The following is a 57671-nucleotide window of genomic DNA, read 5'->3' as shown; positions in this document are numbered from 1 at the left end:
CGAGCAAGCCGTAGCGCATTCTCCGTAAGCTCTTCACGGTGCCTCCGTCGTCGCATCAGTCGTGACCAGGAACCGGAACCTGGTGTCGTCGTCGAACCACATCGGGAAGTTGGTGCCCCACACGTTGTTGTGCAGATTGACGTAGATGCCGTCGTCCGGCTCGGCGACGCGGTTGTCGAACTGGAGCAGTGCGGGCCGTCCCACCGCGACCACAGGCGCGTCCAGTGGCTGGAGGAGGAATCGGCCGGCGCCGCGGTGCGAGACCTGGTCGACTCCGTGCATCGTTCGGTTGCCGCTTCGGACGACCGCCCGTGGGTCGACCTCGGTGCCGATCTTGGTCAGCCGCCAGTCACCGGGCCCGGTCAGCGGGCGGAAGCCCAGCCAACTGGCCTCCGGCAGCCTGGACGCATCGCGGTCGCACAGATCAAGGGTGATCTCGATCGGTGCGGACGAGGCCGGGAATCGATAGCTCAGCCGGATGTCGCGAGCGCCGCCCCACGTTTCGCATGCCTCCGCCGGAAGCTCCAGCCGTAGTGTCACAACCGAACCGTCTGACAGGTCGCGCCGTGTCGCCGCGACAACTTGCGGAGTGAAGGTGCGACCCGGCAGCCGCTCGGCAATTGCCAGCCCCGGCTTACTGAAGTCGGGGACGGCCCACTCGCCGTGTCGATCGAGGTGCCGGGTGTATTCGCTCAACCAGCGCTGCTCATCGCGCTCGTCGTACGTGTGGTAACGGTAGCCGGCCAGCGGGTTGTCCGGCCCGGCCCACGACGTACCTGTCCCGTCGACCAGTCCGATCAGGGCACCGTCCCCGCCGAATGTCACGCGATAGTTGCCGATGGCATGTTCCACGCCCGGGTCGATCGGCACCTCGGCGTCGGATCGGCCATGCTCCGCTCCTGGTGAGCTGCCCGCGATCGCCGCGGCAGCTTCGGCCAGCAGCGCTGCCGGCAGCGCTGCCAAGGCGCGCGATACATGAGCACGCTGCTCGGCCCAGGACTCCTCGAAGTCCCCATAGGTCGGCCGCGGCCTGTCCTTGCGTGGACACGAGTAGGCTCTTGTGCCGGCCGGATTCGCAGCCACGTCGACAACGTCGGCCGTCCGCGCACGCTGGAAGGCTGCCTTGTCATAATGGCCGTAGTCAGGCAGGTAGGTCTTCAGATCCTTGCCCCACGTGTGCTCGGGAATCAGCAGCAGGCCGTCGCTGAAGTCGTCACACTCCGGCCTGCCGGGCGCCAGTTCGCCAGACCCGACCCACCGGCTCCGGAGCCGCAGCAATGCCCGTAGCCGCGCCGTCTGGATCGGATCACTCGCGGCTCCATGGATCCATGAGTCACCGATTTCATCGGTCACCACCGGTAGTTCTGCCCGCGCTGCGAGGACGGCCTGGGCGAACTGGTCGAGGGTCGAGGCAACGATCCGGGCGCCCGGGTAATTCGCCTGCAGCCCCTGGAACAGCTCTTCGATCTCGGCCAGCGGCGGCGGACCGAGGTTGTCTCCGGTATGGGCAAGATGCAGCGCGTCGGTGCCGCCAGGAGCGACGGCGACGGCGAGTCCGCTCGTGCCGTAGTCCTGCGCGTAGTTGACCACGACCTCGCTGCCGTCCGGTGCCCGCCAGACGAAGAACTCGGGTACTTCGGGAACGGCGGAGGCAGCGTTGACGCCGATGTGCAAAAACTGCAGACCGGCCCGTTCCAGGTACGGAACAAGCCCGATGGTGTGCCCCGGAACGTCGGTGAGCTTCGCGGCGATCGTGTGACGGCCGAACCGGTCGTCCAGCCGACGCCCGATCCCGATGGCGTGCTCCAGCAAGCCGGCGTCCATCAGTTCGGTGTGTGTGGTGAGCGGCAGCCCGTGCCAGGCGACATCGCCCAGCTCGATCGCTGCATCCAGGGCCTGCCGCTCCTGTGGGCTGCCGAGTCGCAGCGCCTCGTGAACAAGCCAGGACCCGGTGGTCCAGACGAAGCGCGCAGGACCGTTGCGGCGCCGGAGCTCGGCCGCCAGCTGAATCGCCCGCGGCAAGTAGCTGTGCACGTAGCGCTCGGTGACAGCCGCGGCGGTGTCGGTGAACCCGAGATCGAGGTGGGTCTTGAAGACGACATGAACTGTCGTGGTCATGCGCTGCTCCTGAAGGATCCGTGAGCGGGGTCACCCGTTGGCGATGGAGGCCACGGCACGACGGATACCTCGCGCCGTGGTGCGGACACCGTTATCCTTTTGCTGCGCCACTGAGCAGTCCCTTCACAAAGTATTTCTGCAGGAAGACGAACAGGATGAGAATCGGAATCGTGGCGAGCACCATGTAGGCAAACACCGCGCCGTAGTTCGAGACGTGTTCGCTGATTTGGCGGTACATGCCGACCGTGATGGTGCTTCCGTTGGCCGGGCCAAGAATGATCAACGGAGTGATGAAGTCGTTCCACAGACCGACTGCAACGAAGATGATGACGCTCGCGCCCGCCGGCCGCAACAGCGGGAACACGATCGACCAGAACGTACGGATCGGTCCGGCCCCATCCATCGCCGCGGCCTCTTCGAGCTCTTTCGGGATGGTTCGCATGAAGCCGGTGAACACCAGCACACCGAACGGCAGGCTACCGGCCACGTACAGCACGATCAGTCCGAACACCGAGCCGATCAACCCAAAATCTCGCATCATGCGAAGCAACGGGAGCAACGTCGTGGCGGGCGGAATCATGAGGCCGAGTGGAATGATGACCCACAGCATCTTGGCGAACCATCCGGTTGACCGCACCATGTAATGCGCCATCATCGCAGCGATCATGGTCGACAGCAGGGTGCCGACGACGGTGATTTGAACACTGTTGATCAGGCCGGTCCAGAACAATCTGTCGGGGCGGGCGAGGACATCGACGAAGTTTTGCCAGGTCAATGGCATGGTTGGTAAGCCCGGGTACCGGTAGATGTTCTCCTGCGTCTTGAACGCATTCAGGACCACGAGGTAGATCGGGTAGATGAAGAGACCGGTCAAGATCAGCGCGATCAGCGTGCGCGCCGGCCCCGCGCGACCGGCGTCGATCTGGTTGTTGATCCGGCTGTTGGTCTGCCGACGCCCGCGGAGGGTGCGGCCGGTCCTGACGGCGCCCTTGCCACCGCCCGTCCGGCTACTGATGCCGGCGTCCGCGGTCACAGGTCCACCTCCCTGCTGCGCATGATCCGAATGGAGAGCAACGAGATCGCAGCGATGATGAAGAACATGACAGCGGCCTTCGCGGCACCGTAGCCCACCGCACCGGCGTCGATACCGGTTCGTACGACGTCGAACGCGAGCGTCGAGGTCGTGCCGACGCCCGGCCCGCCGTTCGTCATGACTTTGACCTGGTCGTAAATCTTGAATCCGCCGATCATCGACAAGACGGTCATGATCGTGACGGATGGGGCAAGCAGTGGCCAGGTGATGGTGCGGAAGCGCCTGAGGGGCCCGGCACCGTCGATCGATGCGGCCTCGAGTAGTTCCTTCGGAATGCTCTGCAGCCCGGCAAGGTACAGGACGACGCAGGTACCGACCGCCTGCCATGCGGCGATCCACCCAACGCTGTAGAGCGCAAGCGACGGATCAGAGAGCCATCCCGGCGGGTTGGTGACCCCGAACGAGCGCAGCGACGCGTTGACCAACCCGTCGTCTTTCAGCATCTGTTGCCAGATCACCGCGACGACCACCGACGACAAGATGACCGGAATGAAGAACACCGCACGCAGCACGTTGAACACCCAGCCGACGCGGTCGAGCAGAACGGCGATCCCAAGGCCGAGCGCGTTCGGCACAACGATGCAGATGAGGGCAAGGATCACCGTGTTCCGGAGCGTCTGCAAGTAGGCCGGATCGGTGAACAGCCGACCATAGTTGTCGAACCACACGAACGATGTGGTGGTTCGGTACGCATCCTCGTTGGTGAAACTCGACCAGAGCGCGACCAGCAGTGGCCAGAGGACGAACACCGTGTAGAGCACGGCGCCGGGGAGCGCAAACAAGAGGAAATGAAGGGGATTGCGCGGCGGGAACCGGCGCTTTTTCTGCGTGTGCATGCGTGACCTTTTCACGACGAAGGGACGGTCCGTGTCGGCGCCATCCCCTCGGACGGGTTGAGGTGGTACGGCTACTTTTGCGCCGCAGCGTATTGCTGGTCGAGGTACTGTGCGAACTGTTCAGGAGTCTTCTTGCCTGTCAGCAGATCGACATTCGCCGCAGTCATCAGGTCAGAGAATCCCGGCGGCAATGCGCCGTCACCGGTGATATTGGCCCAGGCGGGAACCGTCGCATTGGCTGCAACAGCGGCGTCGTAGGCACTCACCGTTTCCTTGTAGACCGCGCCGACGTTGCCTGGGAACTTGTAGTCCTTGACAGTCACGATATTCCCATCGGTGATGACTCCCAGGTCCAGGTTTTGCTTGTCGGTAGCGAATGCCAACGACCATTTCTTGGCGAGCTCCACGTTCTTCGACTTCGCATTCACGTTCATTCCCGAGCCGCTGACGGTCGGGAAGGCCGCCTTGCCTGCATCGCTCGGCCAGCCGAAGACACCGATGTCGGTCCGCTTTGCCTTGTCAGCGGCGGCGGAAAACCACGAGCCCATCGGGTACATCGCCGCCTTGCCCCCGAGGAACGCCTGTTCGAGGTCAGCGTAGGAGCGCGTCATCGCGTCTTTGTCGCCATACCCGTTCTGGGTCAGGCCCTGCACCTTCTTCGCCGCGGCGACGAACGCGGGGTCGGTGAACTTCACCTCGCCCTTCGTTCGTTTGAGGAACCAGTCCGGGTCAACGGTGAGGACGTCAGCGGCAACCGCAGACGCCAGCGCGAAGACGGTCGCCCAAGTGTCTTTGCCGCCGCCACCGATTTCGAACGGGGCGATGCCGGCCGCCTTCAACTTCGCGCAGTCAGCGAGCAGCTCCGAGTAGGTTTTCGGCGCGTCGCTGATGCCCGCCTTCGCGAAGAGTTCCTTGTTGTAGTACACGACCGGAATCGCCTGCGCACCACCTGCGATGCCGTAGAACTTGCCGTTGATCGTGCCCGACGTGAAGTCGGTGATTCCGGCCTTTTCCATCTCGTCGCGGGTGTACTCGGCGAGCATGCCCTTCTGCGCAAGGCCGTTCGCGATCCCTGTTGCGAAGATGTCAGGCGCCTGACCTGACGCAAACAGCTGCTGCGCGTAGGCCGGGGTGTTCTCGCCGACGACCTTCTTGATCGTGACGCCCGGCACCTTCTCGGAGGCACGAGCGATCGCGTCGTCCCAGTATTTCGGCGTGAGGTTCGGCGTTTCGGAAACGAGGAAGGTCAGTGTGACCTTGTCGCCGGAACCGGAGGGCTCCGCACCGCTGGCCGTGCACCCCGCGAGGGCCAGAGCCCACGCGGCAACAGTGGCCACCAGCACGGACTGCTTGGTACGCAGTCGTGTACGCATCTTGTCTCCTTCGTAGGGTTCGGCGCGCGGATGCTGAGGCAGCGGCGTCGCCGGGGTTCGTCACTCGTACCCGATGCCGGGTGTGGTGGGCGCACGGACGAGGCCGTCCGGGCCGACGGCCGGTTCCCGAGCGACCGGGTTGGAATAGACGAGGGACTCGTAGTACGAGGTGTTGGGGATCGCCATGCACAGGTGGGCGTTGACGATGTCGGAGCCGTGTACCTCGGCGCGGAGCTGGAAGCTGTCGGCGAGGTGCGCGATCCGCATCGCTCCGGTGATGCCGCCCTTGTACTGGGCACTGGTGCGCACGTAGCCGGCTGTCCCTGCGGTGATGAAGTCCGCGACGTTCATGTGCGCGCCGTCGGAGGTCTCGGCGACCAGCAGCGGTACGTCGACACGCTCGGCGAGCCGGCGGTACGCCGTCACGCCGAACTCGCGCATCGGCTCCTCGTACCAGGTGTAGCCGACCTCCGACAGCGCCCGCCCGACGTACACGGCGTCGGTGAGATCGAAGCCCGCGGAACCGTCGAACATCAGCGGTACGTCGTCGCCCACGTGCGCCCGCAGCTTCTGGCACAACTCCGCGTCCGCACGCGCATCGCCCCAGGCGTGCAGCTTGATCGCCTTGTAGCCCGCCTCCAGGCACTGGTCGGCGACGTCGAGGTACTCCTCCACCGACGAGAACGTCACCGTGCTCGCGTAGGCGGGGATCGCGTCCCGGAACGTCCCCAGCAGCTGATGAACCGGCAAACCCGCGGCCTTCCCCGCCAGGTCCCACAACGCCACGTCGACCAGGCCGAGAGCGTAGATCGGCAGCTCCTCGATCCGGTCCAGCTCCCACAACCGATGCCACAACAGCTCTCGCCACAGCGGATCGGCACCGATCAGGTCGGGCCGGATGCGACGGTCCACCAGGTCGGCCACGATGCGTCCGCGACGCGTCCTGGCCTCACCGGTCAGCCCCTCGTCGGTGTGGATACGCAGGATGCCGCCCACCGCCGGCCCCTCGGAGCCGGGCAGCCCGGCACGCCACCGAAAGGGCGGCTGCGCCGGCAGTTCCACCAGGTCCAAGGTCACATCAGTGATTCGCATGTCGTCCTTCAGATCGGGAGAGCGGTGCCCGCTGGAGCAAAATAGTTCAGATCTATTTGGCTGCAGTTCGGTCATTAGAGCAGATCCATACTGTTGACGCAAGAGAGGAGCCTCGCCATACTCGTCGCACCTGGACGCCTTCAGGCGTCGGGTCGACAGCCAACTCGGTAGCAAGACCCACCCTTCACCGGACGCCGAAGAATCAGATTCATAACGTCAACTGAGACTCGCCCAACACAAGGAGCTCGACAGTGAGGCGCAGAAGATCCACGGCACTACTGGCCGTCGCGGCGGTCCTCGCCACCGCATTCCTCCTCGGACCGCCAGGGACGACGGCGTCCGCGCAGCAGGTCCCGGGAGGTGCCCCGTTCATCAACTCCTGGCTGGTGTCGGGACCGTTCGGCTCCCCCGTGGCCGACAAGACCTACGAATGTGAGGTCGGAGAGGTCGCGAACCAGGCCCCGCGGGCCTCCGGCATCACGGCGTCGTCATCGACCCTCGCGACGAATCCCGTGGCCAACCTGGTGGACGGGAGCACCAGCAAGCAGTGGGTCACGGAGAACGACTCGAGTCCGTGGGTGAACTTCAGCTGGAACATCCCGATCTCGTTGAACGAGGTACGTATCGCCCAGTGGGGCGACGGGCGCCATGTCAACAACTGGTACCACCTGACCTTCACGCTCGCCGACGGCAGCTCCGTCGAATCGGGCCAGGTGAACAGCACATCCTCCAGTCCGTCCGCGCCGACGGTGTACTCGGCGGATCCTGGGCTGTCGAACGTCGTCGGGATGAAGATCGAGATCGACAAGGGACGTACGCCGTACCCGTCGATCACCGGTCTGTCGGAGGTCGAGGTGTACGACCGCCCGGGGCCCGTCGACGGGAAGAACCCGATCACGCCCGATCTGGGCGCCCCGTTCGGGTTCGGCGGTGAGAACCACGCGTGGGAGTACTTCGACGACCGCATCTACAACCGCAACTACGACGACTACCAGGACCTGTACGGGTACTACTCGGTCAAGAAGGGCGTCGACACGCGGAACAAGTACGTCTACGCGAGCACCTACGTCTACAGCCCGGAGGCGAAGGACGCCTTCTTCGACGTCGGCGCCAGCGGCTCGTACCGCATCTACGTGAACGACCGCTGCCTGACGGCGCCGAGCACACCGGTCGAGGTGCAGAAGGACCTGACGAAACAGGCCGTGCACCTGAAGCAGGGCTGGAACAAGCTGATGATCCAGATCAAGCACACCTACACCGAGGACCTGAACGCGAACGGCGTACCGATCGCGAAGGACCAGAACGTCGCCTACCTGGGGTTCTACGGCAGGGTCGCGGATCAGAGCGGCAACGCCGTGAGCGGGCTGGCGAACTCGGTGGCCGGACCGTCCGCGTCGTTGAAGATCGTCTCGCAGGGACTGTCGACCGCAGACCCGGTCCGCACTCCGCTGCCCCGGAACACCATGCCCACCGGTTACAAGGAATGGCCGTACGTCTGGAACACGTCGACCGGATCGGCGAACCACGGCGTGGCCGCGTCGGCGTTCCAGTTCATGGCCGGCGGAGGTCAGCCCGGCTACACCTGGAAGATCGTCGACGGTCGCCTGCCGGACGGACTGGAACTCAACCCCGACGGCACGATCGCGGACGGGCTCACGAACGGGAAGCCCGACCTCAACAGCACGAAGGGCATCATCAGCGGAGCCGCCGCGACCGGCGACTACAACTTCACTGTCCAGGTCACCGACAGCGCGGGAAGCAGCGCGACGAAGACCTTCACGACAACCGTGAAGGAACGGCCGAACAAGTGGTTCGAGGAAGGCCGGGTCGGTGCACTGACCCACGCCACCCCGACGTACGACTACTTCGTCGATCCGAACTACTCGGTCGATCTCTGGGCGGCCCGGGCGAAGCGTCAGGGCCACTCGCTGGTGTCGATCGAGGCCCTGCAGCAGAACTACTTCTGGCCGTCCAAGTTCGCCGACCCGAAGCACATCCGGCAGCTCTACCTCCCCAAGGACAGCACCGGCCAGGTGGTCGACGGCCTGAAGCGGTACGAGCAGGCAGTGAAGCGGTACGGCATGAAGTTCGGGCTCTACTACGCCACCGAGGGCGGCGGGCTGCAGCACTACTCGACCGACGTGTTCGTGCAGAACGTCGAGGACCTGATCGGGCGCTACGACCCGGCGTACCTGTACTTCGACGGTCCGCAGGCGATGCCCAACGCGAACTACGACGTGATGTACAGCGCCGTCCGCGACCACAGCGACGAGATCGTCATCGACTCGAACGCGTGGGGTGAGGAGTACGGCGACCCGGACCTGAGGACCGGCGAGGCGTCCGGTATCTACTCCAACGCCGGCGCGAACCACCTGGTGAAACGGACGCCGATGGAGCCGTGGAAGATGATTCGCACCAAGAACCAGGTGTCGCCGTACTACGGCCAGCGCGACGACTTCCGCCAGGTCACCAAGGAAATGATCATGAACGCGGGCCGCGGGTACGTCGACAACAACGACCAGTCGGTGATCGACAGCCGCGGACCCAACTGGAACTCCCCCACCGAGATCGCCACCAGGTACCCGAAGGGCGTGCAGGAGTTCATCGACGTCCGCGAACACCTGGCCGACTGGTTCGCGCCAACCGGACTGCCCGAGCGGCACGAGGCGACCACCGGTACGACGCCGTACTTCCTGGCCGGCTACGGCTATCAGGACGACGGGCGCGGGAACTACGAGAAGTTCGCCTTCCCGAACAGCACCACCGGTCCGCAATGGGGCTACGCGACCGCCCGCGACAACAACATCTATCTGCATGTCCTCAAGGGACCGGACGGCAAGAAGGGCTTCGACGCCATCCCCGGACGCTCGCTCACCATCAGCCCGGTGAAGGATCGGGTCACATCGGTGACCTGGCTGAACCAGAACCGCCCCGTCACCTCGTTCAGCCAGACCGGCGACAGCCTGACGATCGACCTCGCCGACGTCGACGAGGATCCGATCGACACGATCATCAAGATCGTCACCGACAACACGGCACGCAAGTACACGCTGACCAACGTCGTAGCGTCCGGAGAGCAACTTGCGCCGGGCGTGCTACGGATCAGGTCCGAGGGATACATGACGTTCCCGGCCCTGAAGGCGAGCCTTTCGGGAATCCGCTACAGCAGCGCCGATCCGGGCGTCGCCGCGGTCACGTCGGCCGGAATCGTGACTCCTGTCTCCAACGGCTCGACGACGATCACGGTGACCGGCACCCATGAGGGTGTCACCAGGTCGGACACCTTGAAGGTCCGGGTCACGGGTGGCGTCATCTCCGTCGGCGACGACCTGCTCGGCGCGGTCCTGCGGATCGACGGAAAGGAGACGTACGGCGAGTTCGGCCTGAACGACGGGCTCCGCTACCAACTCGAGGGCCGCTCGGCGAAGGGCGGCCCGATCGGGCTCGGTGCCGCGCGGATCACCTGGCACGGCGGGATCGTGGACCTGGCCGGCGGCGACAGCTACACGCCGGTCGCGATCAAGGAGGTCAGCACCTTCACGTTCGCCAAGAACAAGATCGGCACACCGCAGGTCGACCGGCTCACCAGAGGAGTCGTCTGGGCGGACGTCACCGTGAACGGCAGGACCGTCACGAGCAACCGGGTGTTCCTGGACCTGCAGCCCTATCGCAACCTCGCGACGTCCGCAGAGGTCACCGCCGGCAACGCGCAGGAGGCGACTGCGAACCTGACCGACGGAAGGACGATCGACGCCACGCACTACGACAGCGCGAAATGGTCCGTCGCGGCCGGTACGCCGACCTGGATCCAGTTCAAGCTGCCGGCGAAGGCAGCGCTGTCGAACCTCCAGCTGACCTTCAACACGCTGGACCAGCGGTACCTGAACACTCCCAAGACGATCAAGGTCCAGACCAGCGTCGACGGAGTGAGCTGGACCGACGTCAGCACGATCAACGGGCCGACCGGGCAGGCGTACTTCGGTGTCTACAACCAGTACCCGTTGAACGCGCAGGGCCAGTACGTCAGGTTGACCTTCGACGGTGGATCGAACGGAGCGGCGATCGACCTGCTCGAGGTCGCGGTCAACGGCAGGTAGCTCAGCGGCAGCGGACGGGCATCGCCTGGCAGCCGGTCAGGCGGTGCCGCCCGCGGGGAAGAGCCGGCTGTGGATCTCCTGCTTGAACTGCTCGAGCGTCGTGTCGATGTGCTCGACCATCAGCGCCACCGCCAACTGCTCGTCACCCGACCCGATCGCGTCAGCGATCGCAGAGTGCTGCCCTGCGGCCACGACCGTCGAGCCTCCGGCCACGCCCGCCAGGCCGATCACGCTGATCTGTCGCTGGAGCCGCTGAACGGAGTCGACACTCGCCGACAGGAACATGTTGGACGACGCGTCTCCGATCGCGCCGTGGAACGCTTCGTCGGCCCGGTTGAACGCCTCGAGGTCGCCGTCCTCCGCAGCCGCCACCGTGAGCTGTGCCGCCTCACGCAGCGCCCGCACCTGGGCCGGAGTGGCCCGCTGCGCGGCCAGCTCGGTCGTCTTCGTCTCCACGAAACGACGGAACTCGAAGATCTCCTCGACCTGACCGAGATCGGTCGGCAAGAAGTGCGACAAGGACTCCCGCCACAAGGCCGCCTCCGGCTCGGCCACATAGATCCCGCGGCCCATCTGCACCGAGAGCCGGCCTAGCGCGGACAGGATCTTGACCGCCTCCCGGACGATGGTCCGGGACATCCCGATTGCCGCCGCGAGATCCTTCTCGGTCGGCAACCGGTCGCCCGGCGCGAGGCGTTCCCGGACGACGTACTCGAGAATCCGCTCGGCCGCGATCTCGTACCCGGGACGGTATCCGCCCTCCGCACCCTCGTGCTGCGTCGCGGATGACAACCGCTCGGACCGGCCCGGCATCACGTCCCCAATCTCCTACTGATCTCCCTCTGGCACATCGGAACCCAAGATACTTCACATCCACACAGCCTTCCGTGATCGATCGATCTGAGCGATGGCTAGCGGCGGATGAGGCCGAGGGTGGTGGCGGTGGCTACGGCGGCGGTGCGGGAGTCGACGCCGAGTTTGGTGTAGACGCGGGCCAGGTGGGACCTCACCGTGCCTTCGGTGAGGTGCAACCGGCCGCCGATCGCCTGGTTGGACAGTCCTTGGGCGACCAGCGCGAGGACCTCGCCTCGCGCCGGGTCAGCGCGGTGCCGGGCGCGCACGGCGGCGACCAGTTCCTCAGGTGGGGCGTCCTTGAGCAGGTAGCCGGTGGCGCCGGCCTCGATGGCGGGCAGGATGTCGGCGTCGCTGTCGTACGTCGTGACGATCACCGTGGCCGCCTCGGCCACCACGTCGATGTCCGCTCGGTCGACAGCACCGCGCGCAAACCTGTCCGGACGATCGGGTGGTCGTCCGCCAGCAGTACGCGGATGGGTACGCCGGTCACGGGCGAACCCGGCCGCTTCAGCGGGCAGCTCGGCCGTCACCGTCGTGCCGTGGCCGGCCGACGCACTCTGGGCACTGGGGCGCATCCCAGCCTGACCCGTCGGCTGGCGAACGGCCGCTCCGAATGCCCCTTCCTTGCCAGTTGCGGTAGCGATAGAGCAAGGCACTCCCCCCGCAGGCCAATAGCAGAACCACTGGAACAGGCAGTACGGACTCGGCGGGTTCAGCATCGTCACCATGACCATGCCGTCGTCAGCGACAACACGCGCGATCTCGCGCAGGGCGCGGCGTACATCGACGTATCGAGCGCCACCACGACGCCGAATTCGCCGCTCTCGAAGGGCATGTCCCCGATGCTGGCAACCGCCGGACGAACATCGTCGGTGTCTCCGGTTCGCTGAGCTACCTGCGTCGGATCATCGCCGGCAACAGGCCGTGATCCGGAGGTCGCCGCGCGGCGACTCGAGCAGCCGCTCCAGCAAGAAACCAGGCCCGCATCCCATGTCGAACTCGATCGATCTACCGCCGGATGAGGTCGAGGGTGGCGGTGGTGGCACCGGCCTCGATGGCCGGCAGGATGTCGGAGCCGGTGTCATACGTGATGACGATGAGCACCCGCCGTGTAGCCGGCGTATTGCAGCTCGACATACTGCCAATCTGCCGAACCTGGCGCAACGGTCATCAGGGGTCGGGTCCGAGACCGCGAACCCTTTCGGGGCGCGGTCCGCTGGTTCCACCTAGCCACTGTTGTCAAGAGGACGTCGCGTGAGGGTGGAGACACTCGCCAGGTGGACCTCGATCACGGCATCGTGGCGTCCGTGAAGCTGCTGACTCCAATCATGGTGATCGCGACGCTGCTCGCGGCCTGCTCGAACACGTCCGGCGGCGGATCGACGGCGCCAACCGATGTGCCTCACGCGTCTGTCTCACCGACACCCACGCAGACGCCGACACCCACGCCGACGCCGACGCCGAGCACCACGACGGAGGCGGACTGCGGTCAAGCCGCCCCGGCAGGGGTCACGGTCCGCGAGTCCATGCTCGCAGCCACCGACGGGGTCCGTCTCAACTCAGTGTCACTGGGTTCAGGCCCACGCGGTGTGGTGATGCTGCATCAGACGGACAACGGTATCTGCGGCTGGTTCGAGTACGGCGGAATCCTCGCCCAACAGGGCTTCCACGTGTTCCTCTTCGACCGGCGGTGCGACGGCAAGTCGACCTGCCCGGGCGGCGACAAGGGCAGCCGGCATGTGGCTGACGTGCAGACCGCGGTCGCCGAGCTGCGTCGACAAGGTGCGCGCAAGGTCGCTGTCGTCGGCGCCTCGCTCGGCGGCTCGGTCGCGATCGGGGCATGCGCCGCGGTGAAAGTCGACGGTTGTGTCGCGCTGTCGCCCGCGCTGTTCGAGTTCCCACTCGGCGACGGGCTCACGGCACAGAAGGCGATCGGCCGCGTCGGCGTACCGCTGCTCGTCGCCGATGCGCCCGACGACCGAAGCAGCCCACTGGCCCAGGTCCGCGCGCTGCTACAGCAGGCCCGTCCCGGAGTGGTCCAGTTCGTCGCGCTCCCAGCCGCCGCCGGGCACGGCTGGGACACCGTCAACGACACCACAGACCCGAGCCGCCGCTCCCAGTTCTCCACCCAGCTGACCGGCTTCTTGAACCACATCCTCACCTGACCATCAGCCCCACGGCGCCCAGGCACCGCGTGCGTGTCTGGTTCGGCAAGTTGCGATCTGCGACTCCTCCGAAGCTCAAGGACCACGCAGGGCTCTCACCCTTGCTTCTGATCGCCATCCTGGTCGCCTGGGCCTGGCGCGGCGACCTGCTGATCCCGCCCTCACACATTCCCCGGACCACGCCGCCATCTCCGCCCCCTGCGTAGGCGGAACGACCACCCCACGACGCTGTACACCACAGCACCGGCCAGGCGCCTATGGTGCAACTGGCCCGAAGGTCGCCACAAATCGGGCGTTTGTGGCACGGCGCAACCTTGGGAAGCGAGTCGGACTACCGGGTGCCCTGTTCAGCGCGGTCGGGCGGGTGCGAGGGCCCGGACCCGCGATCGGGCAGGCACGTCACGAGACAGGCGGGAGGTCCCGGAGCGCGAGGGCAGCCTGGACGAGAGCGGCGTGGGTCAGCGCCTGCGGATAGTTGCCGAGATGCTCGCCGGTCTTGGGGTCCATCTCCTCGGCGTACAGGCCCAACGGGCTGGCGCGGTCCAGCAGTTCGGCGAACAGGTCGACGGCCTCGCGGCGGCGGTCATCAAGCGCAAGCGCTTCAACAGCCAGAAAGAGCAGGGCAGAAACGCGCCCCGGTGCACGGCAGTCCGTCCCGACAAGGAGCGCTTCGTTCCGATGTCGTCTGTGCTGGCCAGGGCGGTCAAGAGTCACATCGAGCGTTTCGGAACAACAACCGTCTCGCTGCCGTGGGAGCGCCTCGTCGGAGAAGTCCAAGACCATGACCTGATCTTCAGCTGGCCAGACGGCCGACACCTCACTGCGCGTCTGAATGACGAACTCGTGTGGAAGCCCGCGCTCGCCGCGGCCGGCGTGATCCCACCGCCGGACAAGGACGCCCGTGGTCGCCGGCGGTCCAAGACCGATCGGACGACCGGCGTACACGCGCTGCGCCACTACTTTGCCACTATCACTCTGGCGGATGGGGTGAACATCAAGGAGCTGTCCGAGTACCTGGGGCACCACGATCCAGGGTTCACGTTGGGACTCCTCTGAACCGAGCGCGAGAGACGGCGGAATCCATTGAAAACAAGGTCATTTCAGCTCAGCTGACGTCTTCCCAAGCAGGCGTCGCGCAACGATGAGCTGTTGGATTTGCTGGGTGCCTTCGAAGATGTCGAGGATCTTGCTGTCTCGGGACCACTTTTCCAGGAGGTGGTGTTCGGAGTAGCCGAGGGTGCTGGTGAGTTCTACGCAGCGGAGGGTGATGTCGTTGGCGGCGCGGCCGGCCTTGGCTTTGGCCATGGAGGCTTGGAGGGAGTTGGGCTGGGCGTTGTCGGCCATCCAGGCGGCCTGGAGGGTGAGGAGGTAGGCGGCTTCCCAGTCTGCCTCCATGGCCAGGTACGTCGCGGCCGCGGCGGGCTGGTGGTGGGTGGGGCGGTCGTAGTCGATCTGTACGCCGGCCTCGGACAGCAGTTCCCGGGTGAGTTCGAGGGAGGCGCGGGCGCAGCCGACGGCCATCGCGGCGACCAGGGGGCGGGTGTTGTCGAAGGTCTGCATGACGCCGGCGAAACCCTTGTCGATGTCCGCCGAGCCGAGCAGGTTCGCGGCCGGGACGCGGCAGTTGTCGAAGCGGATCGTGGCGGTGTCGGAGGCCCGGATGCCGAGTTTGTGTTCCAGGCGCTCGACCGTCATGCCGGGCGTGTCTTTCATGACTACGAACGACTTGATCGCGGCCCGGCCGAGTGACTTGTCGAGTGTCGCCCAGACGACGACCGCGTCGCAGCGGCCGCCCGCGGTGACGAAGATCTTCTCGCCGTCGAGGATGTAGTCGTCGCCGTCCGGCCGCGCGGTGGTCCGGATGTTCGCGGAGTCCGAGCCGCAGTCCGGCTCGGTGATCGCCATCGCGGCCCACACACCCTCGAAGCGTTTCAGTTGCTCGTCGGACGCGACCGACGCGATCGCCGAGTTGCCGAGCCCCTGCCGCGGCATCGACAGCAGCAGCCCGACGTCGCCCCAGCACATCTCCATGATCGACAGCACCGACGACAGGTTCGACCCGTTGACGACGCCGTCCTCCGCGGCCGCGGTCCGTCGTACGCCGGACGCGCCCGCGCCGGAACCGTTGCCCGAGGCACCCAGTCCGTCGACCATCGCGGCCAGCATGTCCAGCTCGACCGGGTAGTCGTGCTCGGCCAGGTCGTAGCGGCGCGAGTTCGGCCGCAGCATCTCGGCCGCGACCTGATGCGCCTGGTTGACGAAGGCCCGGAACTTCCGCGGGGTCTCGAGGTTGATCATCAGACCAGCACCGCACCTTCCAGCACGCCGATCGCCCGGAGGTCGCGGTACCACCGCTCGACCGGATGCTCCTTCACGAACCCGTGCCCGCCGAGCAGCTGAACGCCGTCGGTCCCGATCCGCATGCCCTGCTCGGCGCACAACCGCCGCGCCAGCGCCACCTCGCGCGCGAACGGCAGCCCCTGGGACGCACGCGAGGCGGCCCGGTACGTCACCAGCTTCATGCCCTCGAGCTCGATCCCGATGTTCGCCACCATGAACGCCACCGACTGCCGATGACTGATCGGCTCACCGAAGGCCTCCCGGGAGTTCACGTACGGCATGACGTAGTCGAGCACCGCCCGCGCCGTACCCAACGCCAGCGCGCACCACCCGAGCCGCGACAACCGCACGCACTCGGCATAGTCCTCGACCGTGCCCAGCGGAACCGCCGGTACGTGGGCCAGGATCACCCGCGACAGCGAAGCTGCGCGCAGACCCATCGACGGCTCAGCCTCGATCGTCACACCGGGATGATCCGGCTCGACGACGAACAACCGCGGGCCGGCGTCGGTCTGCGCGCCGATCACGAACAGCTCCGCCTCGGCAGCCCGCGGGACCAACGACTTAACACCGCTCAGCAGCCCGCCCGTGGACCGCGTCTTCAGCTCGAACGGATCGAACAGCGCTCGCGGTTCCAGCAATGCCAGCGCGGCGGCGGGCACCGAGGAGCCGGTGAAGGCCGGCAGGTACGTCGCCTGCTGGGTCTCGTCGCCCCACAACGAGATCGCCGTGCTCACCGCGGACGGCGCCAGGCACGCGACGGCCTGACCCATGTCGCCGTGGGCCAGCGCCTCGGCGACCAGGACGCCGGTCATCGCGGACCGCTCGGTGACGATGCCGCCGAGGTCTTCCGGCACCTCGATCAGGCTCAGCCCGAGCTCGGCGGACGACTCCAGGACCGGCGGGTCGGTCACGCAGGCGGTGTCCGCGGCGGCGGCAGCGGGTCGCAGTACGTCGGCGGCGAACTCGCGGACGACGTCGACCATCATCTGCTGGTCCTCGGTCGGCGTCAGGTCGAACCGGCCGGTGCCACGCGCCGCGGGCAGCCGGGACGGCGCAGCCGGCTTCGAGGCCGCGGCGAACCGCCGCGACAGCGCTCCCGCCGTCCGGAAACCGGTCTTGGTCGCCTCGAACACGGCTCGCTCGGCCGGTTTCCGCAACCCGAACCGGTCGATCGCCCGGGACCGCGCCAGCTTGTTCAGCAGCGCGACGCCGACCCCGATCGCGTCCCGCCTGGTCCGCTCCTGAAGGCTCATGGCTCCACTGTAAACCGAAGTTACAACTCAGGTCACACCGACCGCGGTTGATAGCCTGACGCCATGGCGGTCAGCATGTCCGACGTGGCCCGGCACGCGGGCGTGTCGCAACGCACCGTCTCGAACGTGGTGAACAACTACGTCCACGTCTCCCCCGCGACCCGCGCCCGCGTCCAGGCCAGCCTCGACGCCCTCGGCTACCGGCCCAACACAGCCGCCCGCCGGCTGCGCACCGGTCGCACCGGCACCGTGACACTGGCCGTGCCGTCGTTCCGCGAGCGGTACTTCGCCGATCTCGCCGAGGCCGTCGTCGCCGCCGCCCGGGACCGCGGTACGACGGTGCTCGTCGAGACCACCGGTGGCCGCCGCGACACCGAGTTGGAGCTGCTCCGCGGCGGTGGCGAGGTCCTCACCGACGGCGTGATCATGAGCGCGGTCTCCCTCGGCCGCACCGAGCAGCGCAGCGAGCATCCAGTCGTCCTGATCGGCGACCGCCAGCCGGGCAGCGCGATCGACCACGTCGGCATCAGGAACCGCGAGGCCGCCCAGGCCGCCGTCACCCACCTCCTGGGCACCGGACGGCGGCGGATCCTGCTGCTCGGCGCGAACCACGGCCCGAAACGCTCGTACCAACTGCGCCGCCAGGGCTACCAGGCCGCGCTCAAGAAACACGGCATCGCACTCGACCCCGATCTGCTCGTCGACTGCGACTGGACCACGGCAGCGGCCGCAGCAGCGATCGTGAAGCACTTCGAGAACCTGAAGCCCGACGGCATCTTCGCGATGAACGACTCGGCCGGCCTCGGCGCCCTGCACGCTCTCCGTCGAGCCGGCGTCGACGTACCAGCAGACGTCTCGGTGATCGGGTTCGACGACATCGTCGAGTCGGGCCTCTCCACGCCGACCCTCAGCACGGTCGCCCCGCTGCTCGACGAGATCGCGGCCGGCGCACTCGACCTGCTCGACGAGCAACTCGCCGACGACCACGTCCCGCAGCACCGGATGGCCGGCTACGAGCTCCGCATCCGGGAGAGCACCACCCGCTGACCGGCAGCCGCCACGTCGCGAACCCTTGTGGCCTGGATTTGCTACGTAGTAAATTCCGGCCCATGACGCGTACCGCCCTCGTCCCCAGGTTCACCGGAGCCGGCACCATCGAGTTCGCGCACCACGAGTACCCGGACCCCGGACCAGGTCAGCTCCTGCTCGCCGTGCAGGCCAACGCCCTGTGCGGCACCGACCGCCACCAGTACTGCGAGGGCTCGTCCGTCGTCCCCGGACACGAAGCCGCCGGCACCGTCCTGCAGGCCGGCGACGGCACCAGCACGCCCGTCGGCACCCGCGGCGCCGTGTTCCTGATGGACTTCTGCGGCGACTGCCGCAGCTGCAAGTACGGCGCCACCAACCAGTGCTTCGCGAAACGCGCCGACATGGGCTTCACCCACGACGGCGGGTACGGCCCCTACGAGCTCGTGCACGAGACCAACTTCTTCCCGATCACCGACGACATCGAGATCGGCAACGCCACGATGCTGCTCGACGTGATGGGCACCAGCGCCCACGCGCTCGGCCGCGCCGCGCTCGTCCGCCAGGACGTCGAGAGCGTCTACATCGCCGGCGCGGGCCCGATCGGCCTCGGTCTCACCGTGATGAGCAAACTGACCTACGGCGCGGACGTCCCGGTCTACATCTCGGACGTCTCCCGCTGGCGCCTCGATTTCGCCGAGACGTTCGGCGCGGTCCCGCTGCTTGCCGACGACATCTCCGCAGCCGGCCACCCGGATGTCGCGTTCGATGCCTCCGGCAAGGAGTCGGCGCGCCGCGCCGCTCTCGACATCATCGGCAGACGCGGCGCACTGATCTGCGTCGGCCACGGCGAAGGCGTGACCCTGAACGCCTCCGACGACCTGATCAGTCCCGAGCACGCCGTCCTCGGCAGCGAGTACTTCCGGTACGACGAGATGCCCGGCAACCTCGCGCTCTTGTCGGCGCACCAGGACCTGATCGCCCGAGTGATCAGTCACCGCTTCCCGGTCTCGGACATCGCCGAAGCGTTCCGGCTGTTCCTGGCCGGTGAGACCGGCAAGGTCGTCATCACCCAGGAGGGCGCAGCATGAGGGTCGCGGTCGTCGGTGCAGGCGGTTGGGGCGAGCACCACGCGCGCATCTTCTCCCGGCGCGCGGACACCGAGCTGTGCGCCGTCGTCGGCCGCACGCCCGAGAAGACGCGGGCTCGGGCGGAGAAGTTCGGCACCACGCCGTACACCGATCTCGACCTCATGATGGAGCGTGAACGCCCCGACCTGGTCACGGTCTGCCTGCCGAACGAGGACCACTACGACGTCACGCTGCGCCTCGTGCGTACCGGCGTACCGCTGCTGGTCGAGAAGCCGCTCGTCTTCGACCTGGGCGAGGCCGACGCGCTCCTCGACGCGGCCGGCAACCGGTTCTTCGCGATCAACTTCAACCACCGGTACGCCGAACCCGTGCGCCGCGCGAAGGCCTTGATCGACGCGGGCGAACTGGGCGAGCTGATCTTCGCCACCTGGCGCTTCGGCGGCGAGGCGAACCGCGGCGGGTCCCCGCACGCGAACCTGATCGAGACCCAGTGCCACGGCTTCGACATGCTCGAGCATCTCGTCGGCCCGATCTCCGCGGTCTCGGCGCACATGACCGACAAGACGTACGGCGCGTTCAGCACGGTCGCGCTGGCTCTGGACTTCGAGAACCGCGCGGTCGGCACGATGCTCGGCACGTACGACTCCTCGTACGCCTACCCCGACACGCAGCGGATCGAGATCAACGGCACGAAGGGACGCCTGGTCATCCACGACACCGTCCGCGCGCTGACGTTCTCCAAGCCCGGCGACCCGGTCGAGCAGCGCTGGCATTCGACGTACTTCGATGACGAGGCCCGCGACTTCGCGGGCACTTTCGACCGCCACGTCGACGCGCTGCTCACCGCACTCCGGGCCGGCGACCCACCGCCCGTCCACGCGAGAGCAGGCCGCCGCGCGCTCGAACTCGCGCACGCCGCGATCGACTCGCATGCGACCGGACGGGCAGTACGATCCAATCCATGGACCGGACCAACGCACTCGTAGAGCGCCTCTTCCGGAACGCCGGTGCGGCGCTCGAGCTGTACGCCGTCTACCTCGGCGAGCAACTCGGCCTGTACCGGGCACTCGCCGAGCACGGCCCCGCCACGTCGGTCGAGCTGGCCGGACGCACCCGCACCGACGAGCGCTACATCCGCGAGTGGCTCGAGCACCACGCGGTCAGCGGACTCGTCGACGTCGACGACACCACGGCAGCGCCGACCGAGCGGCGCTACACCCTCCCGCCCGAGCACGTTCCGGTGCTGGCCGACCCGGACAACGTCGACTACCACGGCTACAAGGGCGTCGAGCTCGCCCGCGCGGCGCGGATGCTGCCCGACCTCGTCGAGGCGTACTGCACCGGTGCCGCGCCGCCGCACCAGCCGTGGGAGCCGGAAGGGCGCGCGGAGTTCAACCGGCCGACGTACCTGAACCTGCTGGGCAAGCAGTGGCTGCCGGCGATTCCCGAGATCGACCAGCGGCTCCGCTCCGATCCACCGGCCCGGGTCGCCGACTTCGCCTGCGGCACCGGCTGGTCGTCGATCGCGATGGCGCGGGCCTATCCACGGATCGCCGTGCACGGCCTCGACCTCGACCAGGACGCCATCGCCGCGGCGAGCCGGCATGCCCGCGACACCGGACTGAGCGATCGGGTCAGTTTCTCGGTCGCGAACGCGTCCGACGCCGCGCAGAGCGGTCAGTTCGAGCTGGTCACGATCCTGGAGGCGCTGCACGACATCCCGCGACCGGTCGATGCGCTGCGCAGCGCGCGGCAGTTGCTCGCGCCGGGCGGCTCGGTGCTCGACGAGCTGGTCGAGGACGAGTTCACCGCGCCGGCGTCGGAGCTGGAGCGTTACCACTACGGCTGGAGTCTGATGTCCTGCCTGCCGGAGGCGATGGGCGATCCGGAGTCGGCCGCGACCGGCGCGGTCATGCGCCCCGCGACACTGCGCCGCTACGCCACGGAGGCGGGATTCGCCGAGACGCGGATCCTCCCGTTCCAGACCGCACTGTTCCGCTTCTACCGGCTCATCCCGTGACCATGTCCGCCTTCGCCTGCAGATAACGCTGCTCCGGGAGGCTGGTCGTACGGCGGGCCGCGGCCAAGTAATGCTCGTGGGCCTTGGCCGGATCACCGGCGCGCTCGTACAGGTGGGCCCGGACCGCGTCCAGACGATGGGTCTCGGTGATGAACTTGTCGTCCTCGAGGGTCGCGAGCAGATCGAGGCCGGCCTGCGGACCTTCGACTTGGGCGAGCGCGATCGCGCGGTTGAGCGTCACCATCGGGTTCGGGGCGAGCTTCTCCAGGACCAGGTACAGCGCGAGGATCTGCCGCCAGTCGGTCTCCGCCGCGCTCGGCGCCTCCGCGTGAACGGCGGCAATCGCGGCCTGCAATTGATAAGGCCCGGCGGCGCCGCGGCGCAGCGTCTCCAGGGTCAGGTCGGCGCCCTCGGTGATCTGCGCGCGGTCCCACAACGACCGGTCCTGCTCGTCGATCGGCACCAGGCCGCCGTCGGCCGTCGTCCGCGCGGCCCGGCGCGAATCGGTCAGCAGCATCAACGCCAGCAGGCCCGCGACCTCGCCGTCGTCGGGCAGCGCCGATCGCAGCATCCGGGCCAGGCGGATCGCCTCGGCGGTCAGCTCGACCCGCTGCAACTCCTCGCCAGAGCTGGCGGTGTAGCCCTCGTTGAAGATCAGGTACAGGACCTGCAGTACGACGCGCAGCCGCTCGGCCTGCTCCGCCGGCGGCGGCATCTCGAACCGGCTGCCGGCCGCCTTGATGCTCTTCTTCGCCCGGCTGATCCGCGGCGCCATCGTTGCCTCCGGCACCATGAACGCGCGGGCGATCTCCGCCGTGGTCAGGCCGCCGACGGCCCGCAGCGTCAGCGCGACCTGCGAAGCCGGCGTCACCGCCGGGTGGCAGCACAGGAAAAGCAAGGTCAACGTGTCGTCCGCGTCCGGCGCCTCGTCCACGTCGGCGGCCGGGGAGACCAGCTCCTCCGGGCCGGCCATCGCCGCGACGTTGTCCTCACGCCGCCGCCGCGCGTTCTCACTGCGGAACGCATCCGTGAGCCGACGAGTGGCGACAGTGATCAGCCACCCGCGCGGGTTCGCCGGAACGCCGTCCACCGGCCACTGGGTCGCCGCCGCCAGCAGTGCCTCCTGCACGGCGTCCTCACACAGGTCGAACTGCCCGTGCCGCCGCGCCAGGAACCCCAGCACCTGCGGCGCAAGCTCTCGCAGCAACCCCTCCACGTTCACCCCGCCGAGCCTACGCGCCGAGCAGGGGCCGGATCGACAGGACGTATATGTCCACTGCGCCTCGTCGACGGTCCCGCTGAGCGTGAACGCGGCCGGGCCGGGCGGACACTTCCTGTCGATCGTGCCCGCTCAGGCGTATGACCAGCCCGACCACGCCTCAGCCCGGATCCCGATCACCGGTCCGCGCGGCGGGTCGGCCTCGTACTGCGGGTACTTCGCCGCCAGCAGCTCCACCGCCGCCGCGTGGCTGGGCGTCACCCGCGCGACGCCGTCGACCCGGATCCACCACAGGTGCGTCCAGTCCTCGTCGTACTCGTCCACGAGGACGGCGACGCGCTCGTGTGCCGCGATGTTCCGCAGCCGCTTCAGCGCGGTCGTCGACTTCGGCTTCTGATCGACCGCGATGAACAGTTCGTCACCGTGAACGACGTACGTCACCGGCACCACATGCGGCCGCAGATCCGCCCCGACCGTCGCCAACCGCCCGACCCGAGCAGCCGCCACCCGAGCCCTGCAGGTCGCCTCGTCGAGTCTCACTTCTGCAGGTGGCGGAGGGTGGCGGTGGGGAGTTTGCGGGTGAGGGGGCCGAGCAGGGAGGCGTCGCGGAGGGCGGTGCGGGCGGCGAGGTGGCCGCAGGCGCCGTGGACGCCGCCGCCGGGGTGGATCGCGGAGCTGCCCAGGTACAGGCCGTCGACGAAGGTGCGAGCGCTGCCCAGCCCGATCGTCGGCCGGAAGATCAGCTGCTGGTGGAGTTGCATCGTGCCGCCGCCGACGGCGCCGAGGCCGAGGGCGGCGTTCCCGGACTCCAGCCCCGACGGGCGCTGCAGGTCCCGCGCGACGACCAGGTCGCCGAACCCGGGCGCGAACCGCTCGATCGCGCGCTCCATCCGGCCGGCCAGCTTCTCAGCGGATGCGTCGTCGGCGACACCGCGCGGCAGGTGCGCGTACGCCCAGACCGCTTCGGCGCCGTCCGGCGACCGGGTCGGATCCGACTTCGTGGTCTGGCCGATCAGCAGGAACGGCTGGGACGGCACCCGCCCGGTGTCGAGGTCGGCGGACAGGTGGACCAGGTCGTCGGCGGTCCCGGCGAGGTGTACGACGCCCGCCGACCGCGCCTCGGGTGACAGCCACGGGATCGGGCCGCTCAGCCGGAAGTTCAGCTTGACCGTCGGGTAGTCCCACTCGAACCGCTCGTCGAGATCCCGGCGCAGACCGGCCGGAACGAGTGCCTCAGGCAACAATTCGCGGTACAGCACCGGCGCGGACGTGTCCGCGACCACGGCCCGCTCGACGGCCACCGTCTCCCCCGAGGCCGTGTGGACGGCGGTCACTCGGCCCGCCGACACCTCGACGCCGGACACCGGCGCGCCGCCGACCAGCAGCGCGCCTGCCCGCTCGGCCCGTCGTACGAGCGCGCCGGAGAAGGCCGAGGATCCGCCCGCCGCGACCGGGAAGCCGACGTCCTGGGCGAGCATCGCGAGCAGCCAGCCCATCGTGCCGCTGACGGCGCCCGACAGCGACGCGTCCGCGTGCAGCGCGTTCCCGGCGATGATCGCCGGGCCGTGCCGCCCGTCGAACAGTTCCTGGCCCATCCGGTGCATCGGCATCGCCATGAACCGCGCGAACCGGAGCAGCTCCCCCGGCGAACCGAGCTTCCGGGCCAGCTGCACGCCCGGGCCGATCGGCGGCCAGGTGGTCAGCAGCGCCTTCAGCAACGGCTCGCGGATGGACACGTACTGCTGGTAGAGCCGCAACCATGCGTCACCGTCGCCCGGGTGCTCGGCGCCGAGCGACTTCGCGGTGTCCTCCGGATCCGGGTGGATCGCCGCCGCGGAGCCGTCGGTGTCGAGCAGATGGACCAGCGGCAGCGGAGCGTGCGCCCACTTGAGGCCGAACTTCTCCAGCTCCAGCGCCCGGATCACCGGTGACGCGACCCCGAGGGGATAGTTCGAACTGAAACGATCGCTGATCCAGCCGCCGTCCTCGGTCGACCGGACGGCGCCGCCGAACGTGTCGGCGGCCTCCAGCACCAGCACGTCCCAGCCGGCGTCGGCGAGCGTGATCGCGCTCACCAGCCCGTTCGGCCCCGAACCGATCACCACGGCATCAACACTGCGCGGGAGCATACTTCGACCTTAGCCGACCACGCCCCGCGGACCTGTATCACTCACCAACACGCGCCGAGCGACGTCTAGGGCCCTCGCTTGAGCGGACGCCGGCCCAGCTGCCGCAGGTTGCTGAGTGGTGGGGGTCCGGGCCGGTCAGCCCCGGTGGGACTCGATCTCCTGCATCAGCGTGGTGAGCTCGCGGGCTCGGCCGATCATTGCCGGGTCGGCCATGCGGCCGTCCGGTAGCACGATCACTCCGCCGTTCGCGATGTCTGCCTTTTCGACCGCGTCCAGCAGTTCCTGCGCGGCGGCGACCTGGGCGGGGGCCGGGGTGAACGCCTCCACGATCGTCGGCAACTGCCGCGGATGGATTGCCGTACGGCCGACGAAGCCCAGCGCCCGGCCTTCCTGTGAGGTCTTTCGCAGGCCGTCCAGGTCGTTGACGTTCGGGTAGACCGACATCATCGGGGCACCCAGGCCCGCGGCGCGGGAGGCCGAGACGAGCCTGCCGCGCGCCCACATCAACCCCTCCGAACCGTCCACGCCGAGCGCGCTGGACAGATCTGCCTCGCCGAGCGCGACCGCGATCAGCCGCGGGTCCGCGGTGGCGATCTCGAACGCCCGCTCCAGACCCATCGGGGACTCGATCAGCGCGGTGATCCTTGCCGACGGCACCTTGTCCAGCACCGCGTGGACGTCCGCCGCGCTCTCCACCTTCGGCACCCGCAACCGCACCTGCGGTACGGCGCGGATCGCCGCCAGGTCATCCTCGATCCAGGGCGAGTCCAGCGCATTCACCCGGATCTCGACCGGCCCGCGGGCGTTCGCGGCGACCCAGGCGACCGCCCAGCCGCGCGCATCCGCCTTGTCGGCGACCGGTACGGCGTCCTCCAGATCGAACACCACCAGATCGGGGCCCGCGGCAACAGCTTTCGCGAACCGGTCCGGCCGGTTGGCCGGTACATACAGTGCGGTCAGCACCTCAACGCCCCCTCACACCACTCCAGCTGCTCGCAGCGCCGCCACCTGGTCCGGCGTCACACCGATCTCGGCGAGCACCTCGTCGGTGTTCGCACCGTGCGGCCGGCCGGCCCACTTGATCTCCCCCGGCGACTCGGACAGCCGGAACAGCACGTTCTGCATCTGCACCGGGCCCAGCTCGTCGTCGTCCACGCTGACGATCGTCCCGAGCGCGGCGTACTGCGGGTCGGTCATGATCCCGCGGATGTCGTGCACCGGCCCGACCGCAGCCTCGGCCTTCTCGAACTCCTCCATCACGAGCTCCAGCGACCGCGCCGCGATCCACGACCCGACCGCCTCGTCGAGCTCGTCGGCGTGCTGGGCGCGCTCGCGCCCGGTCGCGAACCAGGGCTGCGCGACCAGATCGGGGCGCCCGACCAGCGTCAGCACGCGCTCGGCGATGCTCTGCGAACTGGTCGACACCGCCACCCAGCGGCCGTCCGCGGTGCGGTAGACGTTGCGCGGAGCGTTGTTCGACGAGCGGTTCCCCAGCCGCGGCTGCACGTACCCGGTCTGCTGGTACGCCGTGATGCCGCCGCCGAGCATCATCAGGATCGGCTCGATGATCGCCATGTCGATGACCTGCCCGGCCCCGGACCGGTCCCGTTCGTGCAGCGCGACCAGGACGGCGTACGCCGTGGCGAGCGCGGTGATCCCGTCCGCGAGGCCGAACGGCGGCAGCGTCGGCGGGCCGTCCGGCTCGCCGGTGACCGCCGCGAACCCGCTCATCGCCTCGGCCAGCGACCCGAACCCGGGACGCCGCGACCACGGACCGACCTGCCCGAAGGCCGTCACCCGCGCGATCACCAGCCGCGGGTTCGCCTCCAGCAGCACGTCCGGGCCGAGGCCCCAGCGCTCCAGCGTCCCGGGCCGGAAGTTCTCCACCAGGACGTCGTGCTGCCGGACCAGGTCGAGGAACACGTCCCGGCCGCGGGACAGGTCGAGCGTCGCGAGCCGCTTGTTCCGGCCGAGGGTCTTGAACCAGAGCCCGACACCGTCCTTCGAGGCGCCGTGCGTGCGCGCCGCGTCCGGCCGGGACGGGTGCTCGATCTTCGTGACGTCGGCGCCGAAGTCGCCCAGGAAGGTCGCTGCCAGCGGCCCCGCGAACAGCGTCGCCGCCTCCAGCACCTTCACCCCGTCGAGTGGAGCAGGTCTCATTTCGCGCACCTGAAGCCGATGTTCTCCGAGCGGTCGAGGCCGCCGCCGGTCAGCACCAGCTTGAAGCTGACGTCCGGCTCCTGCGGGCCGCCGTCGGCGTACCAGTCGGAGCCCTCGGCGACGTAGTGCGAGCCGCCCTTCAGGATGCAGAACCGGCTGCGTCCGTCGCGGTGCTCGCTCTCGGTCAGGTTCCACACCAGCGGCTCGCGCCGGGTGAACCCCTCGGCGAGCGCGGCGAGCTGCCACTCGTCCTCGCTGGGCAGCCGTCCGCCACGCCAGGCGGCATACGCCCGGGCGTCCGGCAGGTCGACGTACGTCACCGGCTGGTCCTCGGTCCCGGGAACGGGCACGCCGTCGACCCAGTGCTTCAGGAACCGGTTCGCGACCAGCGGACGGTAGCCGGTCGCCTGCAGGAACGCCAGGTACTCCGCGTTGGTCACCTCGGCGACAGCCACCGAGCATCCCGGCAGCGACACCTCACGCGTCACCGTCTGGATGTCGTGCAGGCGAGGCGGCAGCGGCTTCCACTCCTCGACGTACGGCGCGGTGTCGTACAGGCCGGTCTCGCGCCGCCGGTGCCGGACGATCAGCGTCTGCTCCCCCGCCGGCACGTCGACCGTCGGGCCGATCTCGGCGGGACCGGCGACCGGTGGTGCGACGACCCGCTCGGCCGGCCGCATCGGGAACGCGGACTCGTCGACATGGGCGCGCGGCATCGTGCCCAGCCGGCGCGCGGTGGCCCGGCAGGAGGCGCCGGCGGTGGCGCCGACACGGACGATGCCGGCCACGCCGCGACCCGGTACGACGAGATGGACACCGTCGTCGTCCGCGGTGATCGGGACGCCCGTCGTCACGTCGTACCAGTCGCCGACCTGGTCCTCGGAGCGCAGCACGATGCCCTCGAAGTCCTCGTCGTGACGGTTGATCAACGTCCAGAACGTGATGTCCGCCAAGTCGAACCGGGACCCGTGGACGCCGTGGTCGCGGGCCTTCTCCGGGATCTCCGGCGTCAGCTGGATCCAGTCGCCGTTGATCAGCACCGGCGCGAACGCCCGCTGCGCGGCGACCATCCGGCGCAGCGTCGCGCGGTCGCGGGCGTTCCACCCGACCCACGCAGAGAACACCGACTCCCAGACCAGCATGCCAACGCCGTTCACCCAGGCGGACTGCAGCTCGTCGCTGTGGTCACGATTCCACCGGCGGGTGTGGTGCATCATGTGCCGCCGCTCGAACAGGTGCGCCCGCAGCACGCCGGGCGCGTGGGTGTCGGCGAACCACTGCGCCCAGGACAAGGCATGGTCGCCGATCCTTGCCATCGGCAACCGTGACTCGCCCTCCAGCGCGATCGCCGGGTTCGCCTGCCGGATCGCGCGGGTGAACGCCGGGTCGCCCTCCTTCAGCGTGTCCAGGAACACGCCGTCGACCGTGTAGTCGGTGACCAGCGCGGCGAACTCGTCGGCGTCCGAGCCGTCCGCACGGCGGGTGCCGACGTCCCACGGGTTGTAGTCGAAGAACACCTTGAGGCCGAGCCGGTGCAGGTCGTCGATCAGCTCGCGCAGCCCGGGGACGTCGCGGTAGAAGTCGAACTGGTTGCGGTCGTCGATCCCGATCACCGGGTACGCGTGCCAGAGCACGATCGCGTCGTACCCGCCGAACTCGGCGATGCCGTGCTCGACGAACTTCTCCGGAGTGAACTTCCCGGTCTCAACGTCGTAGAGCAGGTCGTCCCAGAGCCAGACCAGCGCCACCGAGTACGCCGTCTGAGTCCATTCCCGACCGGGTTCGTCGTAGTGCGAGCCGTCGTACCGGGTCCGTTCGAAGGCGCCGAACCGCCACTCGGCCAGCTTGGCGCGCCACCGCGGCAGGTCGGCGGGGTCCTCCGGGGCGCCGAGGATCTTGGCGTCGTCCAGGAACGACAGGTCGGCCCGGGGCCCGAGATCGACCTCCGCCGGAAGGTCGATGGGCCGCGGTTCGAGCGGATTCACAGGTACACCTCCGCATAACGCGCGTCGATCGCATCCCCGTGCGGCACGGAGGGAATCGCCCCCGCAGCCTGAACACTCAATGAAGCAGCAACGTTAGCGCGTCGGACCGCGTTCGTCAGGTCGCTTGCCGTGATCGAGTCGTTAGTTGATTCGGCAGCCAACGTGGCGACCAGTACTCCGCAGAACGTGTCTCCCGCCGCGGTCGTGTCCACGACCTCGACCGGTACGCCGGGAACCGCGATCTCGTCGGCCTCGCGGGTCAGGATCACCGCGCCCGCCCCGCCGAGCGTGACCACCGCGGCGGGCACTTGCTTCAGCAGCGCGGACCGGTCCGGCCCGGCGATCGCCTCGGCCTCGGTCTCGTTCACCACCAGCAGGTCCACCTCGGCGAGCAGCTCGTCCGGGAGCTCCGCGGCCGGTGCCGCGTTGAGCACGAAGTACTTCGCCGCCGCGGCCGCCGCCTGCACCGTCGGGAACGGGATCTCCAATTGGGAAAGGACAATTTTCGCATCGCCGATCGCGGTCAGCGCGGCCGCGGACAAGGTCAGCTCGCCGTTCGCGCCCGGGGCGACGACGATCGAGTTCTCACCGCCGTCCTCGACCGTGATGATCGCCGTACCCGTCGGGGCGTCGCTGGTCGTCGCCAGCGACAGGTCCACACCCTCGAGCGCGTCGCGCAGCAGTGCGCCGCCGTCGTCGTCACCCAGCGCGACCACCATCGCCGTCCGGGCGCCCGCGCGGGCCGAGGCGACCGCCTGGTTCGCGCCCTTGCCGCCCGGACCACGGGTCATCGCACCGGCGAGAACCGTCTCACCCGGTCGCGGAATGCGCTGAACCGGCAACACAAGATCCACATTCGCGCTCCCCACCACTACCACGTCAGGCTCCACCCCGGGCCACCTCCACAGTCCTCCGCGCCAGCTCGTCGATCGCGATCTGGTTCATCCCCGGGAGGCTCGTGGCCACCCGATTGTCCAGTGGTGCGGACCACTCTGCCGGAACCCCGCGCGTCGCGCCAAAAACCGCGCCCACGGTGGCACCGGCCGAGTCGGTGTCCCAGCCGCCCATCACCGCGCGGCCGATCGCCGTGGTGAAATCCGGAGCGGTCAGCGCATACGCGGTGAGGGCGGTGTTGTTCACCGCGTGCACCCAGTGCAGGTCGCCGTACTCGTGGTGCAGCGCGTCGAGCGCGTCGTCCAGCTCGGCGTCGGCGAGGCTGAGCCCGAAGCGGACCGCGCGGGCGATCGCGCCCTGACCGCCGACCACGTCCAGGCCGGCGACCGCGGCCTCGACCGGATCGTCGAGCACCAGCGCGGCCGCGGACATCGCGGCCACCCAGAGCGCGCCGTCGATCCCGGCGCCGGTGTGACTGAGCCGCGCGTCGACCAGCGCGAGCCGCGCGGCCGCGGTGCGGTCGCCGGGATGCGCCCAGCCGTAGGCGTCGGTCCGGATCTGGGCGCCGATCCATTCCCGGAACGGGTTCCCGACGACGGCCGCGCGGGCCGGCTCGATCCCTTCCAGAAGGTTGCGGTAGGCAACACGCTCGGCGGTGAACACGCGGCCGGCCGGCAGGTCGCCGAGCCAGCTCTGGGCCACGTCCTCGGTGGACATCGCGGGCCCGAAGCGCTCCATCATCACCAGCGCCAGGATCGCGAAATTGATGTCGTCGTCCTCGGGCATGCTGTCGATGACCTCGCGCAGACTGTTCACCTTCGACCGCCGGTTCCATGGCCATCGCTGCTGCACGTCGTCGGGCACGCCGATCGCGGTGATGTACTGCGTCAGCGGCCACTGACCGGAGCTGGCCAGAATCTCCCGGATGCCCTCGCGCGGGATCTTCTCCACCGGCTTGCCGAGCAGGTTCCCGGCCATCCGGCCGAGCCAGGCGTTCAGCGTGCGGGTCTCGAGATCGACCGGCGCACCCAGCGACGGCAGCTCCGGGATCACCGGCTCGCGCCAGTCCCCGGTCCGCGCGTCGAGCACGTCCAGCAGCTCGCGGGCGAGTGCCCGCAGCGCGGGGGTCGCGGGCTCGTCGGAGGCACCCGACACGGGCGCGTCCGTGGTCCCGCCGGCGGCCAGCCAGCGGGCCTGGACGTCGGTGACGTCGACGCCCTCCGACCGCGCCTGGACCAGTTGGTGCGGGAGGAGGTCCTCCGGCTGCACCCAGGTCAATCTCATCGAGGCTCTTCCTTCCCCTGTTGCGCCAGGCGAAACGCACACCTGGATCGTTCTGTCGGCGCGGCCTGATACTTCCGGCCATGGTCACCCGCCGCAGCTTTCTGACCGGAACCGCCGCCGCGCTCGCTCTTACCGGAAACCTCCCCGATCTTGTCGATGCGGTAGGAATATCGCACCGCACCGACAACCGACCGTTGTTCACGCTCGGCGTCGCGTCTGGCGATCCGCTGCCGGACGCCGTGGTGATCTGGACCCGCCTCGCGCCCGGCCCGCTCGAACCGTTCGGCGGCATGGGCGACCGCCCGGTGAACGTCGAGTGGGAGGTCGCCGAGGACGAGTCGTTCCGCAGAGTGGTCCGCCGAGGCACGGCGCACGCCCGTCCGGAGTACGCGCACACCGTGCATGTCGACGTCCGGGGGCTGCGGCCGTGGCGGCACTACTTCTACCGGTTCCGCGCCGCCGGTCAGATCAGCCCGGCCGGTCGTACCCGGACCGCGCCGGCGCCGTCCGACGAGCCGGCCGTGACGCTGGCGGTTGCGTCCTGCCAGGCCTACTACGACGGGTTCTACACCGCGTACCAGGACGTCGTACGCCGGGAGCACGATGCCGTGCTGTTCCTCGGCGACTACATCTACGAGGTCGGCGTCGGACCGACCGCCGGCGTCCGCAACCAGTCCGTACCGGTCGACTTCGCCGGCGAGATCTTCACGCTCGACGAGTACCGGGCCCGGTACGCGTTGCACAAGACCGACCCCGACCTGCAGGCCGCGCACGCGGCGGCGCCGTGGATCGTCACGCTCGACGACCACGAGGTCGAGGGCAACTGGGCCGGATACGTGTCCGAGGACGGCATCCCGTACGACGACTTCCTCGTCCGCCGGGCGAACGGCTTCCGCGCGTACTGGGAGCACATGCCGCTGCGTCTCGACCAGTCCCCCGACGGCCCGTCGATCCGCCTGCACCGCCACCTCCGGTACGGCCGTACTGCCGACCTGAGCATCCTCGACACGCGGCAGTTCCGCGACGACCAGACGTCGACCGGTGGATGGCTGCCGCCGGACGAGGTGTCGACCGACCCGGCGCGCACCATCACCGGCGCCGCCCAGGAAGGCTGGCTGCTGGACACGCTCGGATCCTCCACGAGCCGCTGGAACGTCGTCGCGCAGCAGGTCGCCATGGCCCAGCTCGACCGCAGGACCGGGCCGGAGCTCGAGCTTCCGATGGACACCTGGAACGGGTACGCCGCCTCGCGCGATCGCGTGCTGTCCGGCGTCCGCGACCGCGGTGTCGACAACTTCGTCGTCCTCACCGGCGACCTGCACCGCAGCGTCGCCTCCGACCTGCGGGTGAACTTCGCGGATCCGTCCACGCCGGCGATCGGGTCCGAGTTCGTCACCACGTCGATCTCGTCGGGCAAGGACGGCGTCGACGCCGACGCCACCGGGCGCGCGCTGCTCGCCGAGAACCCGCACGTCAAGTACCAGAACGTCCAGCGGGGCTACCTCAGCTGCCGGCTCGACCGGACGCAGTGGACGTCGGAGTTCCGTGTCGTCGACCGCGTCGTCACTCCCGGCGGTACGGCGTCCACGCGCGCCACCCTGGTCGTCGAGGACGGCCGTCCCGGAACCCATCTCGCCTGAACGGACCAGCCCATGCTCCGACGCATCGCCCTCGTCGCCGTCCCACTCACGCTCGTGGTGCCCGCCGTCGCCGTTGCCAGCGGCAACAACCAGGTGGAGATCAGCGCCACGCCACAGCCCGTGGAGGTCGTGCCGCTGCCGTGCTTCCCGGCCGGGAAGCTGACGCTCGGCATGACCAACACCGGCCGCAAACCCACGATCGCCGACATGCGTGTCGCCGGGGACGCCGCCCTCACGCTGTCCCGGCACCAGTTCTCCAGCTACCTGCCGGTCGATCAGCTCGTGAAGGCGCCGCTCGAGGTCAGTGTCCCGCGCGGCACCGCGCCCGCGACGTACTCCGTCGACCTGACCGTCGGTAAGCAGCACCTGCAGGTGCCTGTGGTGATCAAGCCTGTCCCCGCCCGCGACAACGTGCTGCTCGGCGAGCAGGCTGTCGCATCCTCCACCAACGGCAACATGCGCCTCTGCGGCGGCGTCGACGGCAACGCCGACTCCGAACAATGGGGCGCCAGCGGCTGGCACGACAACACCAAGGGCGTCTTCCCCGACACCTACGGCGTCGACTTCGTCCAGCCGACCACCATCGGCCGAGTCGTCCTCCAAACCCTCGACTCGACCAAGTACCCCGCCGCCGTGATGGGCGTCCGCGACTTCGACGTCCGACTCCGGAACAACGGTGTGTGGACGACCATGGAGGGGGTCCGGGGCAACACCACGGGCCGTCTGGTCTTCACCTTCGAGCCGCGCGCGGTCGACGCCGTCCAGCTCGTCATCCACGACTCCAACGACCACGGGTACTCCCGGATCGTCGAGCTCGAGGCGTACGCCAACTGACATTCAGACCAGCGCATCCAACGCGGCCGCACGCCGGGCCCACCGCTCGGCGTCGGCCGCCAGTATGTCCCGTACGACGGACGCCATGACACGACCCGGCTCCACCAGATCGGTCTTGCTCGCCTCGGCGATCCGCTCCGCCCAGTCCGGCGGGACGCCGTCGTGGCCCTGCAAAGCTCCGGTGATCGCGCCCGCCATCGACGCGATCGAGTCCGCGTCGCGGCCGTAGTTGGTGCCGCCCAGGACAGCCCGCCGGACGTCTCCCTCGGCGACCAGGACGAACCCGAGCGCGACCGGAAGCTCCTCGATCGCCTTGGTACGGCTCGGCCGGCGGGCGTCCATCGACAGCTCACGGTAGTTCGGACCGACCGTGTCGTACGGCTCGATCGCCTTCCGCAGCACAGGAATCGCCTCCTCCCAGTCCGTCACGCCGTCGGCCGCTTCGACGACCGCCTCGACGGCCCTCCGTGTGCCGTCCTTGGCCAGCGCCACAGCAGCCTCGACCGCCGACGCGGGCGTTGCGCCCGGCGTCATCGCGGCGGCGACGGCGGCCGCGAACACGCCGGCCGCCTCCCGTCCGTAGCTCGACTGGTGCGCACCGGCGACGTCGAGCGCCTCGGCGTACGCGCCCTCGGGATCGCCGGCGTTGGCGATCCCGACCGGCGCCATGTACATCGCCGCACCGCAGTTCACGATGTTGCCGACACCCGCCTCGCGCGGATCGACGTGCCCGTAGTGCAGGCGGGCGACCAGCCACTTCTCGGCCAGGAACACCCGCTGCAGCAGCAGCGCGTCCGCCTCGAGCTCGGGAACCCAGCGGGTCCCGTTCAGCATCTTCGGCACCAGCGACTCGGCGACCGCGTAGGCGTCCAGGTGCGACCGGCGCTCGTCGTACACCTCGACCAGGGCGTGCGTCATCAAGGTGTCGTCGGTGATGTGCCCGTCGCCCTTGTGGTACGGCGCGATCGGGCGGGCGGTCCGCCAGTCGTCGTACCACGGGCCGACGATGCCGGTCACCCAGCCGCCGTGCCGCTCCCGGATCGCCTCCGGGGTCCAGCCCTCGACGGCGCCACCGATCGCGTCACCGACCGCGGAGCCGACGAGAGCGCCGACCGCCTTCTCTTCCAGTGCTGTGCTGGCTTTTTCCGGCATCAGTTGTTGACCTGACCCCATCCGTCGCTCAGTTTCTTGCCCAGCGCCGCCGCGTCGGTCTTGTTCGCCAGGTACTGCTGGAACGCCGGCGTCGCGATCTGGTCCTTCCACTGCGGGTAGTTCTCCACGCTCTGGAACGGCGCCTTGGTCAGCTCGGCGCCGCTGGCCAGGATCTGCTGCCAGCCGTTCTTGCCGCCGGTCGCCTGCTGCACCGCGTCCCGGGCCGCCTGGGTGGTCGGGATCAGCCAGTCGCCCTGACCGACCGCGGCCAGGTTCTCGGCCTTCATGAAGTAGTCGATGAACTTCGCCGACTGCTCGATGTGCTTGCCCTCGGCCGGCGCCGACAGCGTCTGCGGGTTCGCGGCCTGCTTGCTGCTCGTGCCCTTCAGCGGCGGCAGCACCTCCCACTGGAAGGTCTTCGGCGCCTCCTCGAGGATCTGCTGCGCGACGTAGTTGCCGGCCACGACCATCCCGTACTTGCCGGCGTAGAACCCGGGCAGCACGTCCGAACCGCTCTGCGTCAGCGACGTCGGGTCGATCGACTTGTCGTCGTACGCCATCGCGTGGATCCGCTTCGGCACCTCGAGCTCGGCGTCGCCGACGGTCGCCTTCGCGTCCTTGCCGGAGCCGTCGAAGTACTTGGCGTCGAAGTTCAGGCCGAGGTTCAGCATCGTCGCGGTCGGGCTCTTCAGGCCCCAGCCGAGTCCGAACTTGCCGCCCGCGGTCAGCTTCTTGGCGTCGGCGGCCAGGTCGTCCCAGCTCAGCGAGTCACCGGTCGCGGTGATCCCGGCCTGCTTCAGCATCGCGGAGTTCGCGAACACGACGTACGACTGCAGGAGCGTCGGCGCGGCGTAGATCTTGCCGTCCTTGGAGACCGTGTCCCAGACGCCCTGACTCACGGCGTCCTTGGTGTCCTTGCTCAGGTACGGCGAGAGGTCCGCGAGGTAGCCCTGGTTGACGAAGCCGGTGATGTCGGCGGACTCGTCGTGGATGATGTCCGGCGCGGTCCCGCCCTGGAACTGGGTGACCAGCTGGTCGTGCACGGAGTCCCAGCTGCCCTGCACGTACTCGACCTGGATGTTCGGGTTCGCGGCGTTCCAGTCCGCGACGATCTTCTTGGTCGCGGCGACCGTGGTCTTCTGGAAGGCGAGGCTCTGGAACTTCAGCGTCACCTTCTCGGTCGACGACCCCGAACCGCTGTCGTCGCTGTTGCCCCCGCACGCGGCGAGCGTCACCAGCGCTCCCGCCGCCAGCAACGCGGTCAATACCTTCTTCATTATCTCTCCTAACCTTTGACTGCGCCGCTCAGCAAGCCGGAGGTCAACCGGCGCTGAAGGAAGGCGAAGAACACGAGACTGGGGACGGTGGCCAGCACGGAGGCGGCGGCGAGCGGGCCGAACTGCACCTGGCCCTCGGCCCCGACGAACCGGGCGAGCACCAGCGGAAGGGTCTTGAGCTGCGGGTCCTGCAGCAGGACCAGGGCGAAGAAGAACTCGTTCCACGCCGAGATGAAGGTGAACATCGCGGTCGCAATCAGGCCCGGCCGCAGCAGCGGCATCACGATCGAGACGATCGTCCGGACCCGGCCGGCGCCGTCGACGGAGGCCGCTTCCTCCAGCTCCCGCGGCACCGCGGCGACGTACCCCTGCAGCATCCACAGTGCGAACGGCAGCGACCAGACCATGTACACAATCACCACGCCGGGGATCGTGTTGGTCAGGTGCAGCGGGCGCAGGATCATGAACAGCGGGATCACGATCAGGATCACCGGGAACACCTGGCTGACCAGGATCCAGCCGTTCGTCAGCGGCCGCAGCCGGCTGCGGAACCGGGCCAGCGCGTACGACACGGGCAGCGCGACGATCAGCACCAGGATGGTGCTGTAGATCGAGATCTGCAGGCTGTTGCCGAGACCGCGGACCAGGCCCTGCTCGTTCAGCGCGTCGCTGTAGTTGGACAGGTCGAAGTGCTTCGGCAGCAGGCTCGGCGTGATGCTCGCGAACTCCTGCGGCGACTTCAGCGAGCTGGAGATCAGCCAGAGCAGCGGGAAGCCGAGGAAGACCAGGTACGCGAGCACGGCGACGTACTGCAGGAAGCGGGTGGCGGGCCTTGTCCTCATGCCTCGCTCCTCAGCCGGTTCCGCAGGTAGAAGAACAGGAACGCGATGATGATGACCACCATCACGTCACCCATCGCCGCGGCCATCCCGAAGTTGCCGTAGCGGAACGCCTCGTTGTACGCGAACAACATCGGCAGCATCGTCTTGCCGCCCGGGCCGCCGGCGGTCAGCACGTAGACCAGGCCGAACGAGTTGAAGTTCCAGATCATGTCCAGGCTGGTGATCGCGACGATCACGGTCCGCAGCTGCGGAAGCGTGATGTTCCAGAACTGGCTCCAGGCGCCGGCGCCGTCGACCGCGGCCGCTTCGTACAGCGTGCGGTCGATGCCCTGCAGACCGGCGAGCAGCGTGATCGTGGTCATCGGCATACCGACCCAGATCCCGACCACGATCACGGCCGGGAGCGCCGTGTTGAAGTCGCCGAGGAAGTTGATCGGGTGGTCGGTGAGGTGCAGCTTCTGCAGGATCTCGTTGACCGGGCCGTTCGTCGGGTGCAGCAGCAACCGCCACATGATCGCGACGACGACCGGGGGCATCGCCCAGGGGATCAGCGCGAGGGTGCGCGCGACGCCGCGGAATTTGAGGTTCGTGTTCAGCAGCAGGGCGAGGCCGAGCGCGGCGACGAACTGCAGGATCGTGACCGACAAGGTCCAGATCACGCCGATCCGGAACGAGTCCCAGAACAGGTCGTTGTGGAGGAGTTTGGCGAAGTTGCCGAAGCCGACGAAGTTCGTCTCGACCCGCAGGCCGGCGCGGGCGTCGGTGAAGCCGAGCGCGATACCGCGGATCAGCGGGTAGACGCTCAGGATCAGCACCGGCAGCAGGGCGGGCAGGAACAGCAGGATCGCCTCGCGATTCGCCTTCGGCTTCCCCACCTTCTTCTTCACCGGCTGCGGCGCGGTCAAGGTTGCCGTCACGGGGTGGACCTCCTGATGCTGAGGGACGGCTGGACGACGATCCGCCGCGGGGTCCGGTCGTTGTCCTCGATCCTTGCCAGCAGCAACTCGGCCGCCCGCCGCCCGCGCTCGGCCGACCCCAGATTCACACTCGTCAGCGGCGGAAAACTCTGCTCGGCCAACTCACTGTCATCCATCCCCACCACCGCAACGTCGTCCGGCACCCGCAGCCCGGCGGCCGCCAGCTCGTGCATCAACCCCACGGCCAGCAAGTCGTTCGCACACACCACCGCATCGAAACCGACCCGCTCCGAACCGGGGGTCGTCAGCAGCTGCCGTGCGGCAGAACGTCCTGCGGCGAAGGTGAAGTCGTCTGCTTCCGTGGCGGCGACGGGCTCGAGGTTGTGGGCTTTCAGGGCTTCGGTGAAACCCTTCGCGCGGGCCGCCCCGGGGACCGTGTCGGCGGGACCGTTCAGGAACGCGATGCGCGTGCGGCCGCAGGACGCCAGGTGGTCGACGGCGAGCAGCATGCCCTTGGGTGAGTTCGCCCGCACGGTGTCGACGCCCGCTTTGGCCGGGACGTTACCGGCGACGACCACCGGCACCTCGCATTCGCGGATCGACTTCACCAGATCCTCGTCGACGCGCAGCGGGCTGATCAGCAGACCGTCGGCGTACCCGCGCGCCATCCCCCGAACCAGCGCGACCTCGTCCACCACGTCCGGCCCGGTCGTCGTCACCACCAGCCGGTAGCCGGCCGCGGCCACGACCTCCTCGACGGCCCGCATCATCGTCACGTACACCGGGTTGCCGACGTCCGCGACCGCCAGCGTCAGCTGGAACGTCCGCCCGACCTTCAGCGACCGGGCCCGCGCGTCCGGCACGTAGCCGAGCTCCGACACCGCCCGCTGCACCCGCTCGACCATCTCCTCGGTGGCCGGCAGCCCGTTCAGCACCCGTGACACCGACGCCACCGAGACCCCGGCCGCCCGGGCCACCCCAGCGATCGTCGGACGACTCACGCCGACCTCCTGTAATCGTTCTTGTAATCGTTTACAGCCGAGACTGTAAACCGCCCCTAAGGTCCCGTCAACACCCCCACTCCCCCAACTCCCCACCGCAACCACACCGTGACAGCCCCCAACCCATCTTTGGGCCCCCACCGTTCATTTTCGGAGCGCCGAAATGAACGGTGGGGGCCCAAAGATGCCTACCGCAGAGCGGGTGCGGCGGGGTGGTGGCGCGGGTTAGGCGCGGTAGAAGAGCCAGGCGTCGGCCATGCGCTGGGCCTGGCCTGGTGTGAACTGGGTGTAGCAGGAGTCGTAGGAGTAGTCCATGTAGTTGTGGATCGGGTCGAGCCCGGGCGCCTTGCAGGTGTCCTTGCCGGCCGGGCAGCCGCTGGTCGGGGTCTTCTCGGCCGGGGTGTCGTCGACGAAGTCGCCCTTCGCGTTGCAGCCGCCGAAGAACGTGTGCTCGAGGTTCAGCCAGTGACCGACCTCGTGCGTCGTGGTCTCGCCCTGGTCGTAGCGGCCCGCGTACGTGGTCGACGTCCCCAGGAAGGACTCCCAGTCGATGACGACGCCGTCGAGGTACGCCTGGCCCGGCTTGGTGACGATGTCCGGCAGGTACGCCCATCCGAGCAGATCCGCGCCGGCTGTCGTCGAGTACAGGTTGAGGTCCCCGGGACCGCCGGTGTGCAGGGCGTGCTTCATGTCGTGCTCAGGCAGACCACCCGCGCCGGCATAGAACCAAGTCGCGTTGTCGGTCCGCGTCACACCCGCCAAAGTGAACCTGAACCCGGTCCTGGCACCGCCCTCGCCGCCCGCGTACGTGTTGTTCAGTACGGCGATCTGCGCCTGGATCTGGGCCGACGTGAGCGCGCCGATCGAGCCGTCGGTGACCACATGGAAGTACACCGGAACGGTGGCCCTGAAGCCCGCTTTCGCCTTGTTCTTCGCCGTCGCCGGCAGATCCTGTGGGACCTGGCCGAGGTCCGGTTCGCGCCCGCCCCGCGCCTGGACGACGCTGTCCTCCGAGACGCAGGCGTCACCGCCCGGCGGCCCCGAGGCCTGACTCTGCGTCCCGCTCAGTCCCGCACCCACGAGCGCCGCGATCGCGGCGATCCGCGCTGCCTTGTTCCATCTCATGACCGCCCCCTGTCAGAGCCCGTCCCCAGGCAGTTCGACTCTAGGCACGGCCGCCGGAGGGCGGAAGGGCTACTCGTCGTCCTCTTCGGCGCCCGGGCGCTCGGCCCACGGGGTCTCCTTGGCGGGGCGGACGACGATGAGCTTGTCGCCGGCGGCCAGGACCGAGACGTTGGAGTCGTAGTACCGGTGCACCTTGCCGTCGCGGACCACCGAGACCACCCGGTCCGGTACGGCGGACGGCGGCTTGCCGACCTCGCGCCCGAGGACCGGGCGCTCGGCGACCTCGAGGCCCTCGCCGTAGGTCAGCAGGTCCTCCATCACTTCGCCGAGGTTCGGGCTGACGGCGGACAGGCCGAGCAGCCGGCCGACCGCCTCCGACGAGGTGACCACGGCGTCCGCGCCGCTCTGCCGCAGCAGCGGCACGTTGTCCTCCTCGCGGACCGCGACCACGACGTGCGCGTTCGGGTTCAGCTGCCGCACGGCGAGCGTGACCAGCACGGCCGAGTCGTCCCGGTCGGTGGTCACGATCACCTCGCGCGCGGTCATCACCTCGGCGCGGCGCAGGACCGTCCGGTTGGTCGCGTCGCCGTGAAACGCGGCCATCTGGTCGTTGCCCGCGTCACCGATCGCGGTAGCACGTGGGTCGATCACGACGATGTTCTCGCGCTTCACGCCGTTGCTGATCAGCGTCTGCACCGCGGCCCGGCCCTTGGTGCCGTAGCCGACGACGATGGTGTGGTCCTTCATCCGTTTCCTCCAGCGCGTGTCGCGCATGATCCGGCGACCCTCGTTGGCCAGCACTTCCAGTGTCGTACCGACCAGCACCACCAGGAACGCGATCCGCAGGGGCGTGACGATGAAGGCGTTCACCAGCCGGGCAGTGGGCGTCACCGGCGTGATGTCGCCGTACCCGGTCGTGGTGAGCGTGACGGTTGCGTAGTAGATGCTGTCGATCAGGTCGACGCTGCCGTCGTAGCTGTCCTTGTAGCCGTCACGGTCGACCACCACGATCAGCACCATCACGGTCAGCAGCCCCAGCGCGATCAGAAATCGGCTGAAGAGCTGAAAGAGCGGCGAGCGCGTGCTCGCGGGCAGGTTGACCAGCAGACCGTGGGGGTTCCGACCGGTGGGAAGGGGTGGCACGGGTCTGACGATATTGCACCGGCGGTCGATCCACCGCATGCGACAGGCTCCGGTCGGACAGTGCGACACTCACCATCAGACTGTCGCCGTCCCGGATGACCCGGGAGCGCATCCGCAACCGCTCCAGGGTGCGCAGCATCGCGTGGTTCTCCGGCTGCACCATGCAGACGACGCGGTCGGCGCCGAGGGCCCGGGCCTCCCCCACCACCTGGCGCAGCAGGCGCAGCCCGAGGCCCTGCCCCTGCCAGCCGTCCTCGACCAGGACGGCGATCTCCATCGTGGTGCTGCCCAGCTCCTCCCACGGCGCGGCCGTGGCCATCCCGATCACGGCGTCGTCGACGCACGCGACGACCGATACGCCGCCCGCCGGCGCCGACAGGTGCCGCGCGGTCCGGGCGGTCAGCTTCGGCATCGGCACGTGGTAGCGCCGGGTGCGGCTCTCGTACGAACACCGGTCGTGCATCGCGACCACGGCGTCGGCGTCCTCGACGGTCGCGAGCCGCAGGTCGGGTACGCCGCTCCCAGGCCGCGGCCCGTCCGGCGTCTCGAACCGCTCGGCCAGCCGGCCGGCGATCTCGACCAGCACGTCCGCGCGGGCCCACTCAGCCGGCGTGTACTCGTCGAACCCCTGCAGGTTGCCCAGCTCGTCGTCGACCGACACCGGGTCGTCGATCAGCCGCAGTACGGCGCGCAGGTACCGGGTCGGCGCGTCGCTGAGCACGTCGGCCTGGCAGGGGCGGACCGTCGTCCGGACGCAGCCGGCCTCGGCCGCCAGCGCGGTCAGGTCGTCGGCGGTCCAGCCGACGCCGGTGGAGACCACCAGCTCGTCGACGGCGCCGGTCTCGGCGGTGAAGACCTCGAGGCTGAGAATGTTGATGTCGTCCGCACCACACCGTGCAGCGAGTTCGGCCAGGGCACCGGGCCGGTCGGCGAGTTCGGTCCTGATCTTCCAGAGCATGCGGACGCCCTCCCTCGTGGAAACGTCCCTCCACTCTGCGTCCGGCCTGTTGCCCGGCCGGGTCCGGGATGTTACGTGCGCGTCAACGTTTCCGGCGGACCAGCAGCAGGATGTTCGGCCGCTGGGCGGTCAGGGCGGCGGCCGGCTCACGATTGTCCAGGTCGGCGTGCCGGAGCAGCTCGGGGTAGCTGCTCTGCGGTACTGCGGGGTAGGTCGTGACGATCGCATCGCCGGAGAACACGAAGAAGATCGCCTGCCCGTCCTTGATCACCTTCAGCAGAGAGCCCTCGCGCACGGTGAGAACGTGCTCGACCGCCTTGCGGCGCGCGGACCGCTTCGCCCAGGCGGCCTGGAGCGCCTGCTGGGCGGGCTCGCGCCCGTGCCGGACCGCCTCGACGACGAGCGGTCCGTACCGCACGCCGTACTTGACCAAGTTCTTGGCGAGCTTCCCGTTCGCCTTCCCCGCACCTGCCATGGGTCGAGCCTACTGACTGCGCCGGGTCGGCATGCGGCGCTGCACGGCGTCAGGCACCATGGAGGCCGTGAGCACCCCCAACCCGCGTCGGCCGGTGATGCCCGGCAACAAGCTGTTCGAGTCGCTGCCCGGTGCCGCCGATCCGGCGACCGTCACCGAGGCCGCGCACCGGACCGCCGAGTTGCTGGTCCGCGGGGTGCGCAAGTCCGAGGACGCCGAGGTGCACGCCCGGGTCGTCAAACTGGCCGACGAGTACGGTCTCGACGAGCTCGCCGAGCTGTGGTCCGACTCCCCCGCCGACTCGCTGCCAGGGGCGCTCTGGCGGCTGTACGTGCTGCGGTCCTGGGTGCACTCGAACGCCGAGGCGGTGTCCCGCGAGTTCGCCACCGGCCGTAAGTACGCCGAGGTGCACGCGGTCGTCGCCGGCGTCGCCGAGCCGCCCGGCCCCGCCGAGGTGCGGGACATGGTGGACGCCGTACTGCGCGGTGTCGCAACCGGTGACTTCGCGACCACGCTGGATCGCGCGGCGGCGTTCGCGCGGATCGTGGCGACCGGACGCGCCCATCTCGCCGACGACGGCCACGACCAGGTGCTGTCCGCGTCGAAATTGGTCGAGACCGCTGACCAACTGCAGACCGCGGCGCGCGCCGAACGCGCCGGGACCCTCTGGTAGTTGCATGCGGCGCCGACGGGTGTTATAACGTCTCGCCGCCCGGATTCCCAACAGGACAAGGGGTTTGGGCACCCGCTACACTGTTCGAGGTGTCGGGCCGGCGCAAGCCCCGGGTCCCAAAATAAGCCGCTACGAGCGGCCACGCGCCGTGAGGCGCTTCCCGGTCCGGCACCCTCTTCTCTCCGCCGTCGCGTTGCCTGAGGCAACGACATGTCCTCCGGTCGCCGGTGGCACCCCGCAACCCGCCGCGTCCCGGCTCAGGGATCGATCGGGGACACCCCCCTGTCGGGATCGCCCGATCGAGGTCAGACTCGAAGGAGACAACCGAACAGGCTGGGGGCCGTTGGATCGCCGGGAGGGGCGATGGTCGGCATGGTGGGGACCGCAACGGAAGTTGTACACGCACAGGACGTCGTACGGGTGTACGGCGAGGGGGACACGGCCGTCGAGGCGCTGCGCGGAGTGGGCGTCCTGATCGAGCCCGGGCAGCTCACGGCGGTGATGGGACCGTCCGGATCGGGCAAGTCGACGCTGATGCACATCCTGGCCGGGCTGGACCGCCCGACCTCGGGCTCGGTGCGGATCGACGGCATCGAGATCACCACGCTCGGTGACGACGCGCTCACCAAGCTTCGCCGGCAGCACATCGGCTTCATCTTCCAGTTCTTCAACCTGCTGCCGATGCTGAGCGCCCGCGACAACGTGTTGCTGCCGCTGACGATCGCCGGCACGAAGCCGGATCCGCAGTACTTCGACGACCTGATCGAGCGCGTCGGTCTCACCGACCGTCTCGACCACCGGCCGGCCGAACTGTCCGGCGGCCAGCAGCAGCGGGTCGCGATCGCGCGGGCGCTGGTGTCCCGGCCGACCGTGGTGTTCGCCGACGAGCCGACCGGCAACCTCGACTCCCGGACCAGCGGCGAGATCCTCACGCTGATGCGCTCCTCGGTCGAGGAGTACGGCCAGACGCTGGTGATGGTGACCCACGACGCCCGGGCGGCTGCGCTGGCGGACCGGGTGCTCTACTTGGCCGACGGGACGATCGTGAAGGAGACCGGCCGGACCAGCCAGCACGAGATCCTGCAGATCATCGACACGCTGGACCTGCAGTGATCAGGTTCGCGCTGCAGGGGCTGCTGGCCCGCAAGCTCCGGACGGCGCTGACCGCGATCGGCGTCGTGCTCGGCGTGGCGCTGATCTCGGGCACGTACGTCCTGACCGACTCGATCACGTCGGCGTTCGACTCGATCTTCACCGAGAACTACAAGAACACCGACGCCGCGATCACCGGGAAGACCGCGTTCGAGGCGGCCGACGACGGCACCGTCGTCACCGCGCCGCCGTTCCAGGCCGGGCTGCTGGACAAGGTCCGCGAGCTGCCCGAGGTCGGCGCGGCGGGCGGCGCGGTCAACGGTGAGGCGCAGCTGATCGGCAAGGACGGCAAGGTCATCGTGTTCGGCGGCGCGCCGAACATCGGCTTCAGCGTGGATCCCGCGCAACCGCAGTTCAACTCGCTGAGCCTGGTGTCGGGTGCGTGGCCGGCCGCCGGCCAGGTCGTGGTCGACACCCAGACCGCGAAGAAGAAGGGACTCGCGACCGGCGACATGGTCGGCGTCCAGGCCCGCGGCGCGGCGCAGCAGATGCGGATCACCGGGCTGGTCGAGTTCGGTGCGGTGTCGTCGATCGGCGGCGCCACGCTGGCCGGGTTCGACCTCGGTACCGCGCAGCGCCTGTTCGGCAAGACCGGCAAGCTCGACCAGATCCTGATCGCGGCCAAGTCCGGCGTCACGCCGCAGCAGCTGGTGGACGCCGTACGGCCGATCCTTCCCGAGGCCACCCAGGTCCGGACCGCCGACGAGCAGGCCGCGGAGGATGCGGCCGGGACGACGACGTTCCTCAACTTCCTGAGGACGTTCCTGCTCGTGTTCGCCGCGATCGCGCTGTTCGTCGGGTCGTTCGTGATCGCGAACTCGCTGGCCATCACGATCGCCCAGCGCACCCGCGAGTTCGCCACGCTCCGGACGCTCGGCGCCTCCCGGCGGCAGGTCCTCGGCTCGGTGGTGCTCGAAGCCTTCGTCACCGGTCTGGTCTCGGCGATCGTCGGCCTGTTCCTCGGGCTCGCGATCGCGACCGGGCTGTTCAAGCTGTTCGACGCGATCGGGTTCACGCTGCCCAACGACGGGCTGGTCTTCCAGACCCGGACGATCGTGGTCGCGCTGCTCGTCGGCGTCGTGGTGACGACCGTGGCGAGCCTGCGCCCGGCGTGGCGGGCGACCCGGGTGCCGCCGATCGCGGCGGTCCGCGAGGGTGCGGTCCTCGCTCCCGGGCGGCTGCACCGCTACCGTCCGGTCGGCGCAGCGCTGCTCGCGGCCGCCGGTATCGCCTGCGTCCTCGTCGGACTGTTCGCGGACGGGCTGAAGACGAGCACGCTGTTGTCGCTGCTCGGCGCGGGCGTTCTGCTGCTGTTCATCGGGATCGCCGCGTTCTCCCCGCGGCTCATCCGCCCGCTGGCCGCGGTCTCGGATCCGGTGGCGCGCTGGGCGGTCGTCGTACTGACCGCTCTGATCTGGCCGATCGTGCTGGTCCCGATCTGGGCGCTCCGACGGCTGTTCGGCGGGCATCCCGAGTTCCCGCGCATCCTGCCGGACGGGCCGGCGGTCGCGATCGGCGGCCAGAACAGCCGCCGCGATCCGCACCGGACCGCGTCGACCGCTGCCGCTCTGATGATCGGTCTCGCGCTGGTCACGCTGGTCGCGACCTTGGGCGCCGGGCTGATCAAACCGTTCGAGGACGCGGTCGACCGGATCTCCAGCTCCGACTACGCGATCACCGCGCAGAACAACTTCAGTCCGCTGCCGCCGGCGGTGGCCGAGAAGGCGGCGGAGGTGCCGACGGTCCAGGAGGTGACGAGCGTCCGCGGCGGCCAGGCGCAGGCGTTCGGCAAGACGATCTCGATCACCGCGATCGACCGGACCGCACCGCAGCTACTCAGCTTCGACTGGCAAGCGGGCTCCCAGGCTTCGCTGGCCGAGTTGGAACCCGACGGCGCGATCGTCGACGCCGACTACGCCAAGCAGCACGGGCTGGGGCTGGGATCGGCGCTCACCTTGCAGATGGTGACCGGAAAGCAGCTGCAGTTCCAGGTGCGCGGCATCTTCAAGCCGCCGGCGGGTGGTTCGCCGTTCGGCAACGTGACGATCTCGACGGCCACCTTCGACTCCGCCACGCCGCAGCCGCAGAACATCTACACCTTCCTCACCATGCAAGGCGGGGTGACTCCGCAGAACACCGCCACGTTGAACGCGGCGATGAGCGCGTTCCCGAACGCCAAGGCGGTGACCATCGAGCAGTTCAAGGACGCGCAGACCGACAGCATCAAGAGCCTGCTCAACGTGCTCTACGTGCTGCTGGCGCTGTCCGTCGTGGTCAGCCTGTTCGGCATCGTGAACACCCTGGTCCTGACCGTGTTCGAGCGGACCCGTGAACTCGGCATGCTGCGGGCGATCGGGTTGACCCGAGGACAGGTGAAACGGATGATCCGCCAGGAGAGCGTGATCACGGCGCTGATCGGCGCGGTGATCGGTATCGTCCTGGGACTGGTGCTGGCCTCGCTGCTCGCGGCCCGGCTCGACGAGATCTCCTTCACCGTGCCGGCCGGCCAACTGGTGATCTTCGCCGTCCTCTCGGTCGTCGTCGGCATCTTCGCCGCCATTTGGCCGGCCCGGCGCGCGGCGCGGCTCAATCCCCTGGAGGCGCTGCAGTACGAGTAGTTCTACGCACGTCTGTAACCCTTTGCGCTGTTAGCTTCGCTGAGTGTGAAGCGGATTGGCGTTGTCGGGATGGTTGTCGTGCTCGCCGGGTGTTCGACGGTCGAGTCGAAAGACATCCGGACCAGCGCCATCACGGCGAACTACGTCGTCACGCTGCCGGAGACGGCCGAGGTTGCGCAGGTGAGCGCGTCGTACCGGGTCGGCACCCTGACGTTCGTCGAGCTCGGCGACGGCGAGTCGGTCAGGTCGTCCGGCGGCGGCAAGGCGGTCGAGCTCGAGCGTCACCACACCCCCGGCGTCACCGACTACACCGGTCAGCTCGACGGCGTGGTCCAGGCAGGTACGGAGATCACCTTCGGCCTCACCCGCGGCAAGGGCGACGACTCCGCGCCGAGGTCGACGGTGAAGCTCCCCGAACGCGTCCGCCTCACCGCTCCCCTGGCCGGCACGACGTACTCCCGCCGCGCCGCGATCCCGGTCCGCATCGCCACCGGCCCGTCCGACCTCCCGTCGATCCTCACCTGGACCGGCGACTGCATCCAGCCCGACAGCCTCGAACTCGAGCCCGGCCGCACGTCTGCCACCATCCCGCCCGGCTCCCTCCGCCCGTCCCTCGCTACTCCCACCCCCGGCGTCAAGCCACCCACGAGCTGCCCCGTCAACCTCACCCTCACCCGCCGCGCCGAAGGCACCCTCGACAACTCCTTCAAGAACGGCCACATCACCGCCGAAACTCAGTCAGCACGCCGCATCACCTCTACGCCGTAGGCACACCAGAGCGTTACCGGTGGGCTACTTTTCGGCTACTTTCGCGAGGACGTGGGTATGCCTGTGGCAGACAGCCTCAGGGACGTCCCGCCCATGACCCCTCCGGAAGGAACCCCTCATGCGCCGCCTTCCCCGCGCACTACTCCCGTGCGCGCTGATCGCCGGACTGCTGCTGCCGGCCGCCCCGGCCGCTGCTGCTCGTGGTGAGTTCGACATCCAGGCCCACCGCGGTGGGCTCGGGTTGACCGTGGAGAGCACGATCGCGTCGTTCTCGCACGGGCTGCAGCTCGGTGTCAGCACGCTGGAGCTCGACGTGCAGATCACCCAGGACGGGTACGCCGTGGTGACCCACGACCGCAAGGTCGACGGCAAGAAGTGCCGTGACACCGCGCCGTACACGCCGGGCGACCCCGAGTTCCCGTATGTCGGCAAGTTCGTGAACACGCTCTCGCTGGACCAGGTGAAGCAGCTCGACTGCGGCTCGCAGACGCTGCCGAACTTCCCGGGGCAGCAGCCCGACCCGGGTGCCCGGATGCCGGAGCTGCGGGACGTGTTCGCGCTCGTGCACCGCTACCACGCGTACGGCGTCAAGCTGAACGTCGAGACCAAGGTCGAGGCCGGAGCACCGTCCGAGACCGCGCCGCGCGAGCAGTTCGTCCAGGTGGTCGCCAGTGAGATCCGGAAGGCGAACATCGCGCGCCAGGTGACGATCCAGAGCTTCGACTGGGGTTCGCTGATGCGGATGCGCGAGGTGATGCCGCAGCTGCCACTGGTCGCGCTCGACAACTACAACTTCCTGCAGGTCGGCCAGCCCGGGAAGTCGCCGTGGCTGGGCGGTATCGACATCGACGACTTCGGCGGCGACCCGATCAAGGCGGTGAAGTCGTTCGGCGCGTCGGCGATCTCACCGGTCGACGGTTTCCCGCAGGGCGGCAAGATCTCCGACCCGGCGTTCCGTCCGTACTTCACCAAGGCCACGGTGGACGCCGCGCACCAGGCCGGGCTCAAGGTGATTCCGTGGACCGTGGACGACCCGGCCACGATCCAGTGGTTCGTCGACCAAGGCGTCGACGGGATCATCAGCGACTACCCGGACCGGGTGCGTGACGTCGCCCGGGCCAACCACTTGAAGCTGCCGAAGTCGTACGACGCCCCGGCCGTCGAGGCGCTGCCGTCGGCGCACGCGCACAACGACTACGACCACCGCCGGCCGTTGCAGGACGCGCTCGACCGTGGCTTCAACAGCGTCGAGGCGGACGTCTGGCTGATCGACGGCGAACTGCGGGTCGCCCACGACCTGGAAGACGCGCAGCCCGGCCGCACCTTGGAGAGCCTGTACTTGAAGCCGCTGGCGGACCGGGTCCGCGAGAACCACGGCCAGGTCTACAAGCACGGCGGCGGGTTCCAGTTGCTGATCGACATCAAGAGCGACGGACCGTCGACGTACGCCGCGGTGGACAAGGCGCTGGCGCAGTACCGCGGGATCAGCACGATCTTCGTCGACGGACGCGTGTTCAAGGGCGCTGTCACCTCGGTGATCAGCGGCAACCGCCCGCTGGACGCCATGAAGGCGCAGAAGATCCGCTACGCCGGGTACGACGGGCGCCTCGGCGACCTGCAATCCGGTATGCCGGCGTCGCTGATGCCGCTCGTCAGCGACAACTGGACGAACGTCTTCACCTGGCAGGGCGTCGGTCCGATGCCGGAGAGCGAGAAGACCAAGCTGCACGACATCGTGGTGACGGCCCACCACGCCGGGTACAAGGTCCGCTTCTGGGCGACCCCCGACGTACCGGGCGCCGCCCGCGCGGCTCTGTGGCGCGAACTGGTCGCCGCTGACGTCGACTACGTCAACACCGACGACCTGCACGGCCTGGAGGACTTCTTGCGCGGCTAGGGCTTGACTTCCGTGAGGGCGACGAAGTCCTCGCCCTCACGGAGGGCCCTGCGCTGCTTGACGGCACCGTTGCCGTCGGTCAGCGCACGCTGGATCCCTTCGTCGACAAGGTCGGACGCGCCGAGTTCTTGCAGCGCAGGAGCCACGTGGCGTCGCAGCCGTTCCAGGACCTGGGCCATCAGTAGCGATTCGGCCGTCAGCACGTCCAGCCCGTCGCCCGTAACACCGTCGCGCGCAGCCAGCCAGTACGCCGCACGGAGCACCTCCGGCTCCAGCGTCGGGCCTCGGCCGCCGTCCTCGAGCGCGATCATCACCACAGCTCGGACGAGCGTCGCCAGCAGCACGGTCTCGTCCACCGTGAGCGGGACGTCGCTCACCCGCACCTCGACCGTCGGCAGGTGCGTCGACGGGCGGATGTCCCAGTAGACCATCTGCTCGTCCATCAGCGTCCCGGCCGCCATGTGCATGGCCACCAAGGCCTCGTAGTGCTCCAACGACTCCAGGTACGGCGGCGGACCGGAGCAGGGCCAGCGTGTGGTCATCAGCCACCGCCAGCTCGCGAAGCCGGTGTCCTGGCCGAGGTAGATCGGTGAGTTCGCGGTCAGGGCGAGCAGCGCCGGCAGCCACGGACGGATGTGATTGCTGACGCGGACAGCTGTCTCTTTATCCGATACGTCGACATGGACATGACAACCGCAGACACCTTGCTCCCGTGCCAGCAGGCCCCACCGCTGCGCCAGTTCCTGGTAGCGCCGCTTCTTGGTGATCGACTGGGCCGCCCGGCCGTGCGGCGGTACGGCGATGGCCAGCAGCCGCCCGCCCTCGTCCGCGGCCGCCAGCGCGAGCTTGGCGCGCATGCCCGACAACGCGGCCCGCAACTCGGCGGCCGACTCGCAGACCGGGGTGTTGATCTCGACCATGGCCCGGGTGAGTTCGAGGGCGACGTCGAGATCCTGCACGTCCGCGACGACGGCCTTGCTCCGCGGCAGCGGGTCGCCGGTCGCGGACACGAGGAGTAACTCTTCCTCGACCCCGAAGGACGGTTGTTTCACCCTGCACCAGTACCCGATCGTCAACCAGTTAGGCTCTCGGTCGTGAGTCTGCCAGTTGTCACCGCAACCCGCTACGTGTTGCCGCTGCGGGAGGGAGGATCGCTGCCCGGTGTTGTCGAGGGCAACGATCTCGGGACGTACGTGATCAAGTTCCACGGCGCCGGCCAGGGCCCGAAGGCGCTCGTCGCCGAGGTGATCGTCGGCGAGCTGTTCCGCCGGCTCGGCCTGCGGGTCCCGGAGCTGAAGCTGATCGAGCTCGACCCGGCGATCGGCAAGTCCGAGCCGGACTTCGAGATCCAGGAACTGCTGATCCGCAGCGCCGGGCTGAACCTCGCCGTCGACTTCCTGCCCGGCTCCTTCGGGTACGACGGATCGGCCGGCAACCCGGGTGACGAGGCGATGGCGCGGATCCTGTGGCTGGACGCGTTCGTGGCCAACGTGGACCGGTCGTGGCGGAACACGAACATGCTCGTGTGGCACAAGAACCTGTGGCTGATCGACCACGGGGCCGCTCTGTACTTCCACCACTCGTGGATGCCGGCCGAGAAGTTCGCCTCCTTGCCGTACGACGCCAACGACCACGTGTTCTCGGTCGCCGTACCAGGGGTGGCCAAGGTGGACGCCGAGCTGGTCGCGGCGATCACCCCAGACCTGTTGACCGAGGTGATCGCGCTGGTGCCCGACGAGTGGCTCGAGGACGGCGACCGGGAGCGGTACCTCGGTCATCTGCTCGCGCGGTTGGCGAACCGGCCCGCCTGGGTGCCGGGAGGTGCGCGGTGAAGCCTTTCGACTACGTCATTCTGCGGGCGGCGCCGCGTATTCAGCGCGGTGAGTTCATCAACGTCGGCGCGGTGCTGTACTGCCGGGCGCTGGACTATCTGGGCGCCGCGTGGGATGTGAATCCGGAGCGCCTGAAGGCCCTGGACCCAGCCGTCGACGTTGACGTGGTGTGTGCGTCGTTGGATCAGGTTCGGGCGATCTGCGCCGGCGAAGCGGGCGGAGGCCCGGCTGCTGCTACCTCGATCGGCGAGCGGTTCCGGTGGTTGGCTGCGCCTCGCAGCACCGTCGTGCATCCCGGACCGATCCACAGCGGGCTCACCGACGACCCCGCCGCGGATCTGGAACGGCTGCTGGACTCCTTCGTGCGTTAGCCCAGCGCCTTGGACACCACGTCACGTGCCTGCGTGAACACCTCGTCCAGGTGCTCTGCGCCCTTGAACGACTCGCCGTAGATCTTGTAGAGGTCCTCGGTCCCCGACGGGCGCGCAGCGAACCAGGCCGACTCGGTGGTGACCTTCAGCCCGCCGATCGCGGCGCCGTTACCAGGCGCGTGCGTCAGGCGGTCCACGATCGGCTCGCCCGCCAGCTCGGTCGCGGTGACCGCGTCGGGCGACAGAGCGGCCAGCTTGGCCTTCTGCTCGCGTGTGGCCGGCGCGTCCACCCGTGAGTACGCCGATGCGCCGAACCGCTCGACCAGCTTGGCGTGGGCCACTGACGGCGTCTCACCGGTCACAGCGGTGATCTCGCTCGCCAGCAGCGCCAGCAGGATCCCGTCCTTGTCAGTGGTCCACACTGTGCCGTCGAAGCGCAGGAAGCTCGCCCCGGCCGACTCCTCACCGCCGAAGCCGACAGAGCCGTCAACAAGACCCGGCACGAACCACTTGAAGCCGACAGGGACCTCCCAGAGCCGGCGCCCCAAGTCGCCCACCACGCGGTCGATCAGCGACGATGACACCAGGGTCTTGCCGACGGCGACGTCGGGACCCCACTGGCGGTTGCTGAACAGGTACGAGATCGCGACCGCCAGATAGTGGTTCGGGTTCATCAGCCCGGCGTCGGGCGTGACGATGCCGTGCCGGTCGGCGTCCGCGTCGTTCCCGGTCGCCACGTCGTACTTGTCCCGCTGCGCGACCAGCGAGGCCATGGCGTACGGCGAGGAGCAGTCCATCCGGATCTTGCCGTCGTGGTCGAGCGTCATGAACGACCAGGCCGGGTCGACCCGCGGGTTCACCACGGTCAGGTCGAGCTGGTGCCGCTCGGCGATCGCGGCCCAGTAGTCGACGCTGGCCCCGCCGAGCGGGTCGGCGCCGATCCGCACGCCGGCGTCGCGGATCGCGGCCAGGTTGAGCACCGACGGCAGGTCGTCGACGTAGTGCGCGACGAAGTCGTAGTCCCCCGCGCGCTGACGGGCCTGCTCGAACGGCGTCCGGCGGACCTCGCGGTTGCCGCCCGCGATCAGCTCGTTGGCCCGGTTCGCGATCCAGCTGGTCGCGTCGGAGTCGGCCGGCCCGCCGTGCGGCGGGTTGTACTTGATGCCGCCGTCGCGCGGCGGGTTGTGCGACGGCGTGATGACGATGCCGTCCGCGTCCGCGCCGGCGCCGCGGTTCAGCCGCAGGATCGCGTGCGACACCGCCGGCGTCGGCGTGAGCCGGTCGGCGCTGTCGACCAGCGTCTGGACGTCGTTACCGGCCAGCACCTCCAGCACCGTGCGCCAGGCAGGCTCCGACAGACCGTGGCTGTCCCGGCCGACGAGCAGCGGTCCCGTCGTGCCCTGGCCAGCTCGGTACTCGCAGACGGCCTGCGTGATCGCCAGGATGTGCGCCTCGTTGAACGCTGCGTCGAGGCTGGAGCCGCGGTGGCCCGACGTACCGAAGACGACCTTCTGGGCCGGGTTCTCCACGTCCGGGGTGAGGTCGGTGTACGCCGCCAGCATGGCGTCGACGTCGACGAGGTCCTCGGGCTGTGCCGGCTGGCCTGCGCGTGGGTGCATGACCACATGCAATCACACGACGGTCAGCCGCTGTACGGCGTGAGCAACTGGTCGACCGGCGCGTAGTCGTCGGTCAGCACCGGCGCGTCCCCGACGAAGCCGTCCGGCCGGTCGAGGACGTCCAGCGAGGGCCCGAGACGGCGCTCGATCGCCGCGGAATCGATCGGCCGGTCGGCGGCGGCGACCACGAAGTTGCCGCCGCTGCGACCGGACAGCTCGTCCTTGCGCGCGATCACCGCGACGTACGGGAAGACCGCCTGCGCGGTCTTGATCTCGGCCTTCAGGAACTTCGCGTCGCCGTGGTCGATGACGTTCATCAGGTACAGCCCGTCCGGCCGCAGCACCCGGCGGACGTCGGAGATCACCTCGCGGGTGGTCAGGTGCCACGGCACGGACAGCCCGCTGAACGCGTCCATCAGGACCAGGTCCCGGCTGTCCGTGGTCTCGTCCCGGACGCCGAGCCGGCCGTCCTGCACCGTCACCGCGAGCTCCGGTCCGGTCCGGACGCCCAGCTCCCGCTTGTCGAGCTCCACCACGGCCGCGTCGATCTCGTACAGCTGGTGCTTGCTGCCCGGCCGCGTCGCCGTCAGGTACCGCGACATGGTCATCCCGCCTCCGCCGATGTGCAGCACGTCCAGCGGCTGCCGCTCGGCCCAGGTGCCGTTGATCGCGGCCGCGAAGCTCTTGATGTACTCGAACTCCAGGTACGTCGGGTCGTCGAGGTCGACGTACGAGTGCCGCAGCTGGTCCAGGTAGAGGGTCCGGCCGCCCTCCCGGTTCGGGTCTGCGACAACACGGGCGCAGTGGTACGCGGTCTCGACCTCACACGGGCGCGGCGCGACCAGGGTCAGGGTCGCGCCGATGACCGCCAGAGCGACCGGTTTGACCGCGGACCGCACGCCACGGAGCAGGAAGGTCAGTGCGGCACCGGCAACGACCAGTGTGGCGCCCAGCGCCAGGACGATCGTGCTGATCGGAATGGTCGCCACGAACACGAACCCGGTGAGCACGGTGCCGACGATGCCGCCGACCGTCGCGTACGCGGACAGCCTGCCGACCACGGTGCCGGTCTGGGTCAGCGTGTCCAGCCGCAGCTTGGTCACCATCGGGGTGACGGCCGACAGGAGTGCTGCCGGCGCGAACAGCGTCACGGCGAGCACCAGGAACACCAGGTCGTTCGCGCCGCCTCGGAGCGACTCACCGGTCCAGCGGACCACTGGGAGGACCAGCATCACCAGTGCCCCGCCGAGCAGGATGAGCGGCCCGAGCGTCCGCTGCGGCGGCACCGTGTCCGCGAACCGTCCACCGAGGGCCGCACCGGTCGCGATGGCCGCCAGTGCAACACCGATGACCGCAGTGTTCGTCTCCAGCGTCAGGCCGATGTACGGCGCGACCAGCCGGAGCGACACGAGCTCCAGCACCATGACGGCTGCGGAGCTGCCGAACGCCAGCCAGATCGCCAGCTTCTGGCCCACCGGCCCGCGCATGTCCACCACATCACCCTATAGAACGGCTACGACTCATCCAGGCGAGCGATCAGGGTCTTCGGGGCGATCTGGCGATACGCGGTCTCCACCAGGTCCTCGAAGTGGCCCCAGTCCACCTCGACGTCCAGGTAGACCCCGAGCCAGCCGCGGTGACCGACGTACGGCGGCCGGAAGAAGTGCTCCGGGTCGTCGGCGACGAGCGACTCCTGGACGCCGGGCGGCGCCGCCATCCAGACGCCGAGGCGGTCGTCGTGGTGGTGGTCGGCGTACATGACGAACGTCTTCTTGTCCCGGACGAACCACGTCGGCTCGCCGTGACTCGGTCGCTCGGTCACTTCGGGCAGTGCGAGGCACAGGCTGCGTACACGTTCCAGAACGTCCATCTGTTCAGTGTCTCGGTCCCGGGGTCACAACGCCCGACTCGTACGCGTAGACGACGGCCTGTGCGCGGTCACGGAGGTCCAGCTTGGTGAGGATGTTGCTGACGTGCGTCTTCACGGTCTGCTCGGCCAGCACCAGTTCGCCGGCGATCTGCCGGTTGGACAGTCCCCGCGCGACCAGCCGCAGTACGTCGGCCTCCCGCGGCGTCAGCCGGGCCGGTGTCGCCGGTACGACGGGTTGCGCGCGAGCGAAGTCCTCCACCAGCCGACGGGTCACGGAGGGCGCCAGCAGCGCGTCACCGGCCGCGACGACGCGTACCGCGGCGGCCAGCTCGTCCGGCGTGGAGTGCTTCAGCAGGAAGCCGCTCGCGCCGGCGCGGAGGGCGGCGTACACGTAGTCGTCCAGGTCGAACGTCGTCAGCATCACGACCCGCGGCGGCTCACCCGGTGCCGAACCGGCGAGAATGCGCTGCGTGGCGGCGAGTCCGTCCAGGACGGGCATCCGGACGTCCATCAGGATCACGTCCGGCTTCAGCTCGGCGGCCAACTCGACCGCCTGCGCGCCGTCGCCGGCCTGTCCCACCACCTCGATGTCCGGCTGTGAGTTCAGCAGCGCACCGAATCCAGCCCGCACCATCTCCTGGTCGTCAACGACCATGACCGTGATCGCCACTGGCCACCTCCTCTCCGACGGGGATCAACGCATGCACCAGATAACCGCCTTCTGGGGTCGGGCCGGCGCTCACCGTCCCGTCGAGAAGAGCCACCCGCTCACGCATACCAGTCAGCCCATGCCCACTCCCCGGCGCCGGTACGACAGGCCGCGGCGGCTTCTCGTTCTGCACCGTCACCTCCAGCTCGCCGGTACGACGCCGTACCGCCACTTGCACGGCAGCGTGTAGCGCGTGCCGCACTGCGTTGCTGAGGCCTTCCTGCACAACGCGGTACGCCGTCAGCTCGACAGCTGGATCGAAGCCGCTCGGCACCTCTCCCACCAGTTGCACGTCGGCGCCGGCGCGCCGGGTGCTCTCCACAAGCTCGGCCAGCTGGTCCAGCCCTGGCTGCGGGCCGAGCTCCCCTGCTTGCTGGACAGGTTCGCGCAGCAGCCGAAGCACCCGCCGCATCTCTGTCAGGGAAGTGCGTGCCTCATCGGCGATGCCCGTGAACTCCGCACGGACGGCGTCCGGTACGTCGGGCAACCGGTGCGGCGCACTGTCCGCCCGGACCACCACCACGGACAAGTGGTGAGCCACGACGTCATGCAGCTCGCGGGCGATCCTGGCCCGCTCCTGCAGCCGCTCGCGCTCGGCACGCTCCGCCTTGCTGATCGTCTCCTGCTCGACCAGCCGGCGGTTCGTCTCGGTGCGGGACCGCAGGAGGTCGCCGACGACCACAGCAGCTGCCGACAGCACGGCCATGGTGATCAAGCTGCTCCAGCTGCCGCGGTCCGGCGCCAGCTCGATCGCGACGATGCCCACGGCCTGAGTCGCCGCCCACCAGCCGACCAGCTCCCGCCGGCCGAGTCCACGCGCACCCGCGATCGCGAGAACGAACGAGTGCCCGAACGCCGCCGTCGTACCCCACGGCCAGGGTTCGCTCGAGGCGACCGGCGTCGTCAGCGCTGCGGTGACGGCCGTAGTGAAGAGTGAAACCACCACGGCCGGCCGCGGCCGCAGCCAAGCCAGGCCGAGCGCCAGCGCGCGTGCGATCGCCAGGGCGAACACAGCCCCGAGCGGTACGTGGTAGTGCTGCCCCAGGTCCATCACGGTCAGCACAAGCAGCGCCGCGACGCCCAGGCCGGCGACCCACGCCCAGCCGCGACGCGGCCACCCGTTCGGAATCTGCACGGTTGGACCCTACTCACAGTTGCTGCAGCCAGGACCAGAAGAAGGCCAGACTGCCCGCAGCCACCACGATAGTTGCCGGGAGCACCCACCTGCGCGATCCCTCGACCAGGAGCGTCTGCAGCGCCGCGATCCCCCGCAGCACCGCCAGGAAGACGGCGAGGCACGGCACGGCGATCAGGCCGTGCGCCGCCCACGCGCCGGCTCGCGTCGGTCCACCCCAGGTGCCTGGCTCGACCGGACCGTGTTCGACGAATCCCCAGAAGGGTCCGCGCACCACTGCGAGCACTGCCAGCGCCATCACGAACCAGCTCGCCAGCCCGAGCACAGCGGTGAGCAGTCCGTACCCGAAGGTGCGCGCATTGCCGGCGGACCGCATCCCGAGGCGACGTGCCGCGGTCTCCTCCTCGCCCACGATCGCGTCCGCCATCGCCAACACGCCGACAGGCGCGCGCAACGCGCCGTACCGCAGCGAACGAACGAAGCGCTGGATCCTGCGGGGTTCGGCGGTCGACGGGCGGGTCAGTACGTCGGTCATATCGTCATCTCCTCGGTCTCAAGTCCTGAGATCGAGGCTAGGAATTCCGAGCGGTCGGCACCTCCCGCCGCGGAACCGACCCGGGACCAGTACCC

General features: G+C 68.9%; 51 protein-coding genes and 1 pseudogene (1 of these 52 running past the window's edge). 16 read left to right on the top strand and 36 right to left on the bottom strand.

Annotation, left to right across the window (positions count from 1 at the left end; translation table 11 throughout):
* The 6 genes from AB0I12_RS00785 to AB0I12_RS00760 all read right to left on the bottom strand — a co-directional run.
* Window positions 1-37 carry the 5' end (the start) of an Ig-like domain-containing protein gene (locus AB0I12_RS00785; protein ID WP_359922596.1) on the bottom strand. The gene continues 4754 nt to the left of window position 1, outside the view, so only the first 37 of its 4791 coding nucleotides appear in the window; it begins with the start codon at window positions 35-37; its stop codon lies beyond the left edge, outside the window.
* Window positions 34-2118: a DUF5054 domain-containing protein gene (locus AB0I12_RS00780; RefSeq protein WP_359922595.1), complete on the bottom strand. Its 2085-nt coding sequence runs from the start codon at window positions 2116-2118 to the stop codon at window positions 34-36. Before AB0I12_RS00780 ends, AB0I12_RS00785 begins: the two co-directional genes overlap by 4 nt.
* A 91-nt stretch (window positions 2119-2209) precedes the next feature.
* On the bottom strand, window positions 2210-3151 hold the full coding sequence (locus AB0I12_RS00775; protein WP_359922592.1) for a carbohydrate ABC transporter permease: 942 nt from the start codon (window positions 3149-3151) through the stop codon (window positions 2210-2212).
* Window positions 3148-4047 carry a sugar ABC transporter permease gene (locus tag AB0I12_RS00770; RefSeq protein ID WP_359922589.1) on the bottom strand — a complete coding sequence of 300 codons (900 nt, stop codon included), beginning with the start codon at window positions 4045-4047 and terminating at the stop codon, window positions 3148-3150. The genes AB0I12_RS00775 and AB0I12_RS00770 overlap by 4 nt, the downstream gene beginning before the upstream one ends.
* A 71-nt stretch (window positions 4048-4118) precedes the next feature.
* Window positions 4119-5420, bottom strand: coding sequence for an extracellular solute-binding protein (locus tag AB0I12_RS00765; RefSeq protein ID WP_359922588.1), 1302 nt, complete (start codon window positions 5418-5420; stop codon window positions 4119-4121).
* A gap of 60 nt (window positions 5421-5480) precedes the next feature.
* Window positions 5481-6512 (bottom strand): enolase C-terminal domain-like protein, encoded by a 1032-nt coding sequence (locus AB0I12_RS00760; protein ID WP_359922585.1) that lies wholly within the window; start codon window positions 6510-6512, stop codon window positions 5481-5483.
* Window positions 6513-6763: 251 nt separating this feature from the next.
* Between AB0I12_RS00760 and AB0I12_RS00755 the strand changes: the two genes are divergently transcribed.
* A complete protein-coding gene (locus AB0I12_RS00755) occupies window positions 6764-10609 on the top strand; it encodes a discoidin domain-containing protein (RefSeq protein ID WP_359922582.1) in 3846 nt (1281 codons plus the stop codon).
* A 36-nt stretch (window positions 10610-10645) separates the two neighbouring features.
* On the opposite strand, the gene AB0I12_RS00750 is transcribed toward AB0I12_RS00755, so the two are convergent.
* The 3 genes and pseudogenes from AB0I12_RS00750 to AB0I12_RS00740 all read right to left on the bottom strand — a co-directional run bounded on the left by AB0I12_RS00750 (window position 10646) and on the right by AB0I12_RS00740 (window position 12601).
* Window positions 10646-11422, bottom strand: a complete 777-nt coding sequence (locus tag AB0I12_RS00750) for a FadR/GntR family transcriptional regulator (protein ID WP_359925097.1) — start codon at window positions 11420-11422, stop codon at window positions 10646-10648.
* 98 nt (window positions 11423-11520) lie between these two features.
* Window positions 11521-11939 (bottom strand): annotated as a pseudogene (locus tag AB0I12_RS00745) (response regulator transcription factor).
* Between the two features lie 533 nt (window positions 11940-12472).
* A complete protein-coding gene (locus AB0I12_RS00740) occupies window positions 12473-12601 on the bottom strand; it encodes a hypothetical protein (protein WP_359922579.1) in 129 nt (42 codons plus the stop codon).
* Window positions 12602-12741: 140 nt separating this feature from the next.
* Between AB0I12_RS00740 and AB0I12_RS00735 the strand changes: the two genes are divergently transcribed.
* A complete protein-coding gene (locus tag AB0I12_RS00735; RefSeq protein ID WP_359922576.1) occupies window positions 12742-13629 on the top strand; it encodes an alpha/beta fold hydrolase in 888 nt (295 codons plus the stop codon).
* Window positions 13630-14028: 399 nt separating this feature from the next.
* Here AB0I12_RS00735 and AB0I12_RS00730 read toward each other — a convergent pair whose 3' ends face one another.
* A complete protein-coding gene (locus AB0I12_RS00730) occupies window positions 14029-14412 on the bottom strand; it encodes a glycoside hydrolase family 15 protein (protein WP_359922574.1) in 384 nt (127 codons plus the stop codon).
* 60 nt (window positions 14413-14472) lie between these two features.
* Between AB0I12_RS00730 and AB0I12_RS00725 the strand changes: the two genes are divergently transcribed.
* Window positions 14473-14685 (top strand): tyrosine-type recombinase/integrase, encoded by a 213-nt coding sequence (locus AB0I12_RS00725; RefSeq protein WP_359922571.1) that lies wholly within the window; start codon window positions 14473-14475, stop codon window positions 14683-14685.
* A 39-nt stretch (window positions 14686-14724) separates the two neighbouring features.
* On the opposite strand, the gene AB0I12_RS00720 is transcribed toward AB0I12_RS00725, so the two are convergent.
* Window positions 14725-15927 carry an acyl-CoA dehydrogenase family protein gene (locus tag AB0I12_RS00720; RefSeq protein ID WP_359922569.1) on the bottom strand — a complete coding sequence of 401 codons (1203 nt, stop codon included), beginning with the start codon at window positions 15925-15927 and terminating at the stop codon, window positions 14725-14727.
* Window positions 15927-17225, bottom strand: coding sequence for an acyl-CoA dehydrogenase family protein (locus tag AB0I12_RS00715; RefSeq protein ID WP_359922566.1), 1299 nt, complete (start codon window positions 17223-17225; stop codon window positions 15927-15929). The genes AB0I12_RS00720 and AB0I12_RS00715 overlap by 1 nt, the downstream gene beginning before the upstream one ends.
* A 63-nt stretch (window positions 17226-17288) precedes the next feature.
* Here AB0I12_RS00715 and AB0I12_RS00710 point away from each other — a divergent pair, with 63 nt between their 5' ends.
* From AB0I12_RS00710 to AB0I12_RS00695, 4 genes are all read left to right on the top strand, one after another.
* A complete protein-coding gene (locus tag AB0I12_RS00710) occupies window positions 17289-18272 on the top strand; it encodes a LacI family DNA-binding transcriptional regulator (protein WP_359922563.1) in 984 nt (327 codons plus the stop codon).
* 62 nt (window positions 18273-18334) lie between these two features.
* The gene (locus AB0I12_RS00705; protein ID WP_359922560.1) at window positions 18335-19342 is read left to right on the top strand and encodes an alcohol dehydrogenase catalytic domain-containing protein; all 1008 of its coding nucleotides are present in this window, start codon (window positions 18335-18337) and stop codon (window positions 19340-19342) included.
* Window positions 19339-20328, top strand: a complete 990-nt coding sequence (locus AB0I12_RS00700) for a Gfo/Idh/MocA family oxidoreductase (RefSeq protein ID WP_359922557.1) — start codon at window positions 19339-19341, stop codon at window positions 20326-20328. Before AB0I12_RS00705 ends, AB0I12_RS00700 begins: the two co-directional genes overlap by 4 nt.
* Window positions 20304-21362: a methyltransferase domain-containing protein gene (locus AB0I12_RS00695; RefSeq protein WP_359922554.1), complete on the top strand. Its 1059-nt coding sequence runs from the start codon at window positions 20304-20306 to the stop codon at window positions 21360-21362. Before AB0I12_RS00700 ends, AB0I12_RS00695 begins: the two co-directional genes overlap by 25 nt.
* Here the strand turns inward: AB0I12_RS00695 and AB0I12_RS00690 are convergent.
* From AB0I12_RS00690 to AB0I12_RS00655, 8 genes are all read right to left on the bottom strand, one after another.
* Window positions 21352-22584: a sigma-70 family RNA polymerase sigma factor gene (locus AB0I12_RS00690; protein WP_359922552.1), complete on the bottom strand. Its 1233-nt coding sequence runs from the start codon at window positions 22582-22584 to the stop codon at window positions 21352-21354. The genes AB0I12_RS00695 and AB0I12_RS00690 overlap by 11 nt on opposite strands.
* A gap of 129 nt (window positions 22585-22713) precedes the next feature.
* Window positions 22714-23121, bottom strand: coding sequence for a TIGR03668 family PPOX class F420-dependent oxidoreductase (locus tag AB0I12_RS00685; protein ID WP_359922549.1), 408 nt, complete (start codon window positions 23119-23121; stop codon window positions 22714-22716).
* Window positions 23118-24710 carry an NAD(P)/FAD-dependent oxidoreductase gene (locus AB0I12_RS00680; protein ID WP_359922546.1) on the bottom strand — a complete coding sequence of 531 codons (1593 nt, stop codon included), beginning with the start codon at window positions 24708-24710 and terminating at the stop codon, window positions 23118-23120. The genes AB0I12_RS00685 and AB0I12_RS00680 overlap by 4 nt, the downstream gene beginning before the upstream one ends.
* A gap of 135 nt (window positions 24711-24845) precedes the next feature.
* A complete protein-coding gene (locus tag AB0I12_RS00675) occupies window positions 24846-25673 on the bottom strand; it encodes a CoA ester lyase (protein ID WP_359922543.1) in 828 nt (275 codons plus the stop codon).
* Between the two features lie 12 nt (window positions 25674-25685).
* Window positions 25686-26870 (bottom strand): CoA transferase, encoded by a 1185-nt coding sequence (locus AB0I12_RS00670; RefSeq protein WP_359922540.1) that lies wholly within the window; start codon window positions 26868-26870, stop codon window positions 25686-25688.
* Window positions 26867-28855 carry an SUMF1/EgtB/PvdO family nonheme iron enzyme gene (locus AB0I12_RS00665; protein WP_359922538.1) on the bottom strand — a complete coding sequence of 663 codons (1989 nt, stop codon included), beginning with the start codon at window positions 28853-28855 and terminating at the stop codon, window positions 26867-26869. Before AB0I12_RS00665 ends, AB0I12_RS00670 begins: the two co-directional genes overlap by 4 nt.
* Entirely contained in the window at window positions 28852-29724 is an 873-nt protein-coding gene (locus AB0I12_RS00660; protein WP_359925094.1) for a ribokinase, read from the bottom strand. The genes AB0I12_RS00665 and AB0I12_RS00660 overlap by 4 nt, the downstream gene beginning before the upstream one ends.
* Window positions 29725-29734: 10 nt before the next feature.
* Complete coding sequence (locus AB0I12_RS00655) at window positions 29735-31033, bottom strand: ADP-ribosylglycohydrolase family protein (protein WP_359922535.1); 1299 nt, start codon at window positions 31031-31033, stop codon at window positions 29735-29737.
* Between the two features lie 80 nt (window positions 31034-31113).
* Between AB0I12_RS00655 and AB0I12_RS00650 the strand changes: the two genes are divergently transcribed.
* Window positions 31114-32673, top strand: coding sequence for an alkaline phosphatase D family protein (locus AB0I12_RS00650; protein ID WP_359922532.1), 1560 nt, complete (start codon window positions 31114-31116; stop codon window positions 32671-32673).
* Between the two features lie 12 nt (window positions 32674-32685).
* Window positions 32686-33507: a hypothetical protein gene (locus AB0I12_RS00645; protein WP_359922529.1), complete on the top strand. Its 822-nt coding sequence runs from the start codon at window positions 32686-32688 to the stop codon at window positions 33505-33507.
* Between the two features lie 3 nt (window positions 33508-33510).
* Here AB0I12_RS00645 and AB0I12_RS00640 read toward each other — a convergent pair whose 3' ends face one another.
* From AB0I12_RS00640 to AB0I12_RS00600, 9 genes are all read right to left on the bottom strand, one after another.
* Window positions 33511-34659 (bottom strand): ADP-ribosylglycohydrolase family protein, encoded by a 1149-nt coding sequence (locus AB0I12_RS00640; protein ID WP_359922526.1) that lies wholly within the window; start codon window positions 34657-34659, stop codon window positions 33511-33513.
* Window positions 34659-35936 (bottom strand): sugar ABC transporter substrate-binding protein, encoded by a 1278-nt coding sequence (locus AB0I12_RS00635; RefSeq protein ID WP_359922523.1) that lies wholly within the window; start codon window positions 35934-35936, stop codon window positions 34659-34661. The genes AB0I12_RS00640 and AB0I12_RS00635 overlap by 1 nt, the downstream gene beginning before the upstream one ends.
* 8 nt (window positions 35937-35944) lie before the next feature.
* Entirely contained in the window at window positions 35945-36778 is an 834-nt protein-coding gene (locus AB0I12_RS00630; protein ID WP_359922520.1) for a carbohydrate ABC transporter permease, read from the bottom strand.
* The gene (locus AB0I12_RS00625; protein ID WP_359922517.1) at window positions 36775-37695 is read right to left on the bottom strand and encodes a sugar ABC transporter permease; all 921 of its coding nucleotides are present in this window, start codon (window positions 37693-37695) and stop codon (window positions 36775-36777) included. Before AB0I12_RS00625 ends, AB0I12_RS00630 begins: the two co-directional genes overlap by 4 nt.
* Complete coding sequence (locus AB0I12_RS00620) at window positions 37692-38696, bottom strand: LacI family DNA-binding transcriptional regulator (RefSeq protein WP_359922514.1); 1005 nt, start codon at window positions 38694-38696, stop codon at window positions 37692-37694. The genes AB0I12_RS00625 and AB0I12_RS00620 overlap by 4 nt, the downstream gene beginning before the upstream one ends.
* 225 nt (window positions 38697-38921) lie before the next feature.
* A complete protein-coding gene (locus tag AB0I12_RS00615) occupies window positions 38922-39821 on the bottom strand; it encodes a zinc metalloprotease (protein ID WP_359922511.1) in 900 nt (299 codons plus the stop codon).
* A 69-nt stretch (window positions 39822-39890) separates the two neighbouring features.
* Window positions 39891-40841: a potassium channel family protein gene (locus tag AB0I12_RS00610; protein WP_359922508.1), complete on the bottom strand. Its 951-nt coding sequence runs from the start codon at window positions 40839-40841 to the stop codon at window positions 39891-39893.
* Complete coding sequence (locus AB0I12_RS00605) at window positions 40813-41922, bottom strand: GNAT family N-acetyltransferase (RefSeq protein WP_359922506.1); 1110 nt, start codon at window positions 41920-41922, stop codon at window positions 40813-40815. Before AB0I12_RS00605 ends, AB0I12_RS00610 begins: the two co-directional genes overlap by 29 nt.
* An 82-nt stretch (window positions 41923-42004) precedes the next feature.
* Window positions 42005-42397 carry a hypothetical protein gene (locus AB0I12_RS00600; protein ID WP_355698281.1) on the bottom strand — a complete coding sequence of 131 codons (393 nt, stop codon included), beginning with the start codon at window positions 42395-42397 and terminating at the stop codon, window positions 42005-42007.
* Between the two features lie 67 nt (window positions 42398-42464).
* Here AB0I12_RS00600 and AB0I12_RS00595 point away from each other — a divergent pair, with 67 nt between their 5' ends.
* The 5 genes from AB0I12_RS00595 to AB0I12_RS00575 all read left to right on the top strand — a co-directional run bounded on the left by AB0I12_RS00595 (window position 42465) and on the right by AB0I12_RS00575 (window position 49505).
* Window positions 42465-43070, top strand: a complete 606-nt coding sequence (locus AB0I12_RS00595; RefSeq protein ID WP_359922502.1) for a hypothetical protein — start codon at window positions 42465-42467, stop codon at window positions 43068-43070.
* A 363-nt stretch (window positions 43071-43433) separates the two neighbouring features.
* Window positions 43434-44183 carry an ABC transporter ATP-binding protein gene (locus AB0I12_RS00590; protein WP_359922500.1) on the top strand — a complete coding sequence of 250 codons (750 nt, stop codon included), beginning with the start codon at window positions 43434-43436 and terminating at the stop codon, window positions 44181-44183.
* Window positions 44180-46840 carry an FtsX-like permease family protein gene (locus tag AB0I12_RS00585; protein WP_359922497.1) on the top strand — a complete coding sequence of 887 codons (2661 nt, stop codon included), beginning with the start codon at window positions 44180-44182 and terminating at the stop codon, window positions 46838-46840. Before AB0I12_RS00590 ends, AB0I12_RS00585 begins: the two co-directional genes overlap by 4 nt.
* Before the next feature lie 45 nt (window positions 46841-46885).
* Window positions 46886-47608, top strand: coding sequence for a hypothetical protein (locus tag AB0I12_RS00580; RefSeq protein ID WP_359922495.1), 723 nt, complete (start codon window positions 46886-46888; stop codon window positions 47606-47608).
* Window positions 47609-47726: 118 nt separating this feature from the next.
* A complete protein-coding gene (locus AB0I12_RS00575; RefSeq protein ID WP_359922492.1) occupies window positions 47727-49505 on the top strand; it encodes a glycerophosphodiester phosphodiesterase family protein in 1779 nt (592 codons plus the stop codon).
* Here the strand turns inward: AB0I12_RS00575 and AB0I12_RS00570 are convergent.
* Window positions 49502-50557, bottom strand: coding sequence for a glutamate--cysteine ligase (locus AB0I12_RS00570; RefSeq protein ID WP_359922489.1), 1056 nt, complete (start codon window positions 50555-50557; stop codon window positions 49502-49504). The two genes, AB0I12_RS00575 and AB0I12_RS00570, sit on opposite strands and share 4 nt — an antisense overlap.
* A gap of 42 nt (window positions 50558-50599) precedes the next feature.
* Between AB0I12_RS00570 and AB0I12_RS00565 the strand changes: the two genes are divergently transcribed.
* Together AB0I12_RS00565 and AB0I12_RS00560 are read left to right on the top strand one after the other, a co-directional pair.
* On the top strand, window positions 50600-51337 hold the full coding sequence (locus AB0I12_RS00565; protein ID WP_359922486.1) for a HipA family kinase: 738 nt from the start codon (window positions 50600-50602) through the stop codon (window positions 51335-51337).
* Window positions 51334-51708, top strand: coding sequence for a DUF3037 domain-containing protein (locus AB0I12_RS00560; RefSeq protein ID WP_355698294.1), 375 nt, complete (start codon window positions 51334-51336; stop codon window positions 51706-51708). Before AB0I12_RS00565 ends, AB0I12_RS00560 begins: the two co-directional genes overlap by 4 nt.
* Here AB0I12_RS00560 and pgm read toward each other — a convergent pair.
* The 6 genes from pgm to AB0I12_RS00530 are packed head-to-tail and all read right to left on the bottom strand — an operon-like array spanning window position 51705 to window position 57576.
* On the bottom strand, window positions 51705-53327 hold the full coding sequence (pgm, locus tag AB0I12_RS00555) for a phosphoglucomutase (alpha-D-glucose-1,6-bisphosphate-dependent) (RefSeq protein ID WP_359922483.1): 1623 nt from the start codon (window positions 53325-53327) through the stop codon (window positions 51705-51707). The two genes, AB0I12_RS00560 and pgm, sit on opposite strands and share 4 nt — an antisense overlap.
* Before the next feature lie 23 nt (window positions 53328-53350).
* Window positions 53351-54814 carry a fused MFS/spermidine synthase gene (locus tag AB0I12_RS00550; RefSeq protein ID WP_359922480.1) on the bottom strand — a complete coding sequence of 488 codons (1464 nt, stop codon included), beginning with the start codon at window positions 54812-54814 and terminating at the stop codon, window positions 53351-53353.
* A gap of 26 nt (window positions 54815-54840) precedes the next feature.
* Window positions 54841-55197 (bottom strand): MmcQ/YjbR family DNA-binding protein, encoded by a 357-nt coding sequence (locus tag AB0I12_RS00545; RefSeq protein ID WP_359922478.1) that lies wholly within the window; start codon window positions 55195-55197, stop codon window positions 54841-54843.
* A 4-nt stretch (window positions 55198-55201) separates the two neighbouring features.
* Window positions 55202-55867, bottom strand: coding sequence for a response regulator transcription factor (locus AB0I12_RS00540; RefSeq protein ID WP_359922475.1), 666 nt, complete (start codon window positions 55865-55867; stop codon window positions 55202-55204).
* Complete coding sequence (locus tag AB0I12_RS00535; RefSeq protein WP_359922472.1) at window positions 55842-57041, bottom strand: histidine kinase; 1200 nt, start codon at window positions 57039-57041, stop codon at window positions 55842-55844. The genes AB0I12_RS00540 and AB0I12_RS00535 overlap by 26 nt, the downstream gene beginning before the upstream one ends.
* A gap of 13 nt (window positions 57042-57054) precedes the next feature.
* Window positions 57055-57576 (bottom strand): hypothetical protein, encoded by a 522-nt coding sequence (locus AB0I12_RS00530; RefSeq protein ID WP_359922470.1) that lies wholly within the window; start codon window positions 57574-57576, stop codon window positions 57055-57057.
* Window positions 57577-57671: the final 95 nt, after the last annotated feature.

The organism is Kribbella sp. NPDC050459 (assembly GCF_040655315.1).
Lineage (GTDB): Bacteria > Actinomycetota > Actinomycetes > Propionibacteriales > Kribbellaceae > Kribbella.
This window is presented reverse-complemented; position numbering and strand designations above follow the sequence as displayed.

Excerpts from the sequence above, each read along its gene's own strand:
- AB0I12_RS00780 (WP_359922595.1), bottom strand. The coding sequence starts at position 2,118 with ATGACCACGACAGTTCATGTCGTCTTCAAGACCCACCTCGATCTCGGG.
- AB0I12_RS00770 (WP_359922589.1), bottom strand. The coding sequence starts at position 4,047 with ATGCACACGCAGAAAAAGCGCCGGTTCCCGCCGCGCAATCCCCTTCAT.
- AB0I12_RS00765 (WP_359922588.1), bottom strand. The coding sequence starts at position 5,420 with ATGCGTACACGACTGCGTACCAAGCAGTCCGTGCTGGTGGCCACTGTT.
- AB0I12_RS00760 (WP_359922585.1), bottom strand. The coding sequence starts at position 6,512 with ATGCGAATCACTGATGTGACCTTGGACCTGGTGGAACTGCCGGCGCAG.
- AB0I12_RS00750 (WP_359925097.1), bottom strand. The coding sequence starts at position 11,422 with ATGCCGGGCCGGTCCGAGCGGTTGTCATCCGCGACGCAGCACGAGGGT.
- AB0I12_RS00740 (WP_359922579.1), bottom strand. The coding sequence starts at position 12,601 with ATGTCGAGCTGCAATACGCCGGCTACACGGCGGGTGCTCATCGTCATC.
- AB0I12_RS00730 (WP_359922574.1), bottom strand. The coding sequence starts at position 14,412 with ATGGTCTTGGACTTCTCCGACGAGGCGCTCCCACGGCAGCGAGACGGT.
- AB0I12_RS00720 (WP_359922569.1), bottom strand. The coding sequence starts at position 15,927 with ATGATCAACCTCGAGACCCCGCGGAAGTTCCGGGCCTTCGTCAACCAG.
- AB0I12_RS00715 (WP_359922566.1), bottom strand. The coding sequence starts at position 17,225 with ATGAGCCTTCAGGAGCGGACCAGGCGGGACGCGATCGGGGTCGGCGTC.
- AB0I12_RS00710 (WP_359922563.1), top strand. The coding sequence starts at position 17,289 with ATGGCGGTCAGCATGTCCGACGTGGCCCGGCACGCGGGCGTGTCGCAA.
- AB0I12_RS00705 (WP_359922560.1), top strand. The coding sequence starts at position 18,335 with ATGACGCGTACCGCCCTCGTCCCCAGGTTCACCGGAGCCGGCACCATC.
- AB0I12_RS00700 (WP_359922557.1), top strand. The coding sequence starts at position 19,339 with ATGAGGGTCGCGGTCGTCGGTGCAGGCGGTTGGGGCGAGCACCACGCG.
- AB0I12_RS00695 (WP_359922554.1), top strand. The coding sequence starts at position 20,304 with ATGGACCGGACCAACGCACTCGTAGAGCGCCTCTTCCGGAACGCCGGT.
- AB0I12_RS00680 (WP_359922546.1), bottom strand. The coding sequence starts at position 24,710 with ATGCTCCCGCGCAGTGTTGATGCCGTGGTGATCGGTTCGGGGCCGAAC.
- AB0I12_RS00670 (WP_359922540.1), bottom strand. The coding sequence starts at position 26,870 with ATGAGACCTGCTCCACTCGACGGGGTGAAGGTGCTGGAGGCGGCGACG.
- AB0I12_RS00655 (WP_359922535.1), bottom strand. The coding sequence starts at position 31,033 with ATGAGATTGACCTGGGTGCAGCCGGAGGACCTCCTCCCGCACCAACTG.
- AB0I12_RS00650 (WP_359922532.1), top strand. The coding sequence starts at position 31,114 with ATGGTCACCCGCCGCAGCTTTCTGACCGGAACCGCCGCCGCGCTCGCT.
- AB0I12_RS00645 (WP_359922529.1), top strand. The coding sequence starts at position 32,686 with ATGCTCCGACGCATCGCCCTCGTCGCCGTCCCACTCACGCTCGTGGTG.
- AB0I12_RS00640 (WP_359922526.1), bottom strand. The coding sequence starts at position 34,659 with ATGCCGGAAAAAGCCAGCACAGCACTGGAAGAGAAGGCGGTCGGCGCT.
- AB0I12_RS00635 (WP_359922523.1), bottom strand. The coding sequence starts at position 35,936 with ATGAAGAAGGTATTGACCGCGTTGCTGGCGGCGGGAGCGCTGGTGACG.
- AB0I12_RS00630 (WP_359922520.1), bottom strand. The coding sequence starts at position 36,778 with ATGAGGACAAGGCCCGCCACCCGCTTCCTGCAGTACGTCGCCGTGCTC.
- AB0I12_RS00615 (WP_359922511.1), bottom strand. The coding sequence starts at position 39,821 with ATGAGATGGAACAAGGCAGCGCGGATCGCCGCGATCGCGGCGCTCGTG.
- AB0I12_RS00610 (WP_359922508.1), bottom strand. The coding sequence starts at position 40,841 with ATGGTGCTGATCGTGGTGGTCGACCGTGACGGCTACAAGGACAGCTAC.
- AB0I12_RS00605 (WP_359922506.1), bottom strand. The coding sequence starts at position 41,922 with ATGCTCTGGAAGATCAGGACCGAACTCGCCGACCGGCCCGGTGCCCTG.
- AB0I12_RS00600 (WP_355698281.1), bottom strand. The coding sequence starts at position 42,397 with ATGGCAGGTGCGGGGAAGGCGAACGGGAAGCTCGCCAAGAACTTGGTC.
- AB0I12_RS00590 (WP_359922500.1), top strand. The coding sequence starts at position 43,434 with ATGGTCGGCATGGTGGGGACCGCAACGGAAGTTGTACACGCACAGGAC.
- AB0I12_RS00575 (WP_359922492.1), top strand. The coding sequence starts at position 47,727 with ATGCGCCGCCTTCCCCGCGCACTACTCCCGTGCGCGCTGATCGCCGGA.
- pgm (WP_359922483.1), bottom strand. The coding sequence starts at position 53,327 with ATGCACCCACGCGCAGGCCAGCCGGCACAGCCCGAGGACCTCGTCGAC.
- AB0I12_RS00550 (WP_359922480.1), bottom strand. The coding sequence starts at position 54,814 with ATGCGCGGGCCGGTGGGCCAGAAGCTGGCGATCTGGCTGGCGTTCGGC.
- AB0I12_RS00545 (WP_359922478.1), bottom strand. The coding sequence starts at position 55,197 with ATGGACGTTCTGGAACGTGTACGCAGCCTGTGCCTCGCACTGCCCGAA.
- AB0I12_RS00530 (WP_359922470.1), bottom strand. The coding sequence starts at position 57,576 with ATGACCGACGTACTGACCCGCCCGTCGACCGCCGAACCCCGCAGGATC.